The sequence below is a fragment of the Aliiroseovarius lamellibrachiae genome, assembly GCF_018599245.1.
Taxonomy (GTDB): domain Bacteria; phylum Pseudomonadota; class Alphaproteobacteria; order Rhodobacterales; family Rhodobacteraceae; genus Aliiroseovarius; species Aliiroseovarius lamellibrachiae.
Window position 1 is genome coordinate 55,222 of record NZ_JAHEVJ010000005.1, and the last position, 53,839, is coordinate 109,060.

62 protein-coding genes and 1 riboswitch (2 of these 63 running past the window's edge) are annotated in these 53,839 nt (G+C 58.2%); of the genes, 29 read left to right on the plus strand and 33 right to left on the minus strand.

From position 1 onward, the window contains the following. The 3 genes from KKW20_RS09875 to KKW20_RS09885 form a co-directional block, all read right to left on the minus strand. Positions 1 to 132, minus strand: partial view of a sirohydrochlorin chelatase gene (locus tag KKW20_RS09875; protein ID WP_214567719.1) — the 5' end (the start) only. It extends 1,122 nt beyond the left edge of the window; 132 of the gene's 1,254 nt are visible here — the first part of the coding sequence; its start codon is at positions 130 to 132; its stop codon lies off the left edge, out of view. A gap of 3 nt (positions 133 to 135) precedes the next feature. Then, a complete protein-coding gene (locus tag KKW20_RS09880; RefSeq protein WP_214567720.1) occupies positions 136 to 384 on the minus strand; it encodes a DUF6732 family protein in 249 nt (82 codons plus the stop codon). Positions 385 to 697: 313 nt separating this feature from the next. After that, positions 698 to 1,537 carry a protein-disulfide reductase DsbD domain-containing protein gene (locus KKW20_RS09885; protein WP_246534543.1) on the minus strand — a complete coding sequence of 280 codons (840 nt, stop codon included), beginning with the start codon at positions 1,535 to 1,537 and terminating at the stop codon, positions 698 to 700. A 119-nt stretch (positions 1,538 to 1,656) separates the two neighbouring features. On the opposite strand from KKW20_RS09885, the gene KKW20_RS09890 reads away from it, so the two are divergent. Next, positions 1,657 to 2,223: a YqgE/AlgH family protein gene (locus tag KKW20_RS09890; RefSeq protein WP_246534544.1), complete on the plus strand. Its 567-nt coding sequence runs from the start codon at positions 1,657 to 1,659 to the stop codon at positions 2,221 to 2,223. 65 nt (positions 2,224 to 2,288) lie between these two features. Here KKW20_RS09890 and KKW20_RS09895 read toward each other — a convergent pair whose 3' ends face one another. Further along, a complete protein-coding gene (locus KKW20_RS09895; protein ID WP_246534545.1) occupies positions 2,289 to 3,257 on the minus strand; it encodes an L-threonylcarbamoyladenylate synthase in 969 nt (322 codons plus the stop codon). 111 nt (positions 3,258 to 3,368) lie between these two features. On the opposite strand from KKW20_RS09895, the gene KKW20_RS09900 reads away from it, so the two are divergent. Beyond that, entirely contained in the window at positions 3,369 to 5,087 is a 1,719-nt protein-coding gene (locus KKW20_RS09900; protein WP_214567721.1) for an acyl-CoA dehydrogenase family protein, read from the plus strand. Continuing rightward, positions 5,084 to 6,130, plus strand: coding sequence for an MBL fold metallo-hydrolase (locus tag KKW20_RS09905; protein ID WP_343207574.1), 1,047 nt, complete (start codon positions 5,084 to 5,086; stop codon positions 6,128 to 6,130). The genes KKW20_RS09900 and KKW20_RS09905 overlap by 4 nt, the downstream gene beginning before the upstream one ends. Positions 6,131 to 6,153: 23 nt before the next feature. Here the strand turns inward: KKW20_RS09905 and KKW20_RS09910 are convergent, their stop codons facing one another. Then, a complete protein-coding gene (locus KKW20_RS09910; protein ID WP_214567722.1) occupies positions 6,154 to 6,684 on the minus strand; it encodes a GNAT family N-acetyltransferase in 531 nt (176 codons plus the stop codon). A 139-nt stretch (positions 6,685 to 6,823) separates the two neighbouring features. Between KKW20_RS09910 and KKW20_RS09915 the strand changes: the two genes are divergently transcribed. Continuing rightward, positions 6,824 to 7,318 (plus strand): DUF6173 family protein, encoded by a 495-nt coding sequence (locus KKW20_RS09915; protein WP_246534546.1) that lies wholly within the window; start codon positions 6,824 to 6,826, stop codon positions 7,316 to 7,318. Between the two features lie 27 nt (positions 7,319 to 7,345). Here the strand turns inward: KKW20_RS09915 and KKW20_RS09920 are convergent, their stop codons facing one another. Beyond that, a complete protein-coding gene (locus KKW20_RS09920; RefSeq protein WP_214567723.1) occupies positions 7,346 to 8,209 on the minus strand; it encodes an EamA family transporter in 864 nt (287 codons plus the stop codon). Between the two features lie 84 nt (positions 8,210 to 8,293). Between KKW20_RS09920 and KKW20_RS09925 the strand changes: the two genes are divergently transcribed. After that, positions 8,294 to 8,815, plus strand: a complete 522-nt coding sequence (locus KKW20_RS09925; protein WP_214567724.1) for a MarR family winged helix-turn-helix transcriptional regulator — start codon at positions 8,294 to 8,296, stop codon at positions 8,813 to 8,815. A gap of 16 nt (positions 8,816 to 8,831) precedes the next feature. Here the strand turns inward: KKW20_RS09925 and chrA are convergent, their stop codons facing one another. Further along, positions 8,832 to 10,097, minus strand: coding sequence for a chromate efflux transporter (gene chrA / locus KKW20_RS09930; RefSeq protein ID WP_214567725.1), 1,266 nt, complete (start codon positions 10,095 to 10,097; stop codon positions 8,832 to 8,834). Then, the gene (locus KKW20_RS09935) at positions 10,094 to 10,927 is read right to left on the minus strand and encodes a chromate resistance protein ChrB domain-containing protein (RefSeq protein ID WP_214567726.1); all 834 of its coding nucleotides are present in this window, start codon (positions 10,925 to 10,927) and stop codon (positions 10,094 to 10,096) included. Before KKW20_RS09935 ends, chrA begins: the two co-directional genes overlap by 4 nt. A 248-nt stretch (positions 10,928 to 11,175) precedes the next feature. Here KKW20_RS09935 and KKW20_RS09940 point away from each other — a divergent pair, with 248 nt between their 5' ends. Both KKW20_RS09940 and KKW20_RS09945 read left to right on the plus strand, forming a co-directional pair. After that, the gene (locus tag KKW20_RS09940) at positions 11,176 to 11,310 is read left to right on the plus strand and encodes an aa3-type cytochrome c oxidase subunit IV (RefSeq protein WP_214567727.1); all 135 of its coding nucleotides are present in this window, start codon (positions 11,176 to 11,178) and stop codon (positions 11,308 to 11,310) included. A 94-nt stretch (positions 11,311 to 11,404) separates the two neighbouring features. Continuing rightward, a complete protein-coding gene (locus tag KKW20_RS09945; protein WP_214567728.1) occupies positions 11,405 to 11,998 on the plus strand; it encodes a hypothetical protein in 594 nt (197 codons plus the stop codon). A 128-nt stretch (positions 11,999 to 12,126) separates the two neighbouring features. Here the strand turns inward: KKW20_RS09945 and KKW20_RS09950 are convergent, their stop codons facing one another. The 3 genes from KKW20_RS09950 to KKW20_RS09960 form a co-directional block, all read right to left on the minus strand. Then, complete coding sequence (locus tag KKW20_RS09950) at positions 12,127 to 13,158, minus strand: Hint domain-containing protein (RefSeq protein WP_214567729.1); 1,032 nt, start codon at positions 13,156 to 13,158, stop codon at positions 12,127 to 12,129. Between the two features lie 127 nt (positions 13,159 to 13,285). Then, the gene (locus tag KKW20_RS09955) at positions 13,286 to 13,615 is read right to left on the minus strand and encodes an AzlD domain-containing protein (RefSeq protein WP_214567730.1); all 330 of its coding nucleotides are present in this window, start codon (positions 13,613 to 13,615) and stop codon (positions 13,286 to 13,288) included. Next, complete coding sequence (locus KKW20_RS09960; protein WP_214567731.1) at positions 13,612 to 14,340, minus strand: AzlC family ABC transporter permease; 729 nt, start codon at positions 14,338 to 14,340, stop codon at positions 13,612 to 13,614. Before KKW20_RS09960 ends, KKW20_RS09955 begins: the two co-directional genes overlap by 4 nt. A gap of 51 nt (positions 14,341 to 14,391) precedes the next feature. On the opposite strand from KKW20_RS09960, the gene KKW20_RS09965 reads away from it, so the two are divergent. The 3 genes from KKW20_RS09965 to KKW20_RS09975 are packed head-to-tail and all read left to right on the plus strand — an operon-like array spanning position 14,392 to position 17,707. After that, a complete protein-coding gene (locus tag KKW20_RS09965) occupies positions 14,392 to 15,288 on the plus strand; it encodes a formate dehydrogenase accessory sulfurtransferase FdhD (RefSeq protein ID WP_214567732.1) in 897 nt (298 codons plus the stop codon). Further along, positions 15,285 to 15,926 (plus strand): molybdenum cofactor guanylyltransferase MobA, encoded by a 642-nt coding sequence (mobA, locus tag KKW20_RS09970; RefSeq protein ID WP_214567733.1) that lies wholly within the window; start codon positions 15,285 to 15,287, stop codon positions 15,924 to 15,926. The genes KKW20_RS09965 and mobA overlap by 4 nt, the downstream gene beginning before the upstream one ends. After that, entirely contained in the window at positions 15,923 to 17,707 is a 1,785-nt protein-coding gene (locus KKW20_RS09975; protein WP_214567734.1) for a bifunctional molybdopterin-guanine dinucleotide biosynthesis adaptor protein MobB/molybdopterin molybdotransferase MoeA, read from the plus strand. The genes mobA and KKW20_RS09975 overlap by 4 nt, the downstream gene beginning before the upstream one ends. 110 nt (positions 17,708 to 17,817) lie before the next feature. On the opposite strand, the gene smpB is transcribed toward KKW20_RS09975, so the two are convergent. After that, on the minus strand, positions 17,818 to 18,297 hold the full coding sequence (gene smpB / locus KKW20_RS09980; protein ID WP_214567735.1) for an SsrA-binding protein SmpB: 480 nt from the start codon (positions 18,295 to 18,297) through the stop codon (positions 17,818 to 17,820). 93 nt (positions 18,298 to 18,390) lie between these two features. Between smpB and KKW20_RS09985 the strand changes: the two genes are divergently transcribed. Beyond that, entirely contained in the window at positions 18,391 to 19,461 is a 1,071-nt protein-coding gene (locus KKW20_RS09985; protein ID WP_214567736.1) for an agmatine deiminase family protein, read from the plus strand. 3 nt (positions 19,462 to 19,464) lie between these two features. On the opposite strand, the gene tsaA is transcribed toward KKW20_RS09985, so the two are convergent. After that, the gene (tsaA, locus tag KKW20_RS09990) at positions 19,465 to 19,959 is read right to left on the minus strand and encodes a tRNA (N6-threonylcarbamoyladenosine(37)-N6)-methyltransferase TrmO (protein WP_214567738.1); all 495 of its coding nucleotides are present in this window, start codon (positions 19,957 to 19,959) and stop codon (positions 19,465 to 19,467) included. A gap of 135 nt (positions 19,960 to 20,094) precedes the next feature. Then, the gene (gene dapA, locus KKW20_RS09995; protein WP_214567739.1) at positions 20,095 to 20,970 is read right to left on the minus strand and encodes a 4-hydroxy-tetrahydrodipicolinate synthase; all 876 of its coding nucleotides are present in this window, start codon (positions 20,968 to 20,970) and stop codon (positions 20,095 to 20,097) included. A 136-nt stretch (positions 20,971 to 21,106) separates the two neighbouring features. Between dapA and KKW20_RS10000 the strand changes: the two genes are divergently transcribed. After that, a complete protein-coding gene (locus tag KKW20_RS10000; protein WP_214567740.1) occupies positions 21,107 to 23,059 on the plus strand; it encodes a lytic transglycosylase domain-containing protein in 1,953 nt (650 codons plus the stop codon). A 66-nt stretch (positions 23,060 to 23,125) separates the two neighbouring features. On the opposite strand, the gene KKW20_RS10005 is transcribed toward KKW20_RS10000, so the two are convergent. Both KKW20_RS10005 and mnmC2 read right to left on the minus strand, forming a co-directional pair. Continuing rightward, positions 23,126 to 23,986 carry a DMT family transporter gene (locus KKW20_RS10005; RefSeq protein WP_214567741.1) on the minus strand — a complete coding sequence of 287 codons (861 nt, stop codon included), beginning with the start codon at positions 23,984 to 23,986 and terminating at the stop codon, positions 23,126 to 23,128. 23 nt (positions 23,987 to 24,009) lie between these two features. Further along, on the minus strand, positions 24,010 to 24,687 hold the full coding sequence (gene mnmC2, locus KKW20_RS10010) for a tRNA (5-methylaminomethyl-2-thiouridine)(34)-methyltransferase MnmC2 (protein ID WP_214567742.1): 678 nt from the start codon (positions 24,685 to 24,687) through the stop codon (positions 24,010 to 24,012). 60 nt (positions 24,688 to 24,747) lie between these two features. Between mnmC2 and KKW20_RS10015 the strand changes: the two genes are divergently transcribed. Then, positions 24,748 to 25,797 carry an NAD(P)/FAD-dependent oxidoreductase gene (locus KKW20_RS10015; protein ID WP_214567957.1) on the plus strand — a complete coding sequence of 350 codons (1,050 nt, stop codon included), beginning with the start codon at positions 24,748 to 24,750 and terminating at the stop codon, positions 25,795 to 25,797. Positions 25,798 to 25,940: 143 nt separating this feature from the next. Next, the gene (locus KKW20_RS10020) at positions 25,941 to 26,324 is read left to right on the plus strand and encodes a CZB domain-containing protein (RefSeq protein ID WP_214567743.1); all 384 of its coding nucleotides are present in this window, start codon (positions 25,941 to 25,943) and stop codon (positions 26,322 to 26,324) included. On the opposite strand, the gene KKW20_RS10025 is transcribed toward KKW20_RS10020, so the two are convergent. Further along, positions 26,321 to 27,127, minus strand: a complete 807-nt coding sequence (locus tag KKW20_RS10025) for an HTD2 family dehydratase (protein WP_246534547.1) — start codon at positions 27,125 to 27,127, stop codon at positions 26,321 to 26,323. The genes KKW20_RS10020 and KKW20_RS10025 overlap by 4 nt on opposite strands. 41 nt (positions 27,128 to 27,168) lie before the next feature. Here KKW20_RS10025 and KKW20_RS10030 point away from each other — a divergent pair, with 41 nt between their 5' ends. Continuing rightward, on the plus strand, positions 27,169 to 27,573 hold the full coding sequence (locus tag KKW20_RS10030) for a VOC family protein (RefSeq protein ID WP_214567744.1): 405 nt from the start codon (positions 27,169 to 27,171) through the stop codon (positions 27,571 to 27,573). 50 nt (positions 27,574 to 27,623) lie between these two features. Then, positions 27,624 to 28,160, plus strand: coding sequence for an NADPH-dependent FMN reductase (locus KKW20_RS10035; protein WP_214567745.1), 537 nt, complete (start codon positions 27,624 to 27,626; stop codon positions 28,158 to 28,160). Positions 28,161 to 28,307: 147 nt separating this feature from the next. Here the strand turns inward: KKW20_RS10035 and KKW20_RS10040 are convergent, their stop codons facing one another. The 3 genes from KKW20_RS10040 to KKW20_RS10050 are packed head-to-tail and all read right to left on the minus strand — an operon-like array spanning position 28,308 to position 29,828. Beyond that, on the minus strand, positions 28,308 to 28,619 hold the full coding sequence (locus KKW20_RS10040; RefSeq protein WP_214567746.1) for a YciI family protein: 312 nt from the start codon (positions 28,617 to 28,619) through the stop codon (positions 28,308 to 28,310). Between the two features lie 51 nt (positions 28,620 to 28,670). Next, positions 28,671 to 29,291 carry a cob(I)yrinic acid a,c-diamide adenosyltransferase gene (gene cobO / locus KKW20_RS10045; protein WP_214567747.1) on the minus strand — a complete coding sequence of 207 codons (621 nt, stop codon included), beginning with the start codon at positions 29,289 to 29,291 and terminating at the stop codon, positions 28,671 to 28,673. A gap of 9 nt (positions 29,292 to 29,300) precedes the next feature. Beyond that, complete coding sequence (locus KKW20_RS10050) at positions 29,301 to 29,828, minus strand: GFA family protein (RefSeq protein ID WP_214567748.1); 528 nt, start codon at positions 29,826 to 29,828, stop codon at positions 29,301 to 29,303. Positions 29,829 to 29,984: 156 nt separating this feature from the next. On the opposite strand from KKW20_RS10050, the gene KKW20_RS10055 reads away from it, so the two are divergent. Next, positions 29,985 to 30,437 carry a hypothetical protein gene (locus tag KKW20_RS10055; protein WP_214567749.1) on the plus strand — a complete coding sequence of 151 codons (453 nt, stop codon included), beginning with the start codon at positions 29,985 to 29,987 and terminating at the stop codon, positions 30,435 to 30,437. Between the two features lie 128 nt (positions 30,438 to 30,565). Here the strand turns inward: KKW20_RS10055 and KKW20_RS10060 are convergent, their stop codons facing one another. After that, the gene (locus KKW20_RS10060; RefSeq protein WP_214567750.1) at positions 30,566 to 31,018 is read right to left on the minus strand and encodes a GNAT family N-acetyltransferase; all 453 of its coding nucleotides are present in this window, start codon (positions 31,016 to 31,018) and stop codon (positions 30,566 to 30,568) included. Then, a complete protein-coding gene (gene cobN, locus KKW20_RS10065) occupies positions 31,015 to 34,689 on the minus strand; it encodes a cobaltochelatase subunit CobN (RefSeq protein ID WP_214567751.1) in 3,675 nt (1,224 codons plus the stop codon). The genes KKW20_RS10060 and cobN overlap by 4 nt, the downstream gene beginning before the upstream one ends. A gap of 126 nt (positions 34,690 to 34,815) precedes the next feature. Between cobN and KKW20_RS10070 the strand changes: the two genes are divergently transcribed. Continuing rightward, a complete protein-coding gene (locus KKW20_RS10070; RefSeq protein WP_214567752.1) occupies positions 34,816 to 34,980 on the plus strand; it encodes a hypothetical protein in 165 nt (54 codons plus the stop codon). Between the two features lie 2 nt (positions 34,981 to 34,982). Here KKW20_RS10070 and KKW20_RS10075 read toward each other — a convergent pair whose 3' ends face one another. Together KKW20_RS10075 and cobW are read right to left on the minus strand one after the other, a co-directional pair. Next, positions 34,983 to 35,447, minus strand: coding sequence for a GNAT family N-acetyltransferase (locus KKW20_RS10075; RefSeq protein ID WP_214567753.1), 465 nt, complete (start codon positions 35,445 to 35,447; stop codon positions 34,983 to 34,985). Next, positions 35,444 to 36,550, minus strand: a complete 1,107-nt coding sequence (gene cobW, locus KKW20_RS10080) for a cobalamin biosynthesis protein CobW (RefSeq protein ID WP_214567754.1) — start codon at positions 36,548 to 36,550, stop codon at positions 35,444 to 35,446. Before cobW ends, KKW20_RS10075 begins: the two co-directional genes overlap by 4 nt. Before the next feature lie 60 nt (positions 36,551 to 36,610). Between cobW and KKW20_RS10085 the strand changes: the two genes are divergently transcribed. Then, positions 36,611 to 36,910: a DUF1636 family protein gene (locus tag KKW20_RS10085; RefSeq protein WP_214567755.1), complete on the plus strand. Its 300-nt coding sequence runs from the start codon at positions 36,611 to 36,613 to the stop codon at positions 36,908 to 36,910. On the opposite strand, the gene KKW20_RS10090 is transcribed toward KKW20_RS10085, so the two are convergent. Together KKW20_RS10090 and KKW20_RS10095 are read right to left on the minus strand one after the other, a co-directional pair. Continuing rightward, positions 36,907 to 37,593: a CbtA family protein gene (locus KKW20_RS10090; protein WP_214567756.1), complete on the minus strand. Its 687-nt coding sequence runs from the start codon at positions 37,591 to 37,593 to the stop codon at positions 36,907 to 36,909. The two genes, KKW20_RS10085 and KKW20_RS10090, sit on opposite strands and share 4 nt — an antisense overlap. Positions 37,594 to 37,608: 15 nt before the next feature. Next, entirely contained in the window at positions 37,609 to 37,788 is a 180-nt protein-coding gene (locus KKW20_RS10095) for a CbtB domain-containing protein (RefSeq protein WP_214567757.1), read from the minus strand. A gap of 37 nt (positions 37,789 to 37,825) precedes the next feature. Beyond that, positions 37,826 to 38,045: riboswitch (cobalamin riboswitch) on the minus strand. A 211-nt stretch (positions 38,046 to 38,256) separates the two neighbouring features. Here KKW20_RS10095 and smc point away from each other — a divergent pair. Together smc and KKW20_RS10105 are read left to right on the plus strand one after the other, a co-directional pair. Further along, the gene (gene smc, locus KKW20_RS10100; RefSeq protein ID WP_214567758.1) at positions 38,257 to 41,712 is read left to right on the plus strand and encodes a chromosome segregation protein SMC; all 3,456 of its coding nucleotides are present in this window, start codon (positions 38,257 to 38,259) and stop codon (positions 41,710 to 41,712) included. 69 nt (positions 41,713 to 41,781) lie between these two features. Then, positions 41,782 to 42,255: a YbjN domain-containing protein gene (locus tag KKW20_RS10105; protein WP_246534548.1), complete on the plus strand. Its 474-nt coding sequence runs from the start codon at positions 41,782 to 41,784 to the stop codon at positions 42,253 to 42,255. Between the two features lie 102 nt (positions 42,256 to 42,357). Here KKW20_RS10105 and KKW20_RS10110 read toward each other — a convergent pair whose 3' ends face one another. Genes KKW20_RS10110 through KKW20_RS10130 form a run of 5 tightly spaced genes read right to left on the minus strand, consistent with a single transcriptional unit; the run spans position 42,358 to position 46,344 of the window. Then, a complete protein-coding gene (locus KKW20_RS10110) occupies positions 42,358 to 42,918 on the minus strand; it encodes an MOSC domain-containing protein (protein ID WP_214567759.1) in 561 nt (186 codons plus the stop codon). Continuing rightward, the gene (locus tag KKW20_RS10115) at positions 42,915 to 44,090 is read right to left on the minus strand and encodes a lytic murein transglycosylase (RefSeq protein WP_214567760.1); all 1,176 of its coding nucleotides are present in this window, start codon (positions 44,088 to 44,090) and stop codon (positions 42,915 to 42,917) included. The genes KKW20_RS10110 and KKW20_RS10115 overlap by 4 nt, the downstream gene beginning before the upstream one ends. A gap of 45 nt (positions 44,091 to 44,135) precedes the next feature. Further along, positions 44,136 to 45,041: an adenosylcobinamide-phosphate synthase CbiB gene (gene cbiB / locus KKW20_RS10120; protein WP_343207575.1), complete on the minus strand. Its 906-nt coding sequence runs from the start codon at positions 45,039 to 45,041 to the stop codon at positions 44,136 to 44,138. Next, on the minus strand, positions 45,038 to 45,970 hold the full coding sequence (locus KKW20_RS10125) for a threonine-phosphate decarboxylase (RefSeq protein ID WP_214567762.1): 933 nt from the start codon (positions 45,968 to 45,970) through the stop codon (positions 45,038 to 45,040). The genes cbiB and KKW20_RS10125 overlap by 4 nt, the downstream gene beginning before the upstream one ends. A gap of 2 nt (positions 45,971 to 45,972) precedes the next feature. Beyond that, positions 45,973 to 46,344, minus strand: a complete 372-nt coding sequence (locus tag KKW20_RS10130; RefSeq protein WP_214567763.1) for a DUF1636 family protein — start codon at positions 46,342 to 46,344, stop codon at positions 45,973 to 45,975. A 172-nt stretch (positions 46,345 to 46,516) separates the two neighbouring features. On the opposite strand from KKW20_RS10130, the gene KKW20_RS10135 reads away from it, so the two are divergent. The 5 genes from KKW20_RS10135 to KKW20_RS10155 are packed head-to-tail and all read left to right on the plus strand — an operon-like array spanning position 46,517 to position 50,247. After that, positions 46,517 to 46,894 (plus strand): response regulator, encoded by a 378-nt coding sequence (locus KKW20_RS10135; protein ID WP_214567764.1) that lies wholly within the window; start codon positions 46,517 to 46,519, stop codon positions 46,892 to 46,894. 50 nt (positions 46,895 to 46,944) lie between these two features. Next, positions 46,945 to 47,577 (plus strand): HAD family hydrolase, encoded by a 633-nt coding sequence (locus tag KKW20_RS10140; protein ID WP_214567765.1) that lies wholly within the window; start codon positions 46,945 to 46,947, stop codon positions 47,575 to 47,577. 2 nt (positions 47,578 to 47,579) lie between these two features. After that, entirely contained in the window at positions 47,580 to 48,500 is a 921-nt protein-coding gene (locus tag KKW20_RS10145) for an ornithine cyclodeaminase family protein (protein ID WP_425514269.1), read from the plus strand. A gap of 5 nt (positions 48,501 to 48,505) precedes the next feature. Then, entirely contained in the window at positions 48,506 to 49,315 is an 810-nt protein-coding gene (locus KKW20_RS10150; RefSeq protein ID WP_214567767.1) for a phytanoyl-CoA dioxygenase family protein, read from the plus strand. Beyond that, positions 49,315 to 50,247: an alpha/beta fold hydrolase gene (locus KKW20_RS10155; RefSeq protein WP_214567768.1), complete on the plus strand. Its 933-nt coding sequence runs from the start codon at positions 49,315 to 49,317 to the stop codon at positions 50,245 to 50,247. Before KKW20_RS10150 ends, KKW20_RS10155 begins: the two co-directional genes overlap by 1 nt. An 86-nt stretch (positions 50,248 to 50,333) precedes the next feature. Here KKW20_RS10155 and rpsU read toward each other — a convergent pair whose 3' ends face one another. After that, positions 50,334 to 50,540 (minus strand): 30S ribosomal protein S21, encoded by a 207-nt coding sequence (gene rpsU / locus KKW20_RS10160; RefSeq protein WP_214567769.1) that lies wholly within the window; start codon positions 50,538 to 50,540, stop codon positions 50,334 to 50,336. A gap of 173 nt (positions 50,541 to 50,713) precedes the next feature. Here rpsU and KKW20_RS10165 point away from each other — a divergent pair, with 173 nt between their 5' ends. The 3 genes from KKW20_RS10165 to KKW20_RS10175 are packed head-to-tail and all read left to right on the plus strand — an operon-like array spanning position 50,714 to position 53,234. Continuing rightward, positions 50,714 to 51,442: a COQ9 family protein gene (locus KKW20_RS10165; RefSeq protein ID WP_214567770.1), complete on the plus strand. Its 729-nt coding sequence runs from the start codon at positions 50,714 to 50,716 to the stop codon at positions 51,440 to 51,442. After that, positions 51,439 to 52,419: an NAD(P)H-quinone oxidoreductase gene (locus KKW20_RS10170; protein ID WP_214567771.1), complete on the plus strand. Its 981-nt coding sequence runs from the start codon at positions 51,439 to 51,441 to the stop codon at positions 52,417 to 52,419. The genes KKW20_RS10165 and KKW20_RS10170 overlap by 4 nt, the downstream gene beginning before the upstream one ends. Before the next feature lie 11 nt (positions 52,420 to 52,430). Next, entirely contained in the window at positions 52,431 to 53,234 is an 804-nt protein-coding gene (locus KKW20_RS10175; protein WP_214567772.1) for a hypothetical protein, read from the plus strand. A gap of 24 nt (positions 53,235 to 53,258) precedes the next feature. On the opposite strand, the gene KKW20_RS10180 is transcribed toward KKW20_RS10175, so the two are convergent. Continuing rightward, positions 53,259 to 53,839, minus strand: the 3' portion of a protein-coding gene (locus KKW20_RS10180) for a ribonuclease T2 family protein (RefSeq protein WP_214567773.1). It continues 61 nt past the right edge of the window; the window shows 581 of its 642 coding nt (coding positions 62-642); its start codon lies beyond the right edge, outside the window; its stop codon occupies positions 53,259 to 53,261.

Sequence of the window (53,839 nt, forward strand, 5' to 3'; positions counted from 1 at the left end):
ATAATCGACCATCCAATCCTCGGGAAAATAGGCGGGGAGTTTTTCAGCTAGCACCTTGAATTCATCCACGGCGGCCTGACTGCGCGAGCCATGCCCGCAGATCATCACGCCAACTTTTTCAGGTTTTGCCATGATTTATGCCCCTACCAACTCTTCGTCGCCGGTCTCGTCATCAGCGGCTTCAGCCTCCTCAGCCTCAACCTTCTCCGCGTCTTTTTTGCCCTTGATTGCCGCCCAAAGGCTAACAGCGGCCGCGCCACCCAACAGGATGATCGCGCCCCAATGGCCGTGGCCCGCCACTTCGCCAATGTGACCGACATGCGCCATGGCAGGCAAAGGTGTCAGACCCAAAATGGCGGTGGTCATCAAGAAAGATTTGGTCATAAGGCATCCTTTCGCGCGAGCGTTGGCTCAGTATTCGGGCGCAGGGAAGAGACACCGGACGGGACCGCGCTGGGGATCAGCCCCGGCCCATCACCGACGACGCAACCCTACATCCCCGATCTGGGTCAATGTCCGGCTGCCAACCTCTCTGGCCCATCAGGGCTTCGTCTGGATCTGGGTATAGGTCGGTGTGGGCAGAGTCGCAATGAAAAACACGGCATCCCATGGCGCGCGAACGACGCATGTGTTTCGCACATATGCCACACAGATCGGTTTTCATTTGCGATGTTTCACGCGCGCGAAAAAGGCCCGTTTAGCTTCCGGTACAGCCCTGAATATCCACGCCGCGCCCGCCACCCAACACCGTCAGGCGAATGTCGGCGCGGTTCAAGACAAAGGGTCCCGAGGTTGATGGCACAAGCTCTGTCACCGCGACAAGCTGCCCGCCAACCCGCTTGGTCTGCACCTCGGACACCCAAACACTGGGGTCGGTGGTTTCCAGCACCACAACTTCGTGGGCGGACAGGCGAGGCATGTGGATTTCCGTGCGCACCCGCAGCCCATCTTTGATCGGCTCCATCGTGCAAACGGCCCGCGTTACCCCAGCTTCACGCGCGGTATCTGGGCGTTGCCGCAACGCGCGCTTAATCTGGCGGTCCGGACCCGCCCCTTTGGCGGGCAGGGTCGTGGTCAGATCAGCCCACATCGGCATACAAACATCACGGCACACGCCCAGCTGAAGATCCCCTGTCAAATCCATCGGGGCCTCAGCATCACGCGGCGTGATGGTCATCGGCAGGATCAATTCGTGCTTATACCCAATGGTGCGCACGCCATCCTCTTGAAACACATCCGGCACCGGCCAGTGAAATTGCACATGGGCCACATTGTCAGACCCTTGCCAGTTCAGGCTTGGTGGGATGCCAGTATCACCGGGCGCGCGCCAATAGGTCTTCCAACCATCGGCCAAACGAATGCGCAGCGCGGCCATATGTTCACCGGCCGCATTGCGCCATCCAGGCAACAGGTCAATCTGTGCAATGTCATTGGGGGCGGACGGCATTCCCGATCCCGCCCGCAAAGGTGCGTTCAGCACCGCCAAAAGGGCCGCGCCTGCGACCAGATATGTAAAGAAACGCTTCATCCGGGCCATAAATAGACCCTTGCGTTACAAAGGGAAATCACATTTCGGGGATGGCATGTTACCGCGCGTGGGTGACTTCCCCCCTCACCCCCCTTGTTATTTGCCCGCATCAGGGCCAAATTTCTAACATGGACAAAGATATGGACCTCAGCGGAAAGCTTTTGATCGCAATGCCCAGCATTGGCGACGACCGGTTTGACAAATCGGTGGTGTTTCTCTGCGCACATTCCGAAGAAGGCGCGATGGGGATCATCGTGAACAAACCTGCGGATGATGTGAACCTTGATGACCTCTTGGACCATCTGGACATCGACGGCACCGACCTGACCCTTGGCCAATCGGTGTTTTTCGGCGGCCCGGTTGAGGGGAGCCGCGGGTTTATCCTGCATTCCGAAGATTACGTCGGCAATGACACCACTCTGCACGTTGGTGATCTTTTTTCCATGACCGCCACACGAGATATCCTCGAAGATATCGCCCAAGGCACCGGCCCGAAAAAGGCACTGGCCGCCCTTGGATATACCGGCTGGGCAGCAGGCCAGCTAGAGGGTGAGCTTCAGCAAAACGCCTGGCTGACCGTAGACGCCGACAGCGCCATCGTCTTTTCACCCGATCACGCAGGAAAATGGACCGCCGCACTCAGCAAACTCGGCGTCGATCCCATCTTACTCTCTCCCGAAGGCGGACACGCCTAACCCCCCACAAAACTTGTCCCCGCCCTGTTCCTCTTTCCAAAAATATCCTCGCCGAAGGCAAAAAATCAGTCTCGCGGCGCGGCCGCCCGGCGCAAACGGTCATTGATGGCGCGCCCCAACCCATGATCCGGAATGGGCGAGACCGCGATAGGGCTGCCCCCGTCGTGATCCAATTGGTGCAGCATCGCAAAAAGATTTGCCGCCGCCTCTACCAGATCCCCAGAGGGCGACAGGTTCACCGCCGCTTCAACGGGACCAAACCCCAGCAAACGCTCGCCCTCAACCACACTCTCAGCGTTCAGCCGCATCGGCGCATTGGGGGCGTAATGGGATGACAGTTGACCGGGGGCCGTAATGCTTTCCCCTTCTTGATGACGCGCAAGCGGTTCACCAATCGCCGCCTCAAGCGCTTCAAGTGGCAACCCTCCCGGCCTGAGCAAAACCGGCCTGAGCAAAACAGGTGTGGGGTCGACGCCGACGATCGTGCTTTCCAACCCAACCGCACAGCCCCCCCCATCCAAAACGGCCTCAATCCGACCGCCCAATCCTTCGACCACATGATCCGCCGTAGATGGGCTGATCCGACCGGACGGATTGGCAGATGGGGCGGCAATTGGGCGGGCCACCTCTTCCAACAACCGCCGCGCCAAAGGGTGCTCTGGCACGCGGATCGCCACCGTGGACAACCCTGCAGAGACCAGATGCGACAGGCCGGAATTTGATTTCAAAGGCAACACGAGTGTCAACGGCCCCGGCCAAAATGCCTGCGCCAAATCCCGCGCCGGGCCTTCCAGAACCGCATATTCCTCCACCGCGTCAATCGATGGCAGATGCACAATAAGCGGGTTGAAACTGGGGCGACCTTTCGCCTCGTAAATGCGCGCCACAGCGCGATCATTGGTGGCGTCCCCACCCAGCCCGTAAACGGTTTCGGTGGGGAAAGACACCAAGCCCCCTGCGCGCAAAATCTCTGCCGCGCGGGCAACGCCAGCCGTATCCGCGCCCAACCGTTCGGTATTCATCGTCGCATTCATGACGCTGCGTTTTCCTTTTGCCCTAGGGTCCACTTCGCTATGGGATGGATAACATCCCGTTTGCCGACCCGCAATTTCACCGCCAAGATACCAGCCTGTAAAGGACGGACAATGCCCTATCGCGCCACCACCGAAGATTTCCAGTTTCTGTTTGACCATGTGATCGGTTACGACCAGATCGCTGCCACGGATTTATTTACCGAGGCCAGCCCAGATATGGCGCAGGCGGTTTTGTCTGAGGCGGGCAAAATGTGCGAAGAGGTATTGGCGCCGATCAACCGAAATGGCGACCTGACTCCGGCCGCGCTAAAAAACGGTGTGGTGCGCACCTCGCCCGGATTTGACCAGGGTTATAAGGCCATCGCGGACGGCGGTTGGATCGGCATGGCGGCAGACCCGGAATATGGTGGCATGGGCTTGCCCCTGACCTTGCAAACCGCGGTGAATGACATGATGTCGGCAAGCTGCTTGTCGCTGCAATTGTGCCCTTTGATGACGCAAGGCCAGATCGAAGCGCTAGAGCATCACGCGACGGATGAGATCAAGGCGCTTTACCTGCCCAAGCTGATCACCGGTGAATGGGCCGGCACCATGAACCTGACCGAACCACAGGCGGGATCGGATGTGGGTGCGCTGAGTTCTAAGGCCGAGGACAATGGTGACGGGACCTATGCGATCACCGGTCAAAAGATTTTCATCTCGTGGGGTGACAATGACATCACCGAAAACGTCTGCCACCTTGTGCTGGCACGTCTGCCCGATGGGGCCGCTGGCACCAAAGGCATCTCGCTTTTCCTTGTGCCCAAACTGATCCCGGATGCGGATGGAACCCCCGGCGCGCGCAATTCGCTTCGGGTTGTCAGTCTGGAACATAAAATGGGTCTGCACGGATCCCCCACCGCTGTGATGTCCTTTGAAGGCGCGCGTGGTTGGATGATCGGCGAGCCGCACAAAGGCATGGCCGCGATGTTCACCATGATGAACAACGCCCGTCTGGGGGTTGGCGTGCAAGGTCTGGGCGCAGGCGAAGGCGCATTTCAGCAGGCGCTGGACTATGCGCTTGAACGCAAGCAAGGCCGCAGTCCGATTGAAAACGGATCAGGGACCATCGCAGATTTTGCCGACGTGCGCCGGATGCTGACACAGATGCGGGCTGAACTTTATGCCGCGCGCTCCATGTCGATGTCGCTGGCGATGGCGATCGACATGCACCGCGCCACCGGGGATGCGGAATGGAAAGCGCGCGCCGCCCTGCTCACCCCGATCGTCAAAGCGTATGGGACAGAGGTCGGCATCAATGTTTCAAACATGGGGGTTCAGGTGCACGGCGGCATGGGGTTCATTGAGGAAACCGGCGCCGCGCAATATTTCCGCGACGTCCGCGTCACCGCAATCTACGAAGGCACCAACGGCATTCAGGCGATGGACCTTGTGGGACGCAAATTGATGGACGGCGGCGAGGCGGCATTCCGTCTGCTTGATGAGATTGAAAGCGGTGCAGAAGCGGCCCGTGGTCAACACCCCATTATGGCCGAGGCCGTCTGGTCCGCGGCAGAAACCTTGCGCGAAACCACCGAATGGATGACTGAACAGACCGACATGCAAGACCGTTTTGCGGGCGCCGTGCCGTTTCTGATGGGCTTTGCCCGCGTGCTTGGCGCGCATTTCCACCTGAAATCCGCAATCGCGGAAGGGGGGAAAGGCAAACGCACCGAACTGGCACGGTTCCACATCAACCGCTTGCTGCCCGAACATGCGTCCAGTCTGGCGCAGGCCCGTTGTGGGGCGGCCGGTCTTTACACGCTGTCAACAGAAGACCTTGCTTCGTGAGCTCGTCCGAGAAACACGCCCCCCTCACCTTCCCCTTCCCCGACATTCCGGGGGATGGCGAGGCCGTTGAGGTCGCCAAAGGCGTGCTTTGGATGCGGCTTCCCTTGCCAATGGTTTTGGATCACGTAAACGTCTTTGCGTTTGAGGATCCCGAAGGTTGGACCATCGTTGACACCGGGTTCGACACCGGAAAAACCCGGCGCATTTGGGAAAAACTGATGGCGGGACCAATGGGCGGAAAACCCATCGCGCGGGTCATTGTCACGCATCACCACCCCGATCATGTGGGGCTTGCGGGCTGGTTTCAGCGCGACATGGGGGCCGAATTGATCACCACGCGCACCGCTTGGCTGTTTTCGCGCATGCTGCTTTTGGACGAGCAAATGGTGCCGGTGGATGAAACCATCGCCTATTGGCAAACCGCGGGCATGGATCCTGAAATTTTGGCCAAGCGCAAGGTGGAACGGCCCTTTAACTACGCCGATATTGTCGCCGACATGCCGCTGGGATTTACCCGCATCAAAGAAGGCGCAACCCTGACGTTTGGGGGCCGCACATGGGACGTGCGCATCGGCAATGGCCACGCACCAGAACACGCAACCCTTTGGTCACAAGATGGCGAACTGGTCATTGGCGGCGATCAGCTTTTGGCGACGATCAGCCCAAACCTTGGTGTCTATGCCACCGAACCCGAGGCCGATCCAGTCGGCGATTGGCTTGAGGCGTGCGAGCGCCTGTCGGCCTATGCGACTGACAGGCAATTGGTGCTGCCCGGTCATAAACTGCCCTTCACCGGGCTGCCCACCCGGATGAAACAGCTGATCAACAATCACCATCACGCGTTGGACCGGCTAGAGGATTATCTGACCGATCCCCATGTGGCGGGCGACTGTTTTCCGCCGCTGTTTAAGCGCAAAATCGGGTCTGGCGAATATGGCTTGGCATTGGTTGAGGCGGTTGGGCATTTGAACCATCTCTATCAAGAGGGGCGCATCACCCGCACCCGTCGCGACGATGGGGCGTGGTTGTGGCAAAAGGCCTAATCCGTACCACGGTCGGGCCGGGTTCAGCGAAGCTTTAGCACATACATCTCAGTCTCAGGCGCCGAGTGTTCCGCGTCTTTGACAAACCCCGCCCGTGTGAGCACTTTCGCTGAGGCGGGGTTGTCGACGCCAACACCGCCCATCACATCAAACGGCCCTAAGGGGGTCAGGGCGGCCACCAACCCTCGGATCACCTCGGTTGCATATCCCCTGCCCCAAGCGGGTTCCGCCAGCAGATAGCCAAGATGGATATGCGGCGGTTTCCCTTCGTCCATCTGTGCAACAAGCAACATCAATCCCAGCAAATCACCAGATTTTTCGCTTTTAATCACAAAGACTTCGCTTTCCTTAGCGCGATCCGTGACCCAATTGCTGATGCGCCCCTTTTCCACCTGAAGCGAGGGCGGCAAATGCGCCAGCACAGTGGACGTCAGGATGCGCAGCAAGCCGCGTTCCAATTCGCCCCGGCGCGCAGGGTCCGCCAGATCGTCGCGCCAATGGCGTACAAATAAACGCTCGGTGGTATAGGCTGAAAGCGCGATCGAATAAGACATATGCAGCTCCTGTCAGGGACATCAGACTATCATTCCAACGCATTAGGCGCACCCCCTCACAGAAACGCGACGTGACGGGCGCGCCGGACTGTGTCACAAACGGGGCCACAACAGGATAAATGAATGCGAGGCTTCTCTTATGACCAAAGCGCCCAAGAAAAAGACCGAAACAACCGCCAAAAAGCAGCCCAGAAAACATGCTGTATCCTGTTCGGAAAGCGCCCCCGTGGTGGTCGAAGATCAGCCCCTTCCCAAAAAGGTGGCCGACCGCCCGGTTGAGGAAAAATCCCCTGCGGAATGGGCCTATGAACGGCTGATCCTGTACATCAAAAACTTCGAAGAACAGCTTGATAACGAGCATGAGGTTGCGATGGGTTTTGTCGGGGGCAATGCGGGCGTGTTGCGCATCGAAGGCATGGGTTTTTTTGATCCCGATATTGTCACGTTTTACGGCGCGGATGAGGTGGGCGGCAAAACCCAACTGATCCAGCACGTCAGCCAATTGTCGGTGATGCTGCGCGCCCTGCCCAAAGCGGTGCCCGCCGAAGATCCCAAACGCATTGGCTTTCGCCTGGCGGCCGAGCTTGCCGATGATCAAGTGGAAGACGCTGAGAACGCTGCGGAAAAAGGTTAACTCTGCCGCGCGCCCACATACCGACAGCTAAGCCCGTTTGGGCTTGCGACTTTTCTGTCCGGCCCAGACCGAGACAAGCACAATGCCCGCGCCGAGAATTTGCCAAGCACTTAGCGTTTGTCCCAACAGGATCCAGCCCAGTAAAACGGCGCTGAGCGGGCTTAGGAAACCAAGGCTCGTAATCGCAGCGGGGCCAAGGCGTTCGATGGCGCGAAACCAAAAGACATAGGTCAGCGCCGCGCCAATCACGCTCAGCCACACAAGGCCCGTCAGGTGGGACAGCGTCAAACTGGGCAATGGTGGATCAACCCAAACGGCGACCGGCAAAAGCAACAGACCACCCGCGGTCAGCTGCCACGCTGTGAAAGTTAACGCAGACACCGGGGGCTGCCACAACCGGGTCAAAACCACCCCCGTCGCCATGGATCCGGCCCCAATCAGCGCCGCGAGTGTGCCGGTGGCATCCAACCCTGCATTTGGGCCCAAGACCAACAGGGCCACGCCCAGCATTCCTGTGACCGCCGCCGCAACCCCACGCGCGGTCAAGGACGTTCCCAATAAGACGGATGCGAGAAATAGCACAAACAACGGCTGTACCGCGCCCAATGTGGCCGCAACCCCGCCCGGCAATCGGTACGCCGCCACAAATAAGGCCGCCCAAAAAATTGAGAAATTCAGCGCCCCAAGCACCAAAAGCTTGCCCCACCAATCGCGTGTGGGCAGGTTGCGAGTGATCGCCAGCATCAAAAGCCCCGCCGGAAGGGCGCGCAACGCTGCGACTGTCAGGGGCGACAGATCAGGCAAAAGCTCAGTCGTGACGATGTAAGAGCTGCCCCAGATGACAGGCGCGCTGGCGGCAAGAAGTTTGTCTTTGTTCAGTTGTAAGGTCATCGGACGTCTTTCGCGCATTTATCTTGACGTCAAGATAGGCGTATCTTTCTTGACGTCAAGATAAATTCCGCGCAAAATCCCCCCATGACTGATTTTGCAGACAAAACCCCTGATCACATCGACCGCATACGCGCCCAATGGACCCGTGAACGCCCCGATTTGAACGTGACGCCGATGGGCTTGCTTGGGCGGATGTCCCATATCCACAGCCACCTGTCCGCAGGTATGATGCGCGTGTTCAAAGCGCATGGATTGAACTTGGCGAGCTTCGATGTGCTGGCCACATTGCGCCGCGCAGGCCCGCCATATGCGCTGACACCTTCGGCGCTGATTGACTGGACCATGGTCACATCTGGCACCATGACCAACCGACTTGACCGGCTAGAAGCCGAAGGGTTGATTTCGCGCCAACCCAACCCCGATGATGGGCGTGGTTCCGTCGTTGGCTTGACCGACAAGGGCTTTGCTTTAATCGACGAGATGATGGCAGAGCATGTGGCCAACCAACACTCTCTGGTTGACTGTTTCAACGAGGCGGAGCAGGCCCAGCTGGACGCGTTATTGCGCCGTTGGCTGGCGCATGTGGACCCGGAAACACATCGCTAAGACATCTGGAACTCTGTTAGAAACCCGTGACCGCTGTAATCACAACGCTCGCCGAAGCGCTGGTCATCAACGCCCAACCCAGTGGCATTTTCAGGCGCAAAATCAACAGAGTACAGAAAAGCGTCAGCCCAGCGGCGCGCCAGTCCAATGTGGTCAAATCTGGCACCCATAAGGTCCAGATCCCTGTGGTGACGCGCGTCACCTCATCAAACAGGACGTTCAACCCGAACCAGATCGACAAGTTGCCGATCACCCCGACCACGGCGGCCGTGATGGCCGTAAGCGCGCCGCGCAATCGGGGCTGATCCGCGATCCATTCAATGTAAGGCGCGCCCGCGAAGATCCACAAAAAGCACGGTACAAAGGTCACCCAAAGCGTGACCAGCGCGGCCCCAGTGGCCATCAAATACCCGCCATCGCGAAACCCGGCAACAAAGCCGACAAACTGCGTGACCAAAATCAGCGGGCCGGGGGTGGTCTCAGCAAGGCCCAAACTGTCGAGCATTTCATCCGCCGTCAGCCAGCCAAATGCCGTGACCACGTCCTGCGCCATATAGGCCAGCACCGCATAGGCCCCACCAAAGCTGACCACCGCCAGCTTTGAGAAAAACGCACCGATTTGTGGCAGGATGGTTTGACCTGCGAGCACATCAAGTGCGGCCAGCGGAATCAGCCAGACCGCCAATCCAACCACACTTACCAGAACGGTTTGCGACCAAGGGCGGCGCACAGGTAAAGCGTCCCCTTTTGCGCCACGCGCAAACAGCGCACCAATGGTCGCCGCTGCGATCACGATCAACGGAAAGGGAAGGGCAAGAAAGAAGATGCCGATAAATGCCAGCACCGCAATGACCCAATAATAGGGGCCTTTTAAGGCGCGTTTTGACACTTTCAAAAGGGCTTCGAGCACAATCACAAGCACCGCCGCCTTCACCCCCAAAAAGAGCGTATCAACCAGCGGCAACGCGCCGTAAGCGACATAAAGCGCAGCCAGCGCAAAGATCACCAGCGCACCGGGAATGACAAACAAAAGCCCGGCCAAAATCCCGCCCGGCACCCCGCGCAGGCGCCACCCCGAATAGGTCGCAAGCTGCATCGCCTCTGGTCCTGGCAGCAGCATGCAAAAGCTAAGCGCATCCAGATATTGCTTTTCGGTCAACCAGTTACGTTCATCCACCAGCACACGGTGCATCAGCGCGATCTGGGCGGCTGGCCCGCCAAACGACAGAACGCCAATGCGCAGGAAGGTTGCGAAGAGGTCGGAAAAACGGGGCTGTGTCATTTGGTCGATGGTCCTGTGTCTCTCTGCAACGCATGTTCATGTGTCTCATCCATGGCGTCGCGTGCCCATCGGTAAAGGGCGTCCCAGATCAACATCCCGGCCTCAAGCTGCGCCGTGTCATCGCGGTACATGCGCGACAGTCCAACGCCCAGTGCCAAAACGCCCGCACATTGCGGGGCCAGATCATGCCGCCCCGTGTCCGCGCCGCGCACCACCTGCGCCATGTGTTCAAGGGCATCGGAGCGCAGATCAACGGTGTTCATCACCGCATCAAACGTACATTTCTCGCCGTGATGACCCAATTCCGCGCCTTCTGTGTCAAAGGGGATCGCCCCAAAACGCTCGGCCACCATGCGGACGTCTTGCGGCGGCACAAACAGGAATTTGGCTTGGGGGTCGATAAAACGCCGGATCAACCATGGGCACGCAACCCGGTCAATCTTGGGGCGGTGCCGTGTGACCCAGAGGGTGGGGTTCTCGCCAAGTCGGATGACCGATTGCGCCGCATCTATGCTGGGCAATTTTGCCGCGTCCCACGCGACATATCCGCCACTCAGAACCTCAGCCGCGATCCCATCCGCCCGCAAATGCGCCGCCACCCCCTGCGAGATTTTGCGCCCCTTGTGACAGACGACAACCACCTTCTGCGCCTCTCGCAAAGCAAGTTGTTGATGCAGCCCCGGCAAATCTTTGTGACTGTGGCGAAAGGCGCTGGGGATCAGTCGGGGGGCGGGATCGAAATCCTCTGCCACGCGCAAATCGACAAGTGTCGGGGCCTCGGACAGGCCAATCAAACGGTTCAATTGGGACGGTGTGATTTCATTTAGCATCGGTCAAACTTCCATTTCATCGCGCACTTACCGCGGCAAGTGGGTCGTTGTTCAGGTCAGGAAGCGAACCTTAAGCCTAGGCTTCACGGGGCGTTCGCGAAGGCCCCTTACGTTCGAAATACCAAGCGGGGCACACTCTGTCCACTTCATCCACAATCTAAGCCACAAAAAATGATACAAACCGTGACAGCTTGTGCAAAATCCTTTAATCGGAAGCTTAACATGTGATTCAAACAGGGAAACGCAACATGGCTGAACATGAAATGGGCACGATGGACACAAGCGCACAAGAAAAAGCTTTTGACGGCTTCATCAAGGTGAGTGTCCGCTCTGCGATTGCAATCATTCTGGTTCTGGTGTTCATGGCACTTGTGAACGCCTAATCCGACGCGACGTTCACACGAGACAGTGGGCCCCGCGGGGTGGAAAAAACCGCAGTCCTCGCAATGGCATCGGTACAGAGATTTGAGGGTGAGCATGCGGCGCGTTCTATTGGCAATGTTGTTGTTGGTTGGTCTGGCAGCATGTGGTGCCGACAATAAATGGGCCAGCGATGACGCGGTTAGCAAAGCCGCCTATCGCCATCCCGGCCCTGCCACGCTCAGCCTTTTCACCGTGATTTCAAACCGAACCGGCGGCGGGGCGCATTCTGCGCTCATGATTAACGGTCATGAGCGGGTGATATTTGATCCTGCCGGAAGTTGGGCCCACCCGCGCCTGCCTGAACGCCATGATGTGATTTATGGCATCACCGATCCTGCGGTTGACTATTACATCGATTACCACGCGCGCATCACCTATCATGTGATCCGCCAAGACATCGACGTTTCACCAGAATTTGCCGAAATGGCAATCCGGCTGGTCGAACAGAACGGCCCGGTCCCTAAGGCGCATTGCGCGTCCTCGGTGGGGCATATCCTGCGCAAATTGCCGGGTTTTGAAGACGCCCCAACCGGGTACAGCCCCAAAAAAATCATGACATACTTTGCCGGCAAAGACGGCGTGCGCGAAGAGAAATTCTATGACGACGATCCGCATCTGAACAACACGATTGTTGCCACGGGGATCTAAGGGGGAGCGAAAGCGGCCCGCCATAAATGCGAAAGATTGGTGTGTGACGCAGCGCCTCGCCTTTTCCCTGTCTCGGGGTATAGGCGGGACGTTTTGGTCTTGCAGCCTGCCGACCACAGATCACTAAATCAGGCGATGGCTGGGACCATATCCCGCAGGCGGGTTAACTTGCGCCCCTCGATATGCGCCAATAGCATATTGGCCTCATTGTAGCGCAACATGGGTCGTGCAGCGCGGTGCGCGCGGCCAAACTGTGGTTTTAGCGTGGGGTAGAGCGTTGAGGGGACGTCATGGTGCTGTAACACGCCCTGTGCCACCTCGCCCAGAAACAATGTTTCCACCGCAGCCCCTTGTGCCTGCACAATATCATGCTGGTTGGTCATCAGGTTCATCCAGGTGATTTCCGGGCAGGGAGCAAGACGAATATTGCGCCCATTGATCATGGACTTTGCTGGGACCAAGACCTCGGGCTGGCCAAAATAAAGTTCGGCCACTGGGTGGGTCACCATCACCCGATGCTGTTGCGACAGCAACAATGGCCCCACATTTCCGATTGCGCCGGTTTCAAACAACACGGGCGCGGCCGCCCCAATCCCCACCACGGATCGCGCCCCGATCCATGTCAGCTTTTGCGCACCCCGATCACGCGTTTCCACGTCCTCGCCCACGCGCAGCCTGTCCAGTCGCCGCAATCCATCTGGGGTCAGGATCGGCGTTTCCGGCGCGAGGCACACCGTTGTGTGAATGGTGTTCGCATCATGGTCGACCACGTAGAACTGGGGTTCCATCGACGGGTTGTAATTGCTCGCATACCACCCCTCGAGATCAAATCCCGGCGTCCAGATCAGCTGAACGATCTCTCCGGTGTTGGAATCCGTGCCTTCAAACACAACAATGCCAGCATCTGACCCCAAAGCATCCGAGCGCACGACCTCTGCATCCTCCAGAACGCCGCCGCCGCCGTGGCCACCATAGGTGATGTCATACGTGTCGCCGAGGTCAAAAATATACGGTTCGGGATCCCCGACATTTGAAGTGATCACAAGATCTTTGAACGCATTTGGAGGATTATCGAAGATCGACGTGGTTGACGTATAATTTACGTTGCTCCCCGTCGCCGCGGCAAATTCATTATCCGGTGATGAAAAAGTAACAGTCATGTCTCGCCCTCTTGGACGAAAAGGTTACCTACCAAAGAATAAGCTTACGTTACCGTGCATGCCTGTCTGCCGACACATTAAGACAGGTTTTCAACAAATTTGAGCGGTATGGATTGGCCCAAAATCTTCAACCCAGCAGATAGAGCATTCCGTATAATGTCGCCGCCCCAGACAGGATCGCAAGCAACACATTCTTCCCAAAATACCCCACGCTCAGCGTGACCAAAGCGGCGGCCAATCGCGATGGATCGGTATGCCCGCCTGTGGCGTCAGGCCAAAACACCAGTGGCGCCACAAGTCCGGGCAAGACCGCGACGGGCGTATACCGCAAATGGCGCAGCACCCAATCGGGCATCTTGCGATCGCCAATAAAGCCCAGAAAACTGAACCGGATCAGAAAGCTGCCCAGCGCCATCGCCAGAATGATGATCCAAACCGTGGTGTGCGAATAGGTCATGGCGCAGCCCCTTTTAGCGCACGGCGCGCTTGCCACAACTCAACCTGCGCCCCCACCACCATCGCCACCAAGGCCGCAACCAAAAGGCCGGTGCCGTACGGCATCCACGCCATCAAAAGCGCCACCACAATGGATGTCACCGCCGCCGCCACATGGGCCATGGTGCGCAACGCGGGGGCAATCATCGCGATAAAGGTGATCGGAAGGGCAAAATCGAGCGCAAATTCCGCCGGGATCTGGGTGCCCGCCACCGCGCCGACATAGGTCGCCGCATACCAAAAGGGCGCAATGGGCGCGACGGTCCCCAGATAATAGGCGAACCGCGCGGACAAGCCCATCTCTGGTTCCATCTCGAACTTGATCTGGCTCAGGGTATAGGCTTGATCCACCATAAAATACGCCACCATAGCGCGTTTCCAGACTGGTGCTTTGCCCAGATAGGGGGTCAATGACGCGGAATACATCGCCATGCGCAAGTTCACCGCGAGGGCGGTAAGGATGACAATGATTGTCGGGGCGTTTTCGCTCATCACCTGAAGGGCCGCAAACTGCGACGCGCCTGCGATGACCAGAACCGAAAAGGCCATCACTTCCGTCAGGTTCAACCCTGCCTCGGTTCCCACCACACCAAACAACAGCGCAAAAGGCCCCACCACAAGGATGAAGGGCAGCGCATCACGCGCACCGCGCAAAAATGCGGTTTTGGGGTTGGCACTTGGTTCCATAGGCCCCTAAATTGCCCATATGCCCCGTAGGGGCAAGAGCAAGGATGCAAAATGCCTGAGAAACTCTCTCACCTCGATTTCATGTCTGATTACATTATCGCACCTGATCCCGCCGCCACCCGTTTGACGCGGGCTGTGATCGGCGTGGATGAACATGGGGAAGAGGTCACCACAAATGTGGTCGAAGAACGCCCCCTGACCATCTTTCTGAACGCCCGCGAGATTGTGACCGCGATGACCATTGGCGATTACCCAGAGCATCTGGCCGTTGGGTTTTTGCGCAATCAGGGCATGGTGTCGCCAGAGGATGTGATCACCGGCGTGGATTATGATGACGACATCGACACGGTGGTCGTGCGCACGGAAATTGAAACGGATTACGAGGATAAACTCGCCCGCAAAACCCGCACTTCGGGCTGCGCCGTCGGCACCGTTTTTGGCGATATGATGGAGGGGCTAGAGGGGCTGACCCTGCCCAATGCCCACATCAAAACCTCTTGGCTTTACGCGCTTGCCGCGAAAATCAACCGTACCCCATCGCTGTATCTTGAGGCTGGCGCCATCCACGGCACCGTGCTGTGCCAAGGTGGTCGCCCGCTGGTTTATATGGAAGACGTGGGGCGCCATAATGCCGTCGACAAAGTGGCCGGTTGGATGCGCGCCGAAGGCGTGACGGGCGAAGACAAGATCCTTTACACCACCGGGCGGCTCACCTCCGAGATGGTGATCAAATGCGCGCAAATGGGCATTCCGGTGCTGGTATCTCGGTCCGGGTTCACCGCGTGGGGCGTTGAAATTGCACAAGACATTGGCCTGACGTTGATTGGCCGAATGCGCGGCCAACGCTTCACCTGCCTGTCCGGTGCCGACCGCCTGATCCGCGATATGGACCCAGCCCACGCCGCCCCGGATGAGAAGAAATCACGCCGGAAAGGGGCCGAGACATGAGCGCCCCCAAACCACTCGGCATTATCCTCGCCGGTGGCCTTGCGACCCGAATGGGCGGCGGCACGGGCCAACAGCTCGACAAAGGGCGTTTGCCGCTTGGGGGCAGTACACTGTTGGATCACGTTATCGCTCGGCTGGCCCCTCAGGTCGGGGCGATGGCGTTAAATGCCAATGGCGATGCGTCCCGATTTGCCGACACTGATCTGCCGGTTTTACCTGACAGCATCGACGGCTTCGCGGGTCCGCTTGCGGGGGTGCTTGCCGGGCTTGATTGGGCCGCAGTTCAAGGCGCGACCCATGTGATTTCTGCCGCGGCCGACACGCCGTTTTTCCCGCATGATCTGGCCCAGCGCCTGATGGATACCGCACGGGCCGAGAGCACCCCCATCGCCTTGGCCGCCACGCTTGATCCCAAACGCGGCGCGATGCGCCAGCCGACCTTTGGGCTTTGGCCGGTCAGCTTGCGCGATGACCTTCGCGCGGCCCTAAACGGTGGCTTGCGCAAAGTGGTGCTTTGGACCGATCAGCATGGCGCCGCCCTCGCCCCTTATGCCCCCGACCCGTTTGACCCGTTTTTCAACGTGAACACCCCGGACGACCTAGCCCAAGCAGAGCTTTATCTAAAGGACATGTCATGACAGATCCCAAAATCTACGGTGTGGTCGGCTGGAAAAACTCTGGCAAAACCGGGTTGATGGAACGTCTGGTGGCGGAGTTTACGGCGCGCGGGCTGACCGTCTCGACCCTCAAACACACGCACCACCAAGTGGACCTGGAGGTGCCCGGCACCGACACCCACCGCCACCGCACAGCCGGCGCACAAGAGGTGGTTTTGGCCAGCACATCGCGCATCGCCCAACTGCATGAATTACGCGGCGAACCGGAACCCGGCATCGCGACGCTGATCTCACGCCTGCATCCCTGTGATCTGGTGCTGATCGAAGGGTTCAAATCCGCACCGCACCCGAAAGTTGAGGCCAGCCGTGCTGAGACCGGCCAACCGCTGTTTGCCAATAATGACGCAACCGTGCGCGCGGTGGCGGCAAACCATACGCCTAAGAATGGTGCCGTTCCGGTAATCGATCTTGATGACACCAAAGCCATAGCCGATTTCATCGCGCTGGATGTTGGGCTGATGCCTGACGTCCCTGAAACACCCAAGGCAAACGGTCTTAAAAACGACTGTTTCGCCCTGCCCCCCGGCGTACATTGGACCCCGGTGGAGGAGGCGTTGGCGACATTGCGCGACCGTTTGGCCCCGGTGACAGATGTGGAAACGGTGCCGACGGATGCTGCAAATGGGCGCATTTTGGCGCGCGATCACATGGCGGTACGTTCAAACCCGCCGGGTGCCAATTCGGCGGTGGATGGCTATGCCTTTGCCCACGCCACCTTGCCAAGCGGCACACCGATCAGCGTGCCACTGGTGGACGGGCGCGCCGCTGCGGGGGGCCCGTTTCACGGCACCGTGCCTGCTGGTCACGCGATCCGCATCTTGACCGGTGCCTTGATCCCGGACGGGGTTGATACAGTGGTGATGCAAGAGGATGTGCAGATCGCGGATGGAATACTGACCATCCCAGCCGCACCGAAACCCGGATCCAACGCGCGCGCCGCGGGCGAGGATGTGGCGGCGGGTGCATTGGCGCTTGCGCACGGCCACAAACTGCGCGCACCGGATATTGCACTCTTGTCCGCGCTGGGGGTGGCCGAGGTTGAGGCCCATACCCGCCTTCGGGTTGGCGTCTTATCCACTGGCGATGAATTGGCAGCGCCCGGCAGCACCTTGGATGTGGCGCGCACGTATGACGCCAACCGGCCCATGCTTTTGTCCTTGGCGGAAACATGGGGATATGAACCGGTCAATTTGGGCCATGTGGCGGATGACCGCGCAGCACTTGCGGTGGCATTTGATGACGGCGCCACCCGCGCGGATGTGATCCTGACCTCTGGCGGCGCATCGGCGGGGGATGAGGATCATGTGTCCGCGTTGCTGCGTGACAGCGGGTCGCTGCACCATTGGCGCATTGCGATCAAACCGGGGCGGCCTTTGGCGTTGGCACAATGGAACGGAACCCCTGTGTTTGGCCTTCCGGGCAATCCCGTCGCCGCGCTTGTCACCACACTGATCTTTGCCCGCCCGGCGTTTTCGGTGCTGGCGGGGGGCGAGTGGCTGGAGCCTTTGGGACTGCAACTGCCCGCCGGTTTTTCCAAGAAAAAGAAAGCCGGGCGGCGCGAATACCTGCGTGCGCGCATCGGCGCGGATGGCCGGGTGCAAGCGTTTAAATCCGAAGGGTCAGGTCGTATTTCAGGCCTTGCCTGGGCCACAGGTCTGGTTGAAATGTCAGACGAGGCGCAAGAGATCTGCGAGGGCGACCCGGTGCGGTTCCTGCCCTACACCAGCTTTGGCCTGGTGTAATCCCAACCCCATCGCGAATATCTTCGCCGCGCGCCCTCGTTGGTTGCCAAATATCCTGGGGTTCAAGGCGCAAAGCCCCTTGGCGTCACGTCTCGCACAGCCAACGCAAATCACTCACCACGGCGCAGCAGACGTTGCTTTTGTCGCCCCCAGTCGCGTTTCGCATCCGAGGCGCGTTTGTCGTGCGCTTTCTTACCTTTGGCCACGCCGATTTTCACCTTCACCAGACCTTTGTGATTGAAGTACATCACCAGCGGCACAAGGGTCATGCCATCACGCTGGGTCGCTTTCCAAAGCCGGGCAATTTCGCGCCGCGACACCAGCAACTTACGCTTGCGCCGCTCCAGATGACCCCATGTGATCGCCTGTTTATAGGGCGCGATATAGGCGTTGGTCAGATAAAGTTCGCCGTCTTCAACAGCCGCATAGCTGTCGGCAATATTCGACCCACCGGTCCTAAGCGATTTCACTTCGGAACCCTGCAGGACAATCCCGCATTCAATGTCATCTTCAATCGCGTAATCATACCGCGCGCGCCGATTTTCGGCGATGACCTTATAGTTGGTGTCGTCTTTTTTCTTCTGAGCCATAAAGGGGAGATAGGCGCTTCCCCCGGCCCTGTCTAGCCTCCGCCACCGCTTCTCTCTATCGTGACCGGGAATCCTGTCATTTTGGGGCAACAGATGAACCGTCGACACATGATGCAAACCACAATGGCCCTTGGGGCCTTTGGAGCCGCTGGTCTGGCCGGGGGCGCTCAGGCCGCGCCGCGCCCACTTGTTCCCGCCGAAGAGGTCCCGCATGAGCTGACCTTTATGCAGTGGCCCGTCACGCCCGAGGTTTATGGCGACGCGCTTTGGCGGGAGGATGTGCAATCCACCATCGCCGCGATCGCCAACACCATCGCAGAGTTTGAACCTGTGGTGATGCTGGCAGGTGCGGCGCATCACGCCCGTGCACGCCGTAAACTAAGCAGGAACGTCACCCTTTGGGATGTGCCAACCGATGATCTTTGGTGTCGCGATGCGGGGCCAATCACCAGCATGGATGCGACGGGTCAGCGCGCATTTCAACACATCGCCTTTAACGGCTGGGGCAACAAACAGACCCATGAAAACGACGGAAAAATCATCCCGCAATTGGCCGATCGCCTTGGGTTGCCCTTGATCCCAACGGGCCTGAAAGGCGAAGCGGGCGGGGTGGAGCAGGACGGCCACGGGATGCTCATCGCGCATGAAAGTTCATGGGTGAATGACAACCGAAATCCGGGCCTGACGCGGGACGAGATTGGCACGCGGCTGTTGCAAGCTTATGGTGTGGATCAAATCCTCTGGTCGCCGGGCGTCTGGGATGAAGACATCACAGATTACCACATCGACAGTCTGGCGCGTTTCACCGGCCCGGGTCGCGTGTTGATGAACCTGCCCGACCAGCCCGACCCCCGCGATCCCTTTCACATGGCCGCATTGGACACTCACGACATGCTGAAGGCCGCAGGTTTACAAATCGACGTGATCCCAGAGCCCAATAAGCGCCGCGTGAAAGACCCCGAATTTGTCGCCTCTTACGTGAACTTCTATGTCTGCAACGGGGCGGTGATTGCGCCGGAGTTTGGTGACAGATCCACCGACAAAATCGCCCGCGATACACTCGCCCGTCACTATCCGGGGCGCGAGGTGGTCACATTAAACACCGATGCCTTGGGCGAGCTGGGCGGCGGCATCCATTGCGCCACGCATGAGCTTCCGGCCTGACCCTCACCCTTTGGGTTGCTGTGCGACCGGTTGATCCACCGTTGCGATCCACGGCTTTATGTCCACCACAGGGGTGCCATCAAAGCAATCAATCGCATCAATGCCAATGCGTGTGCCGTCGACCGAGGTGATTTCAACCGTGGACATGGCAATCGGATTGGGGCGCACGGGGGATCGCAGGGAAAAGACGCCGCGCGGCCCATCGGTGTGACGCGGTGTCTGCACAATCAAATCGCGCCGCCCCTGATCCATCCAGTAAAGCACAATGATCTGCCGACCGGGTTCCAGCCCCAGCAAACCATCCGCATAGCGTGGATCAAGCTCAATGAAACACGCACCACCCTCCTCCGCCAACCGCGCCCGCGCGCCTTTGACATTACCCGGCGCATTGCCCGGCGACCACGGGCTGCGGATTTTACCGATGAAAGCCACGCTGGGGCCGGATTCTGCGGCTGGGTCAAATGGCAGGGCAATCTCGCCGTCACGCTTATTGGTCATGAGGATCTCCTTTTGGAACATCTTTGCATTTGAACTCGGCCAAACACAGGGGGCATGACGCCTCAGCCACCCAAAGGTCTGAACAAAAAAGGCGCCCCGGTCGGAGCGCCTTTTCCACTTGGTTTCAGACCAAGATCAGTTCATCAAACCGGCATGACGCATCGCCGCATCAATTGCCGCTTTGGTGCTGTCTTCCAGTTCGGTCAGCGGGCTACGCACGTCGGTCTCGCACATGCCCAAATTGGACAGCGCGTATTTTGCGCCCACCAGACCGGGTTCGGTAAAGATCGCTTTGTGCAGCGGCATCAGCTTGTCAGCGATGGTCAGCGCGGTCGCATAGTCACCGGCCAGCGTGGCCGCTTGCAGGTCTGCGCACAGGCGCGGGGCCACGTTGGCGGTGACCGAAATACAGCCCTGTCCGCCTTGGGCGTTAAACCCATGCGCCGTGGCATCCTCGCCGGACAGCTGACAGAAATCCGCGCCGCAGGCCATGCGCTGATAGCTGACCCGCGCCAGATCACCGGTGGCATCTTTCACGCCCACGATGTTTTTGTGCTTGGCCAACACGCCCATGGTTTCAGGTGTCATATCCACCACGGACCGACCCGGAATGTTATAGATCACAATCGGCAGATCCACCGCGTCCGCCACGGTGGTGTAATGCGCGATCAGGCCACGTTGGGTCGGCTTGTTGTAATAGGGCGTGACCACAAGGCCCGCGGCTGCGCCAACCTTTTCGGCGTATTCCATGAAACGAAGCGTCTCAACCGTGTTGTTGGACCCGGCCCCGGCAATCACCGGCACGCGGCCCGCTGCGGCCTTGACCACGGCGGCAATCACCGCTTCGTGTTCGTCATGGGTCAGGGTCGGGCTTTCGCCAGTTGTGCCCACAGGCACCAACCCGTTTGACCCCTCAGCGATCTGCCAATTGACCAAGCGTTTAAGCGCGTCAAAATCCACTGCGCCGTTTTTAAACGGCGTGACCAGGGCAGGAAGAGATCCTTTGAACATGACACGCTCCTTTGTTGTTGTCAGGATTGGGCAGGGGTATGAATCACCCGGCCGAACGCGGCGGAAACTAGCCGGGTTCTGGCGAAATGCCAAGAATGTGTGTTGATCTGATAGGCCCTAAGGGTAGGTTTTGTCCATGAAAGCGCGAATTTATCACATATTGTCGGTCATGGCCGTCCTGTTCTGGATCCAAGCCCCCCCTGCACACGCCCAAACCGCCGGCGAGGTTGCCGCATTTCGGGATGCCATCGCCTTGGCCCGCATGGGCGATTGGGATGAAGCACGCGTGAAAGCACGCGCCGGGGGCACCCTGCCTGCGGACATTCTGGAATGGCACCGTTTGCGCCAGGGCAAAGGAGGTTTTGACGACACCATCCGCTTTTTGGCCCGCCACCCGGATTGGCCCGGCTTGAAACTTTTGCGCCGCGTGTCTGAGGCCACAATCCCGCGCGGCTCAAACGCCAGCAAGATCCTGACGTTTTTTGCAAGCCACCCCCCGCAAACCGGGCGTGGGGCTTTACGATATATAGAAGCGCTTGAGGCCGCCGGAAAAGCGGACGCCGCCCGCGAAGTTTTGGTCCGCGCGTGGACATCCCTGTCGTTGGATGAAGATGAACATAACGCCTTTGCCACCCGCTATCCAAAAGGCTTGGCCCCACACCACTGGGCGCGGACTGATGCGATGCTGTGGCGTGGCAATACCAAAGATGCCACCCGGATGCTGCCCCTTTTGACCAAGGGACAAGCCGATTTGGCCCGCGCACGCATCGCGTTACGCCGCAAAAAGGATGGGGTGGATGGGTTGATCAAAGCCATTCCAGCCGCGCTCGCAAAAGATCCCGGTCTGGCCTATGAACGCTTTTTGTGGCGCGCTGCGAAAGGCCGAAATCAGGACGCTGCAGACCTTATTCTGGCGCAATCTTCGTCAGCCAAAACCCTTGGCGAACCCGACCGTTGGGGCAGTTGGCGGCGCGTGTTGGCCCGTTGGTCCATGCGCGACGGCAACCCAAAACAAGCGTATCGCTTGGCCGCAAACCACCACATTGCAGAAGGGTCCAACCGCAATGATCTGGAATGGCTGGCCGGTTACATCGCCCTTCGCAAGTTGAATGACCCCACGACGGCACTGAAACACTTCAACGCCTTCCGCGCGGGCGTTGACACCCCCATCTCTCTGGGACGCGCTGGATATTGGCAGGGCCGCGCGCACGAGGCCGCCGGAAATGCTGAACAGGCCAAAGCGGCTTATGCCTTTGGCGCAAAATACCAAACCAGCTTTTACGGCCAACTGGCAGCAGAGCGCGCAAACCTGCCAATGGACCCAAAGCTCACCGGGTCAGAACGCCACCGCAATTTCACCGGGCAACCCTTCTGGAACAGCTCGGTCATGCAAGCCGCCCGCCTGTTGCAAGCCGCGGATGAACTTTACTGGGCCGAACGGTTCACCGTGCATCTGGCCGAACGCCTGACACGCGACGAAATCGGCCACCTTGCGGGCTGGGCCGAGAAAATGGGCGAACCGCATCTGCGTGTGATGATTGCAAAATATGCCGCGCGCCAAGGTTGGGTGCTGCACCGACCCTATTTCCCAACCCCTGACATTGGCAAAGGCAATGCCAGCGTTCCGCGCGCCCTTGAACTGGCAATTGCGCGGCGCGAAAGCGAATTTGACCCAAGCGTGCAATCCGGTGTCGGCGCGCGTGGCTTGATGCAACTTATGCCCGGCACCGCAAAGGATATGTCCAAACGGCTCGAAATCTCATACTCCAAAGCGCGCCTGACCGAAGATCCCGCCTATAACACACGGCTTGGGTCCGAATATCTGGCAAAGCTGATCGAGGATTTTGGCCGCAACCCGGTGCTGATTGCCGTGGGATATAACGCGGGTCCGGCCCGCGCGCGCAGCTGGCAGGACCGCTTCGGAGATGTCCGCGCACCCAGTACCGATATCATCGACTGGATCGAACATATCCCGTTTCGCGAAACCCGAAACTATGTGATGCGCGTGTCCGAAAGTCTGCCAATTTATCGCGCCCGCCTGACCGGAAAAACCGAGCCACTGCGCTTGTCAAAAGAGCTCAAACAATAGCGCGACCCCTTCCTCTTTCTGAAAATATCCTCGGGTGAATGCCGAAGGCAGAGGGGCAACGCCCCTTCACGCCGCCTTGCGCGCACGGATCAGCGTGAACACACCCGCACCCACAACAATCAGCGCGCCAATCACCACATTGGGTTCGACAGTTTCGCCAAAGATGCTCACCCCCAAGATCGACACGAACACAAGCTGCAGATAGGCAAAAGGTTGCACCGCACTGGCCTCGGCGACCTCGTAACATTTGATCAGCAACCAATGCCCCAATACACCGGTCACGCAAAGCACCGCCATCCAGATCCAATCGCTGCCCTGCATCGGTTCCCAAAAGCTTGCGCCAATGGCTGTCATCACCACCGCACCCGTGGTTCCGGTCCAGAAAAAGCTCGTCTGTGTGCTGTCATACCGCGCGCCATACCGGGCCAACAGACCGTAAAGCGCAAACATCGCTGCCCCGACAAGCGGCACAATGGCGGCGGGCGCAAAGACCCCAAAACCGGGCTTAAGGATGACCAGAATTCCGATGAACCCAACCCCAATGGCGGCCCAGCGCCGCCAGCCAACCGCCTCGCCCAGCACCGGCCCGGACAGCGCGGCAACAATCAACGGATAACAGGCAAAAACCGCGTGGCTTTCCACCAACCCAAGCAAGGTAAAGGCCAAGACCGTGACACAGATTTCCAGCGCCAAAAGGGCACCACGAAAGATTTGCAGCACGGGTTTTCGCGGACGCAGCGCTAGGGCCAGCCCGCCGTTGCGCCGGGTGATCCACACAACAAAAGCAGCAAAAAACCAATACCGGATCATCACCACCATCCAGACATTATAGTTGCCTGCCAAATGGCGTGAAATGCCGTCTTGGGCCGCGAAAACAAAGGTCGCGCCGACCATCAGCCAAATGCCCAACCGGGTGTTTTGTTCCATTCTCGCGCCGCCTGTTTTCTATGTCAGGCGCGCAGAATGCCCCGGCTCATATGCCGCTTGCGCCCGTATCCCGACACTCGTTCCACATCAAACCCACCGGCGTCTAGGGCGCGGCGCACAAAACCTGCGGCGGTATATGTCGCAAACGTGCCACCGGGGGCGGTGCGCGCGCCCACCTGCGCCAGTAAATCATCGCCCCACAGTTCGGGGTTTTTCGCGGGCGAGAACCCGTCCAGATACCACGCGTCCGCTTGACCAGACCACGTCGCCAGCTGCGCGCGCGCGTCGCCCTCGATCACCTCAACCGTTAGACCATGCAGATCAAATACCCGCAGCCCATCCGCCCAAGCCGCCAAAAACGGATCTGCCAAAGCACGCGCTTCGGGAAAGGCACTCAGGGCGCGGGCTATATCGTCGGGGACCATCGGGAAGGCCTCAAACGACGTGAACCGCACGCCGTCCGGGGCGCCCACGGACTGCCACGCCATCAAAGTTGCCAGCATGTTCAACCCGGTGCCAAACCCCAGCTCTGCCACATGAAACCCGGACACAAACCGCGCGGGCAGATCATTGCCAGACAGAAACACATGGCGCGTTTCATCCAATCCGTTGTCCAGACTGAAATAGGGGTCGTCAAATTGCGTGGCCACCGGCACACCTGTGTCTTTCCACTCAATCTCGGCCGTCTGGTTCTTCTGCATGGGATGTCCTATGAACGCGGGGAAACCTGACCTACATGCAGAAGGATGCGCGTTTTGGCAATGATCAGCGGTGCAACAGTTGACGTAACAATCCGCGGCGCAGGCATTTTTGGACTGGCAACCGCCTGGAGCTGCGCACGCCGGGGCGCGCGCGTTCGCGTTGTTGATCCCAACGGGCCGGGTGCGGGATCCTCTGGCGGGCTGGTCGGCGCGCTGGCCCCCCATGTGCCAGAACGCTGGAACGCCAAGAAAGCCTTTCAATTTGACAGTCTGATCATGGCCGAAACCTATTGGGCAGAGGTCGCCGCGACCGGCGGCACCTCCCCCGGTTATGCCCGCTCTGGCCGGTTGCAACCGATCAAGGATGAGGCACATTTGATGCTGTCCACAGACCGCGCCGATGAAGCGGATGAACTGTGGCAAGGCAAGGCCGTTTGGGCGGTTGTGGCGGCAGAAAGTTACCCAAATTGGGCGCCGGTCACCCCCTCTGGCTGGTTGATCCACGATACGCTGACCGCCCGCATGGCGCCGCGCCGTGCCGCCGCCGCTTTGCTCGCCGCCATCCGCGCAAAAGGCGGCGAGGTGACCACCGAAGCCCCTGATGAGGGCCGGGTGATTTGGGCAACCGGCTGGCAAGGTTTGATCGAGCTGTCCGAAGAACTGGGCAAGCCCGTGGGCAATGGTGTGAAAGGGCAATCCGTGCTGTTGCAACACGCAGCCCCTGACATGCCGCAAATCTTTGCGGACGCGGTTCACATCATCCCACACGCTGACGGTACGGTGGCGATCGGCTCGACCTCGGAACGCGAATTTGACGCGCCCGACACTTGCGATGCGCAGATCGACGAGGTGCTGACCCGCGCGCGCACCATCTGCCCCGCCATCGCAAAAGCCCCGGTGTTGGAACGCTGGGCCGGCGTGCGCCCGCGCGCCAAATCCCGCGCGCCGATGTTGGGGGAACACCCCACCAAACCCGGCCAGTTTATTGCCAATGGCGGCTTTAAAATCGGCTTTGGCATGGGGCCGAAAGTGGGTGAGATGATGGCGGATTTAATGCTGGATGGGCACGACAGTATCCCCGAGGACTTCCGCGTGGCAGCAAGCCTTTAGGATCGTTCCCGTGGCCCTCGCCCCGAGACAGTTACTCCAACATTCTACAGGCTGTTGTTACCTTTTGTTCAGATTTGGCAGTTAGCAATTGCAAAGCACGCAACCTAGCGTGTCCAAACAACGCGAACAGATAACGGACAGCTATGCATAACTCTTCACTTCGAAACTCCATCCGTGCCGCAATCATTACACATCAAGCATGGAAAGACAGACTGCAGATGGCAATTGAAACAGGTCAAATGGCCGATACGGTTAGCGACATGTCGAGTGATAACAAATGCCCCTTTGGGAATTGGCTTTATAGTCCCAAAATTCCGGCGGACATCAAAGCGGGAAAGCCCTATCAAGTGATCAGACGGCTACATGCCGAATTTCACACCTGTGTTGGGGACATCGCAAAGCTGGCCATGTCAGGGGATCAAGCGACGGCCCAACAGATGATGATCACTGATTTTGCAAACCAATCCGACAAATTGCAGCGCGCGTTAAAAAAATGGGACCAAGAGTTACTTAGCACGCCGGTTTAAACCTCGGCCTGGGCCGACATACACAATTGGCCGTCGGGACCGCGCACCCAAAGCGCATTGTCTTTGCGACAAAGCTCAACCTGGTCTCTGTGCAGCACAGGTGACACCGCACGGTATTTAAACTGTGCAAGCGGGCCGCATTCCTGCGTGGCCTTCAGCATCAGAATTTGCGCCAAAAGTTGGCCTTGCACCAGTAGCGCGCCGTAGCCTTCGACGTCGCGCGTATAATCCTGATCATAGTGGATCCGGTGGGCGTTAAAGGTCAGCGCAGAATAGCGAAAGAGCAGCGTTTGCGGGAAATGAACCCGCTCCGCACTCTGCTCATCCGTGGGGGCAGATCGAAGCGTCGCGGGCGGAGCGGCTGGGCTGGGATCCTCCAGATACACAAGGTCTTTTCGCTCGCGTACACATAACGTCCCGCCTTGGTGAATGTCGTGTTCCAAGGTGACAAACCCCATCGGCCCTGACCGCCCGGATTTGCGTTTGCTGCTCACGATACGTGTTGATTTTTGCGCGGGAACGCCCGCCATCAAAGGCGCAAGGAAGGTCAGCTCCCCTCCGGCCCATAAGCAACGCGGCAGACCAAAATCAGGAATGCCTTCGCCATGGGTTGGCACGCCGTCCCGCCCGAGGTTTTCGGTCGGTTGGATGTTCCAGAAATAGATTTGGTGGAAAAACGGCGGCAAGGGGGCCTCCGGGTCCAAAGGCGCAAGGCCAAGCGTCGCGCAGAGCGCATTGGCGCGGGCGGGGTCCATGACGTCCCATAGGGTCCCCGGGTCGGTGGCTTGCATCTTATCGGTCATGCTGCGACCCTAACGGTGCTTCTCAGAAAGGAAAAGCCGCGATGCCGCCAAAACTGACCACACTGGATCATCTTGTTCTGACCGTGCGCGACCTTGCGGCTACGGTGGCGTTTTACACCGATATCTTGGGCATGCAGGCAGAGGAGTTTCACCCCGCCGATGGGTCCACCCGGACGGCGTTGAAATATGGGGCGCAGAAAATCAACCTGCACCCGGCTGATGCGCCCTTTGCCCCGATGGCCACCCATCCCGGCCCCGGCACGGCGGATCTTTGTTTTCTGACCGAGACCCCTTTGTCTGATTGGCGGGTGCATTTGGCCACGCACAGTATCCAAATTGAAGAAGGCCCCGTCGTGCGCACCGGCGCCACCGGACCGATCCTGTCGATTTATCTACGTGATCCAGATGGAAACTTGATTGAGGTCGCAACACCCCATGTGGGTTGATCTGGCCTCAACACGCCCCACATAACACAAAGCGAAACAGGAGCCTGATGATGAGCACCCCCATTCTTCTTGGCCTGTCCGGCGCGTTGCGCGCCGAGGCAACCAACCGATATTTGATCCGTAACGCAGCCCGCGTGTTTGGGCCGTGTGACTATGTCGAAGCCGATCTGAACCTGCCGCTTTATGATGGGGATCTTGAGGCGGCGGCCGGCATTCCAGGCGCTGTGCAAACCTTGGCCAACCAGATCGCAGCGGCGGATGCGGTGGTGATCTCGACCCCCGAGTACAACAAGATGCTAACGGGCGTTCTGAAGAATGCCTTGGATTGGGTCAGCCGCGTGAAACCAGGCCCATGGGCGGGAAAACCTGTCGCGGTGATGTCTGCCGCCGCGGGGCGTGCGGGGGGCGAGCGCGCGCAGGTGTCTTTGGTCGGTGCAATGACGCCATTTCAACCCAACCTCATCATCGGGCCAGAGGTGGCTGTTGCCGGTAGTTCGAGCGCGTTTGACGCTGAAGGCACGCTGACCAATGAGCGGTATGCAGCAAACCTGACCAAGCTGATGGCCAAGCTGCGCGCCGCACTCTAATGCGTGCCTCGTTTTCAAAATAATGCGCCCATAATCTCCGTTCGCGTTTGCCAGTCTATTTTGCCTTCGGCGAGGATATTTTTGACAAGAAAAAAGGGCGCACGCGTTAAGTCGCCGCCCTTTTAACAGGTCCGATGGATGCAGGATCTATCCCGGCATCACCATCATTTCCGCAAGCTGCAAGTTGCCCATGTCACAAAATGGGCAAGAGCCGGCAATCGCTTTTGCGGTGTCCAGATCTGGGGCATCCAAGATGGTATAGCCCATCATTGTGCCCTCAAACCCTTCGGTGGCGCCGTCTTTTGACACTGTCCATTGCGGCCCCAAAGGTTGGGCGGCCACCACCAAAGCGTCCGCATGTTCCTGCATCCACGCCTGATAGCGCGCTTGATGGTCGGCTTGTTCTGTTGGGTCTTCAATGTCCCGCGTCACATGATAGGCCATATAAAAATGTGGCATGGTATCCTCCCTTAAAATGATGCGGATCCGGGCCATTCCCCAAGCGCTGGATTAAAACTCCACCCCGATTTGCGCCTTGATGCCCGAGCGGAACGGGTGTTTCACCAGTTCCATTTCGGTCACAAGATCCGCGATTTCGATGAGGTCTTCTGCGGCGTTGCGCCCGGTCAAAACCACATGGGTCATCTCGGGTTTTTCGTCGGTCAAAAAGGCCACCACGTCAGCCACATCCACATAACCATAGCGGATTGCGATGTTAATTTCATCCAAAAGCACCATTTTATTGGCGGGGTCGCGGATCAGGTCCTTGGATTTCTCCCATGCGGCCTGTGCCATTTCGGTGTCGCGGGTCTTGTCTTGGGTCTCCCAAGTGAAACCCTCGCCCATGGTGTAAAACTCGCAAATGTCGCTGAATTTCGCGTTGATCAGGTCGCGCTCACCGCAATCCATCCCGCCTTTGATGAACTGAACCACGGCGCATTTCATGTCTGCTGCGATGCAGCGGAAAATCATCCCAAACGCGGCGGAGCTTTTGCCTTTGCCTTTCCCGGTATGCACAATCACCAGACCCTTTTTATCGGTCTTGGTGGCCATGATTTTATCGCGCGCGGCCTTTTTCTTGGCCATTTTCATCGCGTGACGGGCGGGGTCGACGGGGGGTTTTTCGGTCATAGCAATTCCTCAGAGCAATTCATCGGTGGTCAGGTGGCGGGGAAGATCATCACGGGGCGTGGCCCATGACAGGATCTCATCATGATGCACATGGGCTGTCGGCGCAAAAAGCGACGGATCAGAGAGGGCGGCGGCATGAGCGAAAAACTGGCCTGGATAGTGATCGCCTTGAAACCCCATTGCACTGCCACAAATCATGCAGAAATGGCGGCGCACGCCGGGCGAACTTTCATAGCTTGCGGGCGCTTCTCCGGTCCAGCGCCATTGTGTGTCTTTCAGGCCCAGAAAACCAACAATCGCGCCGCCGGAAGCGCGCCTGCAGCTGTCACAGTGACACATCACCTGAAGAAACGGTCGGCCCTGAAAGGCAAAGGACACCTGACCGCACAAGCAATGCCCGGAAATATGCCCCGTCATGTCGGTGGGGTTGGTCACACCGATCGCTCCGTTTGTTGATCCATTCGCCCCCGCACTGTCGCTGCTTGGGCGCTGAGATGCAAGCGAGGATGCAGGCGTCAGATCCGTCAGGGCCAGCATCCATAGATGATCGACGCCCCACCAAAAAAACGTAGCCCCCAGCCGTGACATGCCCCGAAAAGCCACTCTGCTCTCGGCGCACCTCGCCCCCGTTAACCTTCGATTAACCAAGAGCGGCCAAGCTGGGCGCAGACCGCATTACAATTGGACCCTGTCGTGACACTTTCTGCCTTTACCTGCCGCAGCTTTATCCTCGTCCTTTTCAGTATCACACAGGCAAGCTGCGACAGCCCCAGCCCACAATTCCGCAGCAAAGACACGACCACGGCCGAGGTCACGGTCGAGGGCTCCGTCTTTAAAATTCACCGCCGCGAAAACTGGGTCGAAAGCTATCGCACCAGCTTTGAGGCGTTGCCCAATGTGTCAAAAGTGCTCGGCCGCGCCAAAGTGGCGATCGAACGCGCCACCGGCTGCCCGATCCGCCAGGGATCCTTGAGCGGCGATCAGGGCATCCAGCGCGCCGAACTGAATTGCGACGGCAGTTTGCCCCCGGTTCCCCCCAGCATAGACGTGGAATTTTCCTGTGAAATTTACGATCGGTGGAGCCATTCAGGCGGCCAAGTCACCATCGAAAACGCCGAATGCACCCCAGTAGATCGTCGCCCATAACGCAGCCCCCCAAAAGGTTTATTGCCTTCGGCGAGGATATTTTTTGAAAGGGGAAAAAGGCGATAACTACGCCTGTGCATTCGCCAGAGTATGTCAGGGGAAGGTCGAAGCGCTTTATGTCCGACAGCTCACACCAAAACCTTGGTGAACCGAAAAGAGGTGGCGCGGTCAAATCCAGGGTGGGCGGATTCATCGGTTTTCACAAAACCAAGCGCCTGAAAGGCCGTGTGATTTTCCACCAGCTCCACCCGAGTTTGCAAGGCAAGCTGTGGCAGGTGCAACGCCCGTGCCCTTTTCTCGGCCTGCATGATCAGCGCGCGCGCGCGCCCTTTCCCACGCGCCTCAGGTGCCACGGCCAATTTGCCAACGTAAAGCCCGTTTTCCTGTGCGGTCAAAAACACACAAGCCTCTTTCCCTATGACCCAGACCTCATGATTTTCCGCCTGCTGTTCCACGTCCTCCAAGCACATTTGATGCATCGAACTGGGGGGATCCACCCGCCCGTCATGTTCCGCAAAGACGCGTTGGATCAACGCCAATACCCAGCCTGCGTCCGCTTTATTTGCAGGCCTGGGCGTCACAGCAGCTCCTCGATCAATGCCCGCGCTGAATTGGACCTGGGTTGCCACAAGCCGCGCTCCATCGCTTCTTGCAGGCGCTCGGCAATCTCGCGCAGGGCCGGGGCGTTGTGCTCTTCGATGAACTCCCGCGTGGCGTCATCCTCAAGAAACGCCGCATGTACGAGGTCAAAGTGATGGCTGCGCACCGCCCCGGTTGTGGCGGCAAAAGCGAACATGTAATCCACCGTCGCCGCGATTTCAAATGCGCCTTTGTACCCGTGACGCTTCACCCCATCGATCCATTTCGGGTTCACCACGCGCGAACGCACCACCCGACCAATTTCATCCTCAAGCGTGCGAATGACGGGGCGTTCCGGGCGCGAATGATCGTTGTGATAAATCGGCCGATCGCGACCCTGAAGCGTGGCCACTGCGGCGGCCGCCCCCCCCTCGAACTGATAATAATCGTCGCTATCGAGCACATCATGTTCGCGGTTGTCTTGGTTTTGCACAATCGCCTCGGTCTGGGCCAAACGCTGCTCAAACCCTGCGCGGTCCCGCGCGCCTTCAGTGGCAGCCCCGTAAGCATAGCCGCCCCATTCCAGATAGGCGTCCGCAAGGTCCGCTTTATCCGCCCAAAGCCGCTCGTCAATCATCGCCTGAAGGCCAGCACCGTAAGCACCGGGTTTGGATCCATAGACCCGATGCGCGCTTTCGCCGGCCTTCACACGCGCAGCAGAAGGGTTCATGTCGGCGGGTTCCTCCATGCCCTGAACAGCGCGCGCAGCACTGTCGTAAAGTGCAATCAATTGGGGAAAAGCATCGCGGAAAAAGCCCGAAACGCGCAGGGTCACATCCACGCGGGGACGCCCCAGCGCGGTCACGGGAATGACCTCAAACCCGGTCACACGGCGGTTGGCGCTGTCCCATTTTGGCTTGACGCCCATCAGCGCCATCGCCTGTGCAATATCATCGCCGCCGGTGCGCATATTGGCGGTGCCCCATGCGGTGACAAGCATCGTGCGCGGGTAATCCCCGTGTGTTTGCAAGTGCTTATCAATCAGAAGATTGGCGGATTTCCACCCCAAGGCCCATGCCGTTGGGGTCGGCACCGCCCGGCTGTCGACCGAGAAAAAGTTGCGCCCGGTCGGCAAGGTGTCCAACCGGCCCCGCGTGGGCGCGCCAGAGGGCGCGGGGGCGACATACTGCCCCGCCAAAGCGGTCAAAACCCCCTGCCCCTCGGCCGGTCCACAGGACCTCACCGCGGGCAAAACGCGGGTCGCAATCTCATCCATCACGGCCTGACTGTGGGGGCCGGGTGCGGTGACGTCACCGTCAATCAAACGGGCAGAGAACTCTTCCAAGCGTTCCACCGTATCGCCGGTGGAACGCCACGCATCGCCGGTCAAAGTGTCGGGGCGCGGGCCGTCCCAAGGGGTCGCCATGTCACAATCCAAGGGGTCAAAATCCATGCCAAAATCCGCCGCCAAAGCGCGCGCAAGGGATTGATCGCCCCCCTCGGCCTGACCACGCGGGACACGCACCAAAGCTTGCACCAAATCGCGCTCAAGCCGACCCTCGGGTGACTGTCCAAACACATGCAAACCGTCCCGAATTTGCGCTTCTTTCAAGTCACACAAATAGGCATCCAGTTTGGCCAGATCGCTTTCTTCATCTTCACCCGACAGGCCCGCATCCACACCCAATCCGGTCGCTGAGGTCAGCGTCAGGATTTCGCGTTTCAGGTAAGTGATCCGGCGCGGGTCCACCCCTGCGGCTTCGTAATATTCATCCACCAGCGCTTCGAGATCACGCATCGGACCATAGCTTTCGGCGCGGGTGAGTGGCGGAGTCAAATGGTCGATAATGACAGCCTGCGCCCGGCGTTTGGCCTGTGTACCTTCGCCGGGGTCATTCACGATAAACGGGTAAACATGCGGGATGGGCCCAAGGATCGCCTCGGGCCAGCATTCCGCCGACAAAGCCACCGATTTTCCCGGCAACCATTCAAGGTTTCCGTGCTTGCCCATATGGACAATCGCGTGCGCCCCCAGCGAATGACGCAGCCAAAAATAAAACGCCAAATAGTTATGCGGCGGGACCAGATCGGGCGCGTGATAGGTCTCGGTCGGGTCAATGTTATAGCCGCGCGCGGGCTGCACGCCGACGACGACATTGCCGTATTCGAACACAGACAAGGCAAAGCCATCCTCATAAAACGGATCAGCCTCTGGCGCACCCCAGCGGGTTTCAATCGCCTCGCGCAATGCCCACGGAAGGGCCGCATATTGCGCTTTATAGTCCTCCAGCGACAGACGCACCCCACCCGTCCGCTGCGCCCGGTCCACCAGCCAGTTGGTCGGCCCGGCCATCACGGTTTGCATCAAGGCGTCACTGTCTGCTGGACTATTTTCGACCCGATAGCCCTGATCGTGCAGAAGACCCAAAGAATGCACGACCGCGGCGGGCGTGTCCAAGCCCACCCCATTGGCAAGCCGCCCATCTTTGTTCGGATAATTCGCCATGATCAGCGCAACTTTGCGCGTGCCAGCCTCGGTCCGGCGCAACCGCGCCCAGCTTGCGGCAAGTTCCGCCACAAATTGCACCCGATCCCCGCGCGCCTGATAGGTGGCGATCGGGCATTCGGTGGCCTCGTCAAAAAACGCCTCGCCCTTGAATGAAATCGCACGCGACAGGATGCGCCCGTCGACCTCTGGCAAGGCCACATTCATCGCAATGTCACGGGCGGAAAGACCGGAAAGCCCCTCTTCCCACGCGGCCTCGCTGGAGGCCGCCAGCACCACCTGAAAGATCGGCGCATCGTTACAGAAGGCCGCCGCGAGCGGGTTGGTGTTTTTATCTGCCTCGCCTTGGTGCGGGGATCCGACCGCAAAGGACGTGCAATTCAGGATCACATCCGGGGCGGCTTGGCCAAACAAGCTTTCCAATGTCGCGACCGACACCGGATCTTTCAATGAGGCCACAAAAACCGGCAACGGATTAAGTCCTTGACGCAAAAGCGCTTTGACCAGCCGGTTGATCGGATGAAGCCCTGCGCCCTGCACCAAAGCACGGTAAAAGACGATCGGCACGATGGGCGCATCGTCAGTCCAAGCCGCCTGAGCCGCCGCCAAATCCGACACGCCGGATCCCGGCCAGTAAACGCCTGCACGCAACAGGGGCTTGGCCGCCTCAGGCCGTTCGCCGCCGTCCAGCATTGTCTTGGCGTACTTCAGAAACAGGGTCGCATTTTCCGGACCGCCTTCGACCAAATAAGCCCAAAGAGCGTCGTAATCTTCGTCGGAAACAGTCGACAGCGCGCGCAGTTCGGCATCAGGTTTGTCATCACCGGGCAAAAGCACCAGCGGCACGCCGGCCTCGCGCAAACGCGCCGAATATTGCTCGGCTCCGTATTTCCAGTAACCGACACCGCCCAGCACGCGGGCAATCACCAACCGGGATTTCGCGGCGCAATTGTCGATGTGCAAATCAACCGACATCGGGTGGATCAGGTGCATCATGCTGCCAAGGCGCAAACTGGGGGCATCGGCCATTTCAGAGCGTGCACCGGACAGCGCGGCGAGTTCCGTATCCGCGGCCGAGATCACAACCAGATCGGCGGGGGTTTGGCCCAGATCGACAGGTTCTTTGCCGTCGTCAATGGATCCGGGAGTGGCTGCCAAAAGATGCATATTGCGCCCTTTTCTTATACGGTTCTTTTACGGTGTCACCCCGAGGGGTGGTTGTAAGATGTCAAAAACTCAGGCATCAGCCCGATGAAAGCGCCCAATGTGAGGTGCCCCAGAAAGGATCCGACCATGGATTACAAAGCCCAAGGCGCCCCCAAGATGGGCAAAAACGCCCCCCGTCACGCCGAACATAATGCGCGCGGCACGAAAAAGAACCCGTATCAGCGCAAAGAAACCAAGGCAGAATTGCTTGAACGCATGAAAGCGGCGGCGAATAAAACCAAGGAAGGTTAAATTCACAGCTGCTTTTCCATAAAGATCGAGCTGGCCGCCTCGGGGTAGTCGCCAAACGGCCCGCAGATGCTGAACCCGTGGCGCGCGTACAGCCGGTGGGCGGCAGTCAGCGCGTTGCCGGTTTCCAGCTTCATTGCAGTAAAGCCCTTGGCCCGCGCTGTGGTTTCCAGGTGTTCCATCAACGCCTGCGCCACGCCTTTGCCGCGCGCGTCAGGCGAGACAAACATGGATTTCACCTCGCCATAGTGTCCGCTTGCGTCCACCCGATCCGCCAAGGCCGCGGTGCCCCAGATCACGTCCCCTTCGCGCGCTATGAAAAACGAAATATCGGGCGCGCAAAGGTCGTCGATATCAAGGTAAAAGTTATCCTCGGGCGGGAACAGCTCTTCCATCAGGGCGTGGCTTTGTTTGAGCAAAGCCGTGGCCTGCGGGTCATGCGGATCGCCCGAGGTGACCTTGATCGTCATGCGGAAAGGGCCTTGGCGATAGCCGCCTGATCCAGCCCCGATTGGCCAATCACCACCAGTCGCGTTTCACGGGGTTGCGCGCCAAAGGGTTGGTCGAAATAGGTGTCCACACGGGGGCCAACAGCCTGCAACGTCAGACGCATTGGCTTGCCTTCAACGGCTGCAAACCCTTTTAAACGCAGGATATTATTGCCACGGATCACATCGGAAACCAGTTCAGAGAACGCCTTTGGGTCGGCAACTTCACCGCGTGTCACCACAAAGCTTTCAAAGGCATCATGGTCATGTGCGTGATGGTGGTGATGGTCGTCATCATGATCATCATGGTGGTCATCGTCGTGATGATCATCGTCGTGGTGATCATGAGCGTGGTGATGGGCTTCATGTGCGGACATGCGTGCGTGCATATCATCCTCTGCGCCCATGCCCTGGCCCAACAGAACCTCAACCGGCAACACGCCCATCGAGGTGCGCACAACCTGCACCCCATCGCGCGACTCGCCTGTGAGTTTCGATACCAGAGCATCGGTTTCCGCATCCCCCAACAGGTCAGCTTTGTTCACCACGATCATGTCCGCACAGGCAACTTGGTCCTTGAACAGCTCTGACAGTGGGGTTTCGTGATCAAGGTTCTCATCCAGTTTGCGCTGGGCATCAATGGCGGCAATATTTGACGCGAACTGCCCGTCGGACACCGCCTTGCCATCAACGACAGTCACAACCCCATCCACGGTCACGCGGGTCGAAATTTCAGGCCACTGAAACGCGCGCACCAACGGTTGCGGCAGCGCCAGTCCAGAGGTTTCAATCACGATGTGGTCAGGCGGGGTGTCGCGCGCGAGCAGCTTTTCCAGCGTCGGGATGAAATCCTCGGCCACGGTGCAACAAATGCAACCATTCGACAGCTCAACGATGTCCTCTTCTGAACATGCCTCATCACCGCAACCTTTCAGGATGTCGCCGTCGACACCAAGGTCGCCGAATTCATTGATGATCAGCGCAATGCGTTTACCTTTGGCATTGTCCAGCATATGGCGGATCAGGGTGGTTTTACCGGCCCCCAGAAAACCAGTCACAACAGTCGCGGGAATCTTGGCAAGCATGATGTCCTCCGTTAATCAGATTTCATTGTTTTGACGCAGCACGGCGCGAAAGGAAAGAGCATGGCACCAAGAGTGGCTGTTTGTGTCACATGCCAAGGCGGGGCCGATCTGGCAAACACCTTGGAAGAAACCGTCCAAGTGACCCGCACCGAGTGCATGAATGTCTGCACCCGACCTGCCACGGTTTCGGTCCGTGAAGAGGGCAAAGCCGCCTATCTGTTTGGCGATGTGACCCGCGATCTTGCGCCGGATGTCTTAACCTTTCTTGATCTTTATGCGTCCAGTGTGGGGGGCATCGTCACCGACGCCCGCCCAATTGGTGAATTGAGGTTTCTCCTCATCGGTCGGTTGCCCGCCTAGACCTCTTCGGCGCGGGTGTAAAACAGCGCAGAAAAGAACCCCAGCACAACCCAGCCCGCCGCCGCCACGCCCAAAGACCGTGTGGCGAATTCGGCGGAGAGTTCCGGGGCGGAAACGCCGAAATACGTGTCCAGATGCGGTGCGCCAATCGCGTGGGGCAGCAACATGAGCAATGCCCCAACCACAGCAAGAAGCGCGCCCTGACCAAAGGCAATCAGACCAAGCCCCACAGCAGAGGCTAGGATCGTGCCGGCCCACCAGATTTGTCGCGGCAAAATCTCGGCCCCAATGGTGCCCGGCAATTCTGGCGGCAACCCTAACGCTGGCGCAAGCTGCACAACGACAAACCCCGCCATGCCCCACAACAGCCCCTTGCGCGGCGTCAGCTCAACGCCCTTCAGCGCCGCAAATGCCATCGCCGCAACCAAGATCATGCCATAAGCGGTGAAGCTGACAAAGTTAAAGCCCACCGTCATCATATGGCGGCCCCAATCATTGCCCAACGCCGGCGCGCCCGCATCACTTTGTGGCGACCCATCCACCGGAAAATGAATACGCACACCCGTTTCATAAAGTTCGCCTTCCAACACGAGGGGAATGACAAACGAAAATTGGAGCGCCGACGCAATCAGACACGTCAACACCCCAGCCAGCACAGCGCTGGATGCCAAGTTTTTCAACATGAGATCAGATGTGGCTTAGTGGCAGGGAAAGGCCATCGCGTGACGGGTGTCATGCGCGGCATCATGCAAAACGGTCGCCTGTGCGAAACCAGCAGCGAACAGCAGGGCAGCACCCGCCAGGAACACAACAGTGATCGCAGCCAATGGGTTGGTCTGTGCGGCGGCTTGGCTCTGGGGTTGAACATGTACAGTCATATTTTCATTCCTTCATTTCCCGTCATCCCCGACGGGTGGGTTTAAGGTGACAATGGCAGGTCTCCTGGCTCGCGGATCAACGTACCTCGTCACCTTCCCAACCTCATGGCCAGTGGTATATCGACGGGGCACTCACCGCTTACAGTCGCGGGGGCGGCTACAGAGTTGGGCCCCGAATTGGGTCTCCCGCACTGCATTCCCTATTCTCCCCAGACGCTTTGCGCCTTGCACGGGGAACCATATAACCCTCTTTTGCCGCGCCAGGGCCGGTTTCGTCAAGAAAGAAAGCGACAAACAAGGGCACCTCAGCGTCATATTATTTTCACCAAGATCATGAAAAATCCAATATCTTGTGGATAACCCGCCCAAGTTATCCACATTTCGGGGCGACAGGTTGGCAATGTGTTGACACATCCCCTTCGCATCCAAAAACTCAACCCAACAAGAATCAGTAATGAGGCAGACCGCTTGCGGTTTTCAAAACTCCGTTTGAATGGCTTTAAAAGCTTTGTGGACCCGACCGATCTGGTGATCGCGGACGGGTTAACAGGCGTGGTTGGCCCAAACGGTTGCGGAAAATCCAACCTGCTTGAGGCGCTGAGATGGGTGATGGGGGAAAACCGCCCCACCGCAATGCGTGGCGGCGGGATGGAGGATGTGATTTTCGCAGGGGCCTCAACCCGCCCCGCTCGTAATTTTGCCGAAGTGGCGCTGACGCTGGACAACACCGAACGGCTGGCACCCTCGGGCTTTAACGACAGCGACAACCTCGATATCACCCGGCGCATCACCCGCGATGCAGGGTCCGCCTATAAGGTCAACACCAAGGATGTGCGCGCGCGGGACGTGCAGATGCTGTTTGCCGATGCCTCCACCGGGGCACATTCCCCGGCCCTTGTGCGACAGGGGCAGATTTCCGAACTGATCAACGCCAAACCCAAAGCACGCCGCCGCATTTTGGAAGAGGCGGCTGGCATTTCAGGCCTTTATCAACGGCGTCACGAAGCGGAACTTAAGCTTAAAGGGACAGAAACCAATCTGGCCCGCGTTGACGATGTGATCGAACAACTCGCGACCCAGTTGGGGCAACTCGCCCGGCAAGCCCGACAAGCCCAGAGATATCGCACCATCGGGGACGACCTGCGCCGCGCCGAGGGGCTGTTGCTCTATCGTCGCTGGAAAGAAGCCGACATCGCGCGGGCGGACGCAGAAAATGAACTGACCACCCGCACAAAACACGCGGGCCAAGCCGAACTCCTTGCCCGCAAAGCCACCAAAGACCGCGAGGAAGCCGAGGCAAAACTGCCCGCCCTGCGCGAGGAAGAGGCCGTGGCCGCCGCAATTCATCAGCGCCTGACCGTGGCCCGCGACCAGCTGTCGGATCAGGTCGCCGCCGCCCTGCAACGCATCCAAGTGCTTGCCGGACGCATCGAGCAATTGACCAAAGACATCGACCGCGAAGCTGGCCTGAACCGTGACGCGGGCGAAACAATCGAACGGCTGGAATGGGAACAAGCCCAGATCGCAAAGGCGTCTGACGGCCATGAGGACACGTTGAACGAGGCCAATGATCAGGCCCGCGAAAGTGCCGCAATCTTGCAGGAACGCGAAGGGGATCTGGCGCAACTGACCGAAGACGTCGCCCGCCTCGCCGCCCGCCACCAATCCGCGCATCGTCTGTTGGAAGACAACCAAAAAACACTTGAGAAAAGCGAAGCGGAAGCCGCCCGCGCGCGCGACGCCGTGGAAGACGCCCAAGCGGCCCTCACCCGGTCCTCGGAAGAATTTGAACTGGCCGAAGCCGCCGCAGAGGCCGCCGGGGAAGCGGCCGAAGAAGCGGACGAAGCCCTTGCCGCCGCAGATGAAGCCCGGACAGAAGCCCAGTCGCGCGAAGCCGACGCCCGCGCGGCGCGATCAGCCTCTGATGGGGAAATGAATGCCCTGCATGCTGAGGCCACGGCGCTGGCCCGACTGGTTGAACGCGACGCCGCTGAAGGCGCGCAAGTGCTTGATCAGCTGCGCGTTCAATCCGGGTATGAAAAGGCCCTTGGCGCGGCGCTGGCGGATGATCTGCGCGCGCCAGAGGTCGGGGCCGATGCGCCCTCTGGCTGGTCCGAACTGCCCGCCTATGCCCAACCGCAGGTCTTGCCCGAGGGCGTGACATCCCTTGCCAATTACGTGACCGTACCGCCCGTTTTGGCGCGCCGTATTGGTCAGGTTGGCCTGTGTGAACCAGAAGAGGCAAACCGCCTGATGGCCGACCTTAAACCCGGTCAACGTCTGGTGTCGCTTGAGGGGGATCTGTGGCGTTGGGACGGGTTCAAAGCGGGCGCAGAGGATCAGCCATCGACCGCGGCTTTGCGTCTGGAACAGCTCAACCGTTTACAAAGGTTAAAGCAGGATCTCGAAGAAGCGTCCGCCCGCGCAGAAGGCGCGCGTGCCGCACATGAGACCCTGAAAACCATGCTCGCAGATGCCGCCGAGGCCGACAAACGCGCGCGTGACGCCCGCCGTGACGCCGACCGCGCCATGTCGGATGCGGGCCGTGCCCTGTCTCGCGCCGAGGCTGATCGCAACCTTGCGGAAGGCAAGCTTGAAAACATGGGCCTTGCTGTGCGCCGCCACGAAGAGGATGCGTTGGGCGCACGAACACGCCTGAAAGAGGCGCAAGCCGCCGTAGATGAATTAGGGGATCTTGATGCCGCGCGCGCCGGTGTGGAAGAGGTCAAAATGGCCGTAGAAGCCGCACGCATGACCATGATGGCCAAACGATCGGGCCATGACGAATTGCGTCGCGAAGGCGAAGCGCGCCTGAAACGCAGCCAGGAAATCACCAAGGAAATCTCTGGCTGGCGGCATCGTTTGGACACTGCTGAAAGGCGCATTTCTGAGTTGGAAGAGCGTAAAGACTTGACCGGCGAAGAGTTGGAAGAAGCGCAGGCCGCACCAGAGGATCTGGCCGTTGAGCGTGAGGAATTGACCGAACAAATCTCGGACGCTGAGGACCGGCGCAAGGGGGCCGCGGACGCCTTGGCGCTGGCCGAAACCGAAGAGCGCACCGCCGCCAATACCGAACGTGACGCGGAGCGTCTGGCCGGTGAAGCGCGGGAGCATCGCGCCGCTGCCGAGGCCCGCACCCAAGCGGCCCGAGACACCGTCACACACGCCGCCGCGCGCATCGAAGAGGACATGGAAACCACACCTCAGGCGCTGTTGGAAACGCTGAATGCTGACCCCGAAAAAATGCCATCGGCGGAGCAGATCGAACATGATGTGAACCGGTTGAAACGCCAACGCGATGCGTTGGGGGCCGTGAATTTGCGCGCCGAAGAAGATGCGAAAGAGGTGCAAACCGAACACGACACGCTTCGCCAAGAAAAGCTGGATCTTGAAGAAGCAATCAAGAAGTTGCGCACCGGAATTGCCAGCCTGAACAAGGAAGGACGCGAACGCCTTCTGACTGCGTTCGAGCAAGTGAATGAGAGTTTTGGAAATCTTTTCAAACACTTATTTGGAGGCGGCGAAGCCAAGCTTGTGCTGGTGGAAAGCGACGATCCACTGGATGCCGGGCTTGAAATTATGTGTCAGCCGCCTGGCAAAAAACTTTCAACGCTCAGCCTTTTGTCCGGGGGAGAACAGACCCTCACCGCGATGGCATTGATCTTTGCCGTGTTCTTGGCCAACCCTGCGCCGATCTGCGTTTTGGACGAGGTGGATGCGCCGCTGGATGACGCCAACGTCACACGCTTTTGCGACCTATTGGACGAGATGTGCCGCCGCACCGATACACGCTTTTTGATCATCACCCACCACGCCGTCACCATGAGCCGCATGGACCGGTTGTTCGGGGTCACCATGGTCGAACAAGGTGTCAGTCAATTGGTCAGCGTTGACCTGAAAAAGGCCGAACAGTTGGTGGCATAACGCCAGCATTCATCGTTGCCAGATTGTCCCGTGCGCCTTAGTCTATTTGCAAATTATGGGAGAAAGATCATGCTATTTAAAACAGGGCTGAGCGCGTTGGCCACCATGGCCGCTCTGGCCTCCACCGCCACTGCTGGCAACATCACCGCCGCCAATCCCCAAAGCCTGATGGATTTCTTCACCTCCGAAGGTGCGCCAGCCAAATTGGTTGAAGACAATGTTGGTGATCCAAAAATTGAACTGAAACATTACGACACCAATTTTGCGGTGTATTTCTATGGCTGCGACGATGGAAAATCCTGTGATGCTGTACAGTTTTTCTCAGGCTATGGCACCGAAGGCGAGGTCGCGATCGCAAAAATCAATTCTTGGAATACTGACCGCCGCTTTGGCCGCGCCTATTTGACCGACGAAGGCAACGCGCGCGTGGAGTATGACATTTACACCGGGGCCGATGGTGTTTCGTCCGAAGATTTCTCTGAGATGTTCGAGATTTGGATCGATCTGATGGGGAAATTCGAAGATCACATCGAGTGGGAATAAACCTCCGGACAAAACCCGCCCAAACAAATAAAGCTCCCCGACGATACAAGGTTTCGTCGGGGAGCTTTTCTTGAGGGGCTTTAACGAATGTGAAGCTGTCGTTTACAATTTGGTCAGACGATCTGTGCGTCTCAATACCCCGTCTTGCACCACCCGGCACAGCACACCGCGCAACCGATGCGGCATATTTTCAGGCAGGGTCAACCACGCCTTAGCATCGGGACCATAGCGCGTTTTCCACTTCACACAGCCATCATTCACCGCATCCGACACTTCCAACACCGCGGTCCCCGCCCGCAGGCGCGTGCCCGCAGGAAGGTTCGCGAAAGACGTGTCGATATCGGCAACGATCGGGTCGCCGGGATGCACCATGACCGAGGGGTCAGTCCAAACCGCATCCACCACGCGCGAGGATAGGATCGACACTTGAATACGCGGATCCGGTGATCCGTCCTCAAGCTTTAACCAAGGCGCCGTGGCCCAACGCTCGCCCGGTATTCCCTGTGCGACGGTCAGCGTAATCTCGTCGACAAACTCGCGTTTACCATAGCCCGGCCTTAGACAGAGCGACGTAATCACCGCATGATCTTTGGGCGCCTCCAAAATATGGGGCACGACACGCGCGAGCTCTTTTGCGCTGGCTTTTTCACACGCCGCGCTCATAGTTTTGAAACCAATCCTGCGGTCGGCCAAGCGTCGGCAGGCAGACCCAATCGCACCTGTTCTTTTTGCACGGCCTCGCGGGTTTTGGCCCCCAGAATTCCGTCGATTTTTCCAACATCATGTCCGCGAGCGGCAAGCTTTTTTTGCAACAGTTTCATCTGTTTTCCAGACAATGCAGGGTCTGGTTTGCCCGCTTTGTAAACCGGCGCACCCTCAAGTCGCGTTGCGAAATAGGCCGCGGTCATTACATAGGTAAAGCTTTGATTCCATTCGAAATATACTTTGAAATTTGGGTAGGCAATAAAGGCTGGGCCTTTGCGCCCTTGTGGTAAGATGATCGACGCTGGCAAGTTTTGCGCAAGTTTGCCCCAGCGTGGCTTCACCCCCAACTTCTCCCATTGCGCCGCCTTCATCCGCGTACCCAAACCGGTTTTTGACCAGTCCAAATCACCAGGGACCGAGACCTCTTGCACCCAAGGTTGGTCTGCACGCCACCCCAATTGACGCAACATATTGGCGCCGGACAACAGGGCATCAGCTGGTGATTTTCGCAAGTCAACCGTACCATTCCCGTCGCCATCGACGCCCGCTTCGATGATATCGCCGGGCAGCATTTGCACCATGCCGATCTCACCTGCCCATGCCCCGGTTGAGGTTTTCGGGTTGAAATCCCCGCGCTCAAACAGTTCAAGTGCGGAAAAAACCTGAGGCTGAAACAGCTCCGGTCGGCGACAATCATGGGACAAGGTCATCAAAGAATTCAGCGTGTTGAAATTCCCCTGAAACGCGCCGTAATCAGTTTCAAATGCCCAGAACGCGGTCAGAACACCACGGCTCACACCGTAGTCACGCTCCATCCTGGCAAAGGTTTTTGCGTATTTTGACAGCTTTGATTTGCCCGTATTCATACGGTTTTGACTGATCAGCTGGCGCGAAAACTCGATGAATGACTTTTGAAAAATTCCTTGCCCGCGATCGGCCTTTAGCGTGGCGCCATCCTGCTTTACGCTGGCGAAAAACGCATCGACCGTGCCCTTGGAATGCCCCTTCGAAACAGCTTCCTTTTTCATTGCCTTCACGAAAGATGAAAACGACCCGCCACATTTGACCATCGCGGTCGCAGGGTTGCTCAGGGCAAGGGCAATCGCCGCCGCCGACATAATAACGCGCATGTAATCTTCCTTAACAGTTGTGCGAACAAGCGTAACGATTTCACATCAACAGGCAATGGCGACAAGCATTGCAAAAGCAAAAATCACAAGCCAACCCGTCCACAGCATGTCGACAGCCTGATCAACCTCTTTTGCGCCAATGTCGCGCGCGCCGGCCCCGTTCACCCATGGAAAATCGCGCAGTTTTCCCTCATAGGACCGTGGCCCTGACAGCGCCACATTGAGCGCGACGGCCATCGCTGCTTCGGGCCAACCTGCATTTGGGGATCTATGCAAAGGCGCATCGCGCCGGATCAGCCCCCAAATGTCCCAACGACGCTGAGCGATCATAAAGACTATCGCAGTCAGTCGTGCGGGCCCCCAGTTCAGAACATCATCCAACCGGGCCGCAAACTTACCGAATTCTTCATATTTGTCAGTCCTATACCCAATCATACTGTCCGCAGTATTGGCCAATTTATAGACCATCAACCCGGGAAGACCTGCGATCATGAACCAAAAGATTGGTGCAACAACCCCGTCCGAGAAATTCTCCGCTGCCGATTCAATTGCACCGCGCGAAATGGCCGGCTCGTCCATTTCACAGGTGTCGCGCCCCACAATCATCGAGACCGCTTGACGACCATGCGACAAAGACTTTCGCAATCCATCGGACACCGCTTGTACATGCTGGGCCAGCGATTTTTGCGCGATTAAGACCGCGGCCAAAAGCACTTCGATCAGCCCGCCAAACGGCAAGTGAGGCACCAAGGATCCCAACCACCACACCACAACTGACAGGATTACGACTACCGCCGCCCCCTTCAGGATCCGTTGTTCACCTTTGTTAAACTTTGCATCGGCCCAACCAATCGCTCGCCCCATTATGACCGCAGGGTGAGGGAGCCTTTTCCACGCCCAATCTGGCTCGCCAAACAGTGCGTCAATCAACATTGCCAAGACCAGCGTCACAATGCGGCCTCCAACTGCGACCATCCGCGTGCGGTCGGCAGACCCAGCCGCAGCCAGGACGTTGAATAGGGAAAAATACGGCTCCAGACATGGCCGCGCGCCAGCTTTTCCTGCCATCCGGCTGCGTCGCCCACATCATAAAGGCGAAACAAGGTGGTGCCACCAACCAGCTTTGCGCCGTGATGCTTCATCGTCCCATCCAGTCGAGCAGTTTCAACCGCCAAACGGCGCCGTGTCTTCGATGCCCAGTCAAAATCCTCGAGCGCACGGGCACCAATTTCCAGCGCAGGACCAGAGACCTGCCAAGGCCCAATTGCATCACGCAAGCGCGCAATCAGCGCGGGATCCCCAATAACAAACCCCAATCGAAGCCCGGCCAAACCCCAAAATTTACCAAAGGATTTCAGGATGAGCACACCCGGTTCTGTGGCGCGTTTGATATGAGATTGCATCGGCATCACATCGCAAAAACTCTCATCAATAATAGTTAATGACCGCGACAGATCCGGTGCGTTCCACAAGGCCCCGTCTGGATTATTCGGATGCACCATCACGCGAGCGTTACCCCCTGCCGCAACATCCCACCCCTCAGCCCGAAAACTGGCCGCATGTTCGTTATAAGTCGGCGCAGAAATCTCAACTTTTCCGGCAGGCAACAAACTGGGGATCCGCGCGATCAGGGCCGATGCGCCAGGGGCTGCCAAAATTGCCGCCTCGTCTGGCACGTCCCAAAAAGTGCGCGCTGCGCCCTCGAGCCGGGTAAATGCGCCATGATCCGGCAAGGCGGTCCATGCCTCTGGGTCGCATTCACCCACCGGATATGGATGCGGATTGACGCCGGTCGACAAGTCCAACCAATCGCCGCGTTTGCCACCAAAATGGGCAATTGCCGCATCCAGCCCCCCGCCATGATCTCGCATCTTAGCCATTGTTATTCTTCCGGAATTGGGTGGTGTCGGGTTACAAAATGCCCTTTCACCGCTTGCGGCCATTCACGATAAGGCACGGTGCCGTTGGCACTTTGCGCATGACCTTTTGCATAGGCGACAATGCCTTCAGCCGCTTCAACCACCGGATCAAACATCCCCATTGTGTAAGCCAGTTTTCCATGCGCCTGGACCGTGACATTACAGGAATTGGAGCACCCCATCAGGCAAGAGACCCGGCGCACTTTCAGCTCGCTTCCCGCCGCTGCGGCCTCAACCATTTCGGCCAAAGCCTCGCCATCAGTTTTCCCCCCCGACCGGGCTTCATCCCAATCGTCTCGTTTGCAGGTGTCACAAACGGTGATCCAGCTTGTCATGTCGCACTCCCTCACTTGCTCTCTGCCTTGAAGCGGAAAACCACACGAAAAACAATCCTACTTTGCGACATGATGTCGATTGTCGCCGTCACGGAAACAACCTGACCAACTGTTCACCGGGAAGTGTTAGCGAATCTTACCGAGATATGAGAGAATTGGTTTGGGAGTATACATGCGAGTATTAATTGTTGAGACCAACGCCGATCTCGCAGAGGTTTGGGCGCGCTCATTAGAGCGGCAGGGTGCTGTGGTCACGCGCGCCGACGGGGAAGACCGAGCCATTTCCGCCATTAACCAAGATCCCTTTGACGTCATCGTCATGAATATTAAGCTGGGCACCGGCAATGCGCTGACCGTGTCTGATTATGCCGGATTTCGCCTGCCCAACGCGCGGGTGATTTTCGTCACCAATTCAAGTTTTTTCTCCGATGGCTCTATCTTTCAACACGCCTCAAATGCCCATGCCTGCATCCCCGACCAGACCCCCGCCGAAGACTTGGCAGCCCTGGTGGAATACCACGGCAAACATGCCGCCGAACTGTCTGGCTAATCAGGATTGCCCCCATTCCCAAGACACTCAGGCTGGGTTAGGGTCGCCGCATGATTGATGATTTTCCCCGCCCAGATGCCGTGATTTTTGACATCGGTAACGTGTTGATCCGCTGGCAACCTGAAGAACATTACGACCGATGGATCGGCCAGGACCGCCGCCGCGCCATGTTTGCCGCAGTTGATCTGCATTTCATGAACGAGCTGGTTGATCGGGGTGGTGATTTTCACGATGTTATTTACGCCACAGCCGATAAGCATCCGGAATTCAAAAAGGAAATCCGCTGGTGGCATGATCGTTGGCGCCAATTGGCCGCGCCAGCAATTGATCTGTCGGTTGCCACCTTACGTGCGCTAAAACACCGCGGTGTCCCGGTGTTTGCTCTCTCAAATTTCGGCATTGGATCCTTCGCCCTTTCCGAAGCGGACAATGATTTCCTGCGCGAATTTGACCGTCGTTACATCTCTGGCCATATGGGCGTCACAAAACCGACAGCAGAGATTTATCAACGTGTCGAAGAGGATTGCAAAATCAATCCCAAACGGCTTTTGTTTACCGACGACCGCGCCGACAACATCGACGCGGCCGCCGCCCGTGGATGGCAAACCCATCTGTTTCAAGATCCAAGCATCTGGGCCGATCGACTGATCCGCGCTGGACTGATTGAGGAAAGTGACCTGTGACCATAACCACCCCCCCGGAAATCATCCCCTTCGAGGCCGAAACCTTTCTGACCTGGCGCGGGTTGACTGACGCGTTTCTCGCCGACCACAAACGCCCCAAAGCACAGATTGGCGACACGTTTCTATATCGCGGCGAGGATACAATGCTCACACGATCGGCCTGGATTGACGGGTTGGGAAGTGCTGTGAAGACCGCCAATATCATCCCTGGAAACCCCAGCCGGAATGAACCGATGATTCACGGCGCGGTTAACCTTTATGATGATGTCACCGGTGTTTTGCGGGCCATCGTTAATTTCCATTTGGTCACCAAATGGAAGACAGCGGGCGATTCTGTATTGGGCGCGCGTCTTCTGGCCCGGCCTGACAGCAAAGTAATTTTGATCGTCGGCGCTGGTACTGTGGGGCGAAACTTGCGCGAGGCATATGGTGCGATGTTCCCCGCCGCCCATTTCCTGATCTGGAACCGCTCTCCAAGGGGGGCCGAAGAATTTGCGGCAGAATGTGAGAAAACATCGGTGGTTGCCTCGCTCGAAGAGGGCGTGCGACAAGCCGATATTGTCACCTCTGCCACCATGACCACCGACCCGTTGATTAAGGGTGCGTGGCTGCGACCCGGCCAACATATCGACCTGATCGGCGCCTATCGGCCCGACATGCGCGAGGCTGATGATGAGGTTTTGACCCGCGCACGCCTATTTATGGATAGCCGGGACACTGTGCTGGACCACATCGGTGAATTCAAAGATCCACTGGCCCGTGGCGTGATCACACATGGTGACGTGTTGGGAGACTTATACGATGCCGCAAGCGGTGTGTTTACGCGGTCGCCCGACGATATCACCCTTTATAAAAACGGCGGCGGGGCCCATCTCGACTTGATGACCAGTCAATATATTTTAGCCGCTTGGCAAGGAAGGTAAACATAATGGTAACCATCACGACGCAGCAAATCGAAGACTTTCAACGCGACGGTGTGGTGATGATCCCTGGTGCGCTTACCGACTGGGTCGAGGTGATGCGCGCAGGTGTTGATCGCAACATGGCCAAGCCCGGCGAATACGCGTCTGAAAACGCCGTCACCGAGGGGCGTTTTTTCGACGATTACGTGAACTGGACCCGCATCCCGGAATATGAGCGTGTGGTGCGTGAAAGCCCTGTGGCACAGATCGCTGCACGCCTGATGCAATCCACCACAGCACAGTTTTTCCATGATCATCTGCTGGTCAAGGAACCGGGCACCCCAAAACCCACGCCGTGGCACCAAGACGGCCCTTATTATTTCGTCGAAGGGCAACAGACCGCAAGCTTCTGGATCCCTTTGGATCCGGTGCGTGAAAACAGCCTTCGATTCATCGCAGGCAGTCACAAATGGGAAAAAATGGTGCGTCCGGTCAGCTGGGCCGACGACAGCAATTTTTACGAAGGTAAACAAGATTACATCCCCGTACCCGACCCAGACACCAACCCCGGCGACATGCAGGTGGTCGAATGGGAGATGGAACCGGGCGACGCGGTGGTGTTTGATTACCGCACCGTCCACGGCGCACGAGGCAACGGTTCTGGCGCACGCCGCCGGGCGTTGTCATTGCGCTGGATGGGGGATGATGCACGCTATGTCGAGCGTCCCGGTCGGACCTCGCCCCCGTTTCCCGGCCACAACATGCAATCCGGTCAAAGGTTGCGCGAAGATTGGTTTCCAGTGATCTGGAATGCAGCACAGCAGGCGGAAACATAATGTCTTATCTGGCGCTCTTTCTGATCTGGATGCTGGCCAATCTGGTCATCGCCCCTTGGGTGCTGGAACGCACCCGTAAAGAGATGGACAGTGCCGCCAGACGCGATGCCCCCGGTGGCTTTGCTGAGCTGCCTTCGGGCCTGACCCATTATCAATGGCATGGCGTTGGGCGCGGCCCGGTGGTGGTGATGGTGCATGGGCTGACCTCGCCGTCTTGGGTGTTTCAGGCGCTGATCCCGCATCTCACCCGATTTGGATTTCACATTTTGACCTATGACCTTTATGGGCGTGGCTATTCAGATCGGGTGGCCGGTGCGCAGGACGAGAGCTTTCATGTCGCGCAGCTTGAAGAGTTGCTGGACGCCCTTGATATTGCCGATCAGGAAATCAGCCTCTTTGGGTATTCCATGGGCGGATCCATTGCCACGGCTTATGCCGCGCGTCACCCGGAACAGATTGACCGACTGATGCTGCTTGCGCCCGCCGGGATGCACTATCACCCCGGACCGCTGCTCAATTGGGTGCGGGACAAGGGGCGGCTTGGCGATTGGCTATGGGGGGCGTTGGGCGCGTGGCAACTAAGGCGTACGGCCCTTGCGGAAACTGACGAAGTTGCCATCCACGACCTGCCGGAACGCATGGTGGCGGAAACGCAAAACCGTGGCTATTTGCGGGCGATTCTGTCGTCTGAACGCCACATGCTGAGCCAAAGCCAAGAGGCCAACCACCGCGCGATCGCCAAAACCCCAATCGCAGTGATTTCCGTTTGGGGAGAAGAGGATAGCGTGATTCCCCTGTCGTCCATCGGCAAGCTGACGGAATGGAACAGGCGGGCATATAAGTATCAGATTGCAGGTGCGGGACATGGGATCGGCTATTCCCATCCCGACGCCGTTGCGATGGCTTTGCAGGAACATCTGCGCGAGGTGTGACCAAAAAACAAACCCCCGAAGCGGCTGCTGCGGGGGTCGTTTTGACGAGCGGTTGACAACCCTCTCGCCGGTGCTTCTGGGATGACTTACATCATTCCTTCGCGCTGAAGCTTCTTGCGAGCCAGCTTACGCTGACGGCGGATAGCTTCCGCTTTTTCACGAGCTTTCTTCTCGGAGGGCTTCTCGAAATGTTGCTTGAGCTTCATTTCACGGAAGACACCTTCACGCTGAAGTTTTTTCTTCAGCGCACGAAGCGCTTGGTCTACGTTGTTATCGCGTACCGAAACCTGCATGTGGTTGTCACCACCTTTCTAAGTTGAAGTTTGCAAAATTGCAGGAACGGCCCGCTTAGCAGGGAATCCCCACAATGTCTAGGTGTCGCGAGTGTCGCAACACGGCACCCCGCCCTATCATCCCATGTTCAAACAGATATATAATGATGCGAACCTACAAAGAGGGCGCCCCAATGACCGATGCATCGACCGCCACACAATCTGTCACCAAAGATGATTTCCTGAACGCCGCCGTAAACCATGTGCCCTTTGACGGCTGGTCCTGCGCGACAATGGACGCGACACAGGCGGAAATGGGCATGACCCCCGCCGAGGTGCAGGCGCTGTTTCCCCGTGGGGCGTTGGATCTGGCGCTCGCCTATCACTTTGCCGGGGACGCACAAATGGTGGCGCGCTTAAACGATGCCGATCTGGCCGCCATGCGCTTTCGTGATCGGATCGCGGCGGGTGTGCGGTTCCGGCTTGAGGTGGCCGACAAAGAACTGGTGCGCAAGGGCATGGCATTTTTCGCAATGCCGCAAAACGCCACCGATGGCACCGCCGCATTATGGGGCACTTGTGATGCGATCTGGACCACGCTTGGCGACACGTCGCGCGACATTAATTGGTACACAAAACGTGCCACACTTTCGGCGGTCTATTCCTCTACCGTGCTCTATTGGCTCGGCGATGACAGCGAGGGATGTGCGGCCACTTGGGCCTTTCTTGACCGACGCATCGACAATGTGATGCAGTTTGAAAAGGTCAAAGGACAGGCGCGGGAAAATAAGCTGTTTCAAGCCTTTATGGCCGGTCCCGGCAAAATATTTGACAGCGTGAAGGCCCCAGGATCGCGCGAGACGAACCCCAATTATCCGGGCCGCTGGGCCCCGAATTCCACGCAAGATGGAGACACGAAATGAGCAGTGTGATGCGCGCAGTTGAGATCTCAACCCCCGGCGGGCCAGAGGTGCTGAAACTGATCCAAGCCCCAATCCCTACGCCTGCGTATGGTGAGATCCTGATCAAGACCGCCTACGCCGGGGTGAACCGCCCCGATGCGCTGCAACGCGCGGGCGCTTATGCCCCGCCGCCCAGCGCCAGCCCCCTGCCCGGGCTTGAGGCGTCGGGCGAAGTGGCCGCCGTGGGAGAGGGTGTGACCCAATGGAAAAAGGGCGATCAGGTCTGTGCGCTTCTGCCCGGTGGGGGATATGCGGAATATGTAACCACGCCTGCCGCCCATGCGTTGCGGGTGCCAAAGGGGATGGATATGCGCCAAGCGGCCTGCCTTCCCGAAGCATACTATACCGTATGGTCCAACGTATTCATGCGCGGCGGGCTGACGGCGGGCGAGCGGTTTTTGGTGCATGGGGGCAGCTCTGGCATCGGCACCACGGCGATCCAGCTCGCCACCCACTTTGGCGCGCGTGTGTTCACCACCGCAGGCAGTGATGAGAAATGCGCGGTCTGTACCGATCTGGGGGCCGAACGCGCGATCAACTATAAAGACGAGGATTTTGTTGAGGTCATGAAAGCCGAAGGCGGGGCCAATCTGGTGCTTGATATGGTCGGCGGAAGCTATATCGCCCGCAATATCCGCGCCATGGCCAATGACGCCCGCATGGTCCACATCGCATTTCTGACCGGCCCCAAGGCCGAGATCAACTTTGCGCAAATCATGGCCAAACGCCTGACCGTCACCGGATCCACCCTGCGCCCGCAATCCGACCTTGCCAAGGCGAAGATCGCTGAGGAGTTGGCGGAAAAAGTCTGGCCGCTTTTGAACGCTGGCACCGTGAAACCCGTACTAGATCAGGTCTTTGCCCTTGAGGATGCCGCCGCCGCCCATGCACGCATGGAGAGCAGCACGCATATTGGGAAGATTTGTTTGGAGGTTTGAGACTGAAGCTCGTGAATTTTTTGAAACATTTTTGGTTAAAGCGAGCTTTGCGAAGAGTTGCTCGGAAACCTGCACCAAACAGAATTCCACTGTCTGGAGAGCGAGCTCTGGAAAATGACTTCTACCACGCCGATTTACGTATTCTCGACGGCTCTTACAGTGACATCTTGGTACAAACAGTCTCTCCAAGGGGCTTTGCTGGAATTGCTTGGAACGAGGAAGAGGATGGATATTCTATCGGAACTTCAGTTTGCTATCAGTTCTTAGGCAGCTACCAGATTCGGATTTCAAAGTACTATCGAGGCCACGAATTTACCTTCAGAAATCCCATGTCTTTTATCCTTCAAGAGTTCTTCAAACTACCGCTTGTGGAGATTTTTGCGGACAGAACATTTCAAGGGCTTTTCAACTTCCGCACGCCCACGCGACAAAGCCGCATTAAAATACTCAAAAAGCTTATTTCTCAGCGGGAACAAAACGCCGCAGAACGCCGAATTCTGCTTGGACGCGACGACCTAACAATACATATGTTCGATATTATGGGATTACTCTATGGTTCGCGCATTCGTCGCCATCCACGTTATTTCTCTATGCTTGATCACCTTCACCTACAAATCGAAGCTATGGTTGAAAACGGTGAGGTTTCTTATAACGATCAATATGTACATGTTACAGGTCAGGCCCTCCTAGCCATTGCCCAATACGAGGAAGACAATCGCCGTCATCGGTCAGAGGTATTTCGAAATTGGGTGATGCTCGCTTTAACTCTTGTGATTGCTGTCGCGGCATGGGTTGCCATTTACATCAAACCATAGAGGCAAGGTTCTAGGCCGATCCCCCTACCTTACCGGATCAAACAGCGCCCTTGGATGGCTGCAATCGCGGCTCACGTCGCGGCCACATTTGCGCGGCTCAAGGTCGCGGGTCAGGCACAGGCGGGCCTCTTGGATGCGGTCGGATTTACAGGTGATGGTCAGCATATTGGCTTGCCATGTCGGGTTCGATTGCAGGAAGGCCTCTTCAATGACTTTTGCGGGCAGGCGCACGGATTTCTCTAGTTTGCGCAGGACCGGGGGGCGCACCACGGCACCGTAGGCTTTGCGCACCGTGTCAAAGTAATCCTGCGGTTCTAACCCCGCACAGGATCCGTGCTTTTTCCACTGATACCACGCGGCCCCGCCGGCGCCAAAAATATCTGCCTGTGCATCGGTTAACCCACGGGACGGATTGCGAAAATTGTGACGGCAATAGCTGGGCCAACCGGACTCATTCTGTGGCCAAAGCCCATGCACAACCCAGCCGAGATCACGCGCAGGGTCACATTGTTCTGACCCGCGCGCATCGCCTTCAACCGCGCACCAATTGGGCGACCACGACAGGGCCAGGACGTAATAGTCAAAATCCCCCGTAGCCTCGCCAT

Excerpts from the sequence above, each read along its gene's own strand:
- KKW20_RS09880 (WP_214567720.1), bottom strand. The coding sequence starts at position 384 with ATGACCAAATCTTTCTTGATGACCACCGCCATTTTGGGTCTGACACCT.
- KKW20_RS09885 (WP_246534543.1), bottom strand. The coding sequence starts at position 1,537 with ATGGCCCGGATGAAGCGTTTCTTTACATATCTGGTCGCAGGCGCGGCC.
- KKW20_RS09890 (WP_246534544.1), top strand. The coding sequence starts at position 1,657 with ATGGACAAAGATATGGACCTCAGCGGAAAGCTTTTGATCGCAATGCCC.
- KKW20_RS09895 (WP_246534545.1), bottom strand. The coding sequence starts at position 3,257 with ATGAATGCGACGATGAATACCGAACGGTTGGGCGCGGATACGGCTGGC.
- KKW20_RS09900 (WP_214567721.1), top strand. The coding sequence starts at position 3,369 with ATGCCCTATCGCGCCACCACCGAAGATTTCCAGTTTCTGTTTGACCAT.
- KKW20_RS09910 (WP_214567722.1), bottom strand. The coding sequence starts at position 6,684 with ATGTCTTATTCGATCGCGCTTTCAGCCTATACCACCGAGCGTTTATTT.
- KKW20_RS09915 (WP_246534546.1), top strand. The coding sequence starts at position 6,824 with ATGACCAAAGCGCCCAAGAAAAAGACCGAAACAACCGCCAAAAAGCAG.
- KKW20_RS09920 (WP_214567723.1), bottom strand. The coding sequence starts at position 8,209 with ATGACCTTACAACTGAACAAAGACAAACTTCTTGCCGCCAGCGCGCCT.
- KKW20_RS09925 (WP_214567724.1), top strand. The coding sequence starts at position 8,294 with ATGACTGATTTTGCAGACAAAACCCCTGATCACATCGACCGCATACGC.
- chrA (WP_214567725.1), bottom strand. The coding sequence starts at position 10,097 with ATGACACAGCCCCGTTTTTCCGACCTCTTCGCAACCTTCCTGCGCATT.
- KKW20_RS09935 (WP_214567726.1), bottom strand. The coding sequence starts at position 10,927 with ATGCTAAATGAAATCACACCGTCCCAATTGAACCGTTTGATTGGCCTG.
- KKW20_RS09940 (WP_214567727.1), top strand. The coding sequence starts at position 11,176 with ATGGCTGAACATGAAATGGGCACGATGGACACAAGCGCACAAGAAAAA.
- KKW20_RS09945 (WP_214567728.1), top strand. The coding sequence starts at position 11,405 with ATGCGGCGCGTTCTATTGGCAATGTTGTTGTTGGTTGGTCTGGCAGCA.
- KKW20_RS09950 (WP_214567729.1), bottom strand. The coding sequence starts at position 13,158 with ATGACTGTTACTTTTTCATCACCGGATAATGAATTTGCCGCGGCGACG.
- KKW20_RS09955 (WP_214567730.1), bottom strand. The coding sequence starts at position 13,615 with ATGACCTATTCGCACACCACGGTTTGGATCATCATTCTGGCGATGGCG.
- KKW20_RS09960 (WP_214567731.1), bottom strand. The coding sequence starts at position 14,340 with ATGGAACCAAGTGCCAACCCCAAAACCGCATTTTTGCGCGGTGCGCGT.
- KKW20_RS09965 (WP_214567732.1), top strand. The coding sequence starts at position 14,392 with ATGCCTGAGAAACTCTCTCACCTCGATTTCATGTCTGATTACATTATC.
- mobA (WP_214567733.1), top strand. The coding sequence starts at position 15,285 with ATGAGCGCCCCCAAACCACTCGGCATTATCCTCGCCGGTGGCCTTGCG.
- KKW20_RS09975 (WP_214567734.1), top strand. The coding sequence starts at position 15,923 with ATGACAGATCCCAAAATCTACGGTGTGGTCGGCTGGAAAAACTCTGGC.
- smpB (WP_214567735.1), bottom strand. The coding sequence starts at position 18,297 with ATGGCTCAGAAGAAAAAAGACGACACCAACTATAAGGTCATCGCCGAA.
- KKW20_RS09985 (WP_214567736.1), top strand. The coding sequence starts at position 18,391 with ATGAACCGTCGACACATGATGCAAACCACAATGGCCCTTGGGGCCTTT.
- tsaA (WP_214567738.1), bottom strand. The coding sequence starts at position 19,959 with ATGACCAATAAGCGTGACGGCGAGATTGCCCTGCCATTTGACCCAGCC.
- dapA (WP_214567739.1), bottom strand. The coding sequence starts at position 20,970 with ATGTTCAAAGGATCTCTTCCTGCCCTGGTCACGCCGTTTAAAAACGGC.
- KKW20_RS10000 (WP_214567740.1), top strand. The coding sequence starts at position 21,107 with ATGAAAGCGCGAATTTATCACATATTGTCGGTCATGGCCGTCCTGTTC.
- KKW20_RS10005 (WP_214567741.1), bottom strand. The coding sequence starts at position 23,986 with ATGGAACAAAACACCCGGTTGGGCATTTGGCTGATGGTCGGCGCGACC.
- mnmC2 (WP_214567742.1), bottom strand. The coding sequence starts at position 24,687 with ATGCAGAAGAACCAGACGGCCGAGATTGAGTGGAAAGACACAGGTGTG.
- KKW20_RS10015 (WP_214567957.1), top strand. The coding sequence starts at position 24,748 with ATGATCAGCGGTGCAACAGTTGACGTAACAATCCGCGGCGCAGGCATT.
- KKW20_RS10020 (WP_214567743.1), top strand. The coding sequence starts at position 25,941 with ATGCATAACTCTTCACTTCGAAACTCCATCCGTGCCGCAATCATTACA.
- KKW20_RS10025 (WP_246534547.1), bottom strand. The coding sequence starts at position 27,127 with ATGACCGATAAGATGCAAGCCACCGACCCGGGGACCCTATGGGACGTC.
- KKW20_RS10030 (WP_214567744.1), top strand. The coding sequence starts at position 27,169 with ATGCCGCCAAAACTGACCACACTGGATCATCTTGTTCTGACCGTGCGC.
- KKW20_RS10035 (WP_214567745.1), top strand. The coding sequence starts at position 27,624 with ATGAGCACCCCCATTCTTCTTGGCCTGTCCGGCGCGTTGCGCGCCGAG.
- KKW20_RS10040 (WP_214567746.1), bottom strand. The coding sequence starts at position 28,619 with ATGCCACATTTTTATATGGCCTATCATGTGACGCGGGACATTGAAGAC.
- cobO (WP_214567747.1), bottom strand. The coding sequence starts at position 29,291 with ATGACCGAAAAACCCCCCGTCGACCCCGCCCGTCACGCGATGAAAATG.
- KKW20_RS10050 (WP_214567748.1), bottom strand. The coding sequence starts at position 29,828 with ATGCTGGCCCTGACGGATCTGACGCCTGCATCCTCGCTTGCATCTCAG.
- cobN (WP_214567751.1), bottom strand. The coding sequence starts at position 34,689 with ATGCATCTTTTGGCAGCCACTCCCGGATCCATTGACGACGGCAAAGAA.
- KKW20_RS10070 (WP_214567752.1), top strand. The coding sequence starts at position 34,816 with ATGGATTACAAAGCCCAAGGCGCCCCCAAGATGGGCAAAAACGCCCCC.
- KKW20_RS10075 (WP_214567753.1), bottom strand. The coding sequence starts at position 35,447 with ATGACGATCAAGGTCACCTCGGGCGATCCGCATGACCCGCAGGCCACG.
- cobW (WP_214567754.1), bottom strand. The coding sequence starts at position 36,550 with ATGCTTGCCAAGATTCCCGCGACTGTTGTGACTGGTTTTCTGGGGGCC.
- KKW20_RS10085 (WP_214567755.1), top strand. The coding sequence starts at position 36,611 with ATGGCACCAAGAGTGGCTGTTTGTGTCACATGCCAAGGCGGGGCCGAT.
- KKW20_RS10090 (WP_214567756.1), bottom strand. The coding sequence starts at position 37,593 with ATGTTGAAAAACTTGGCATCCAGCGCTGTGCTGGCTGGGGTGTTGACG.
- KKW20_RS10095 (WP_214567757.1), bottom strand. The coding sequence starts at position 37,788 with ATGACTGTACATGTTCAACCCCAGAGCCAAGCCGCCGCACAGACCAAC.
- KKW20_RS10105 (WP_246534548.1), top strand. The coding sequence starts at position 41,782 with ATGCTATTTAAAACAGGGCTGAGCGCGTTGGCCACCATGGCCGCTCTG.
- KKW20_RS10110 (WP_214567759.1), bottom strand. The coding sequence starts at position 42,918 with ATGAGCGCGGCGTGTGAAAAAGCCAGCGCAAAAGAGCTCGCGCGTGTC.
- KKW20_RS10115 (WP_214567760.1), bottom strand. The coding sequence starts at position 44,090 with ATGCGCGTTATTATGTCGGCGGCGGCGATTGCCCTTGCCCTGAGCAAC.
- KKW20_RS10125 (WP_214567762.1), bottom strand. The coding sequence starts at position 45,970 with ATGGCTAAGATGCGAGATCATGGCGGGGGGCTGGATGCGGCAATTGCC.
- KKW20_RS10130 (WP_214567763.1), bottom strand. The coding sequence starts at position 46,344 with ATGACAAGCTGGATCACCGTTTGTGACACCTGCAAACGAGACGATTGG.
- KKW20_RS10135 (WP_214567764.1), top strand. The coding sequence starts at position 46,517 with ATGCGAGTATTAATTGTTGAGACCAACGCCGATCTCGCAGAGGTTTGG.
- KKW20_RS10140 (WP_214567765.1), top strand. The coding sequence starts at position 46,945 with ATGATTGATGATTTTCCCCGCCCAGATGCCGTGATTTTTGACATCGGT.
- KKW20_RS10150 (WP_214567767.1), top strand. The coding sequence starts at position 48,506 with ATGGTAACCATCACGACGCAGCAAATCGAAGACTTTCAACGCGACGGT.
- KKW20_RS10155 (WP_214567768.1), top strand. The coding sequence starts at position 49,315 with ATGTCTTATCTGGCGCTCTTTCTGATCTGGATGCTGGCCAATCTGGTC.
- rpsU (WP_214567769.1), bottom strand. The coding sequence starts at position 50,540 with ATGCAGGTTTCGGTACGCGATAACAACGTAGACCAAGCGCTTCGTGCG.
- KKW20_RS10165 (WP_214567770.1), top strand. The coding sequence starts at position 50,714 with ATGACCGATGCATCGACCGCCACACAATCTGTCACCAAAGATGATTTC.
- KKW20_RS10170 (WP_214567771.1), top strand. The coding sequence starts at position 51,439 with ATGAGCAGTGTGATGCGCGCAGTTGAGATCTCAACCCCCGGCGGGCCA.